General features: G+C 53.6%; 50 protein-coding genes. 20 read left to right on the forward strand and 30 right to left on the reverse strand.

Going from position 1 to position 52917, the window contains the following annotated elements:
• Window positions 1-10: 10 nt before the first annotated feature.
• From leuB to cofH, 4 genes are all read right to left on the reverse strand, one after another.
• Window positions 11-1096 carry a 3-isopropylmalate dehydrogenase gene (gene leuB, locus IGQ16_RS10880; RefSeq protein WP_024124669.1) on the reverse strand — a complete coding sequence of 362 codons (1086 nt, stop codon included), beginning with the start codon at window positions 1094-1096 and terminating at the stop codon, window positions 11-13.
• Between the two features lie 57 nt (window positions 1097-1153).
• Window positions 1154-2083, reverse strand: a complete 930-nt coding sequence (locus IGQ16_RS10885; protein ID WP_024124670.1) for a pentapeptide repeat-containing protein — start codon at window positions 2081-2083, stop codon at window positions 1154-1156.
• Between the two features lie 70 nt (window positions 2084-2153).
• Window positions 2154-3755 (reverse strand): DUF3352 domain-containing protein, encoded by a 1602-nt coding sequence (locus IGQ16_RS10890; RefSeq protein ID WP_297061515.1) that lies wholly within the window; start codon window positions 3753-3755, stop codon window positions 2154-2156.
• Complete coding sequence (gene cofH / locus IGQ16_RS10895; RefSeq protein ID WP_024124672.1) at window positions 3752-4933, reverse strand: 7,8-didemethyl-8-hydroxy-5-deazariboflavin synthase subunit CofH; 1182 nt, start codon at window positions 4931-4933, stop codon at window positions 3752-3754. Before cofH ends, IGQ16_RS10890 begins: the two co-directional genes overlap by 4 nt.
• Window positions 4934-5029: 96 nt before the next feature.
• Here cofH and IGQ16_RS10900 point away from each other — a divergent pair, with 96 nt between their 5' ends.
• Window positions 5030-5332 (forward strand): BMC domain-containing protein, encoded by a 303-nt coding sequence (locus tag IGQ16_RS10900; protein ID WP_024124673.1) that lies wholly within the window; start codon window positions 5030-5032, stop codon window positions 5330-5332.
• 67 nt (window positions 5333-5399) lie between these two features.
• On the opposite strand, the gene IGQ16_RS10905 is transcribed toward IGQ16_RS10900, so the two are convergent.
• From IGQ16_RS10905 to IGQ16_RS10920, 4 genes are read right to left on the reverse strand one after another with little or no spacing between them, the layout of a single operon-like run.
• Window positions 5400-5795 (reverse strand): Spy/CpxP family protein refolding chaperone, encoded by a 396-nt coding sequence (locus tag IGQ16_RS10905; RefSeq protein ID WP_024124674.1) that lies wholly within the window; start codon window positions 5793-5795, stop codon window positions 5400-5402.
• Window positions 5796-5831: 36 nt separating this feature from the next.
• Complete coding sequence (locus IGQ16_RS10910) at window positions 5832-6539, reverse strand: GUN4 domain-containing protein (protein WP_024124675.1); 708 nt, start codon at window positions 6537-6539, stop codon at window positions 5832-5834.
• Window positions 6515-7060: a D-glycero-beta-D-manno-heptose 1-phosphate adenylyltransferase gene (gene rfaE2 / locus IGQ16_RS10915; protein ID WP_024124676.1), complete on the reverse strand. Its 546-nt coding sequence runs from the start codon at window positions 7058-7060 to the stop codon at window positions 6515-6517. The genes IGQ16_RS10910 and rfaE2 overlap by 25 nt, the downstream gene beginning before the upstream one ends.
• Complete coding sequence (locus tag IGQ16_RS10920; protein WP_024124677.1) at window positions 7044-7913, reverse strand: branched-chain amino acid ABC transporter permease; 870 nt, start codon at window positions 7911-7913, stop codon at window positions 7044-7046. The genes rfaE2 and IGQ16_RS10920 overlap by 17 nt, the downstream gene beginning before the upstream one ends.
• A 343-nt stretch (window positions 7914-8256) precedes the next feature.
• Here IGQ16_RS10920 and IGQ16_RS10925 point away from each other — a divergent pair, with 343 nt between their 5' ends.
• The 5 genes from IGQ16_RS10925 to ychF all read left to right on the forward strand — a co-directional run bounded on the left by IGQ16_RS10925 (window position 8257) and on the right by ychF (window position 14249).
• The gene (locus IGQ16_RS10925; protein WP_297061525.1) at window positions 8257-9333 is read left to right on the forward strand and encodes a glycosyltransferase family 4 protein; all 1077 of its coding nucleotides are present in this window, start codon (window positions 8257-8259) and stop codon (window positions 9331-9333) included.
• 59 nt (window positions 9334-9392) lie between these two features.
• Window positions 9393-10751, forward strand: coding sequence for a glycosyltransferase family 1 protein (locus tag IGQ16_RS10930; protein ID WP_024124679.1), 1359 nt, complete (start codon window positions 9393-9395; stop codon window positions 10749-10751).
• Window positions 10752-10900: 149 nt separating this feature from the next.
• A complete protein-coding gene (locus IGQ16_RS10935) occupies window positions 10901-11446 on the forward strand; it encodes a DUF2085 domain-containing protein (protein WP_297040760.1) in 546 nt (181 codons plus the stop codon).
• Between the two features lie 61 nt (window positions 11447-11507).
• Window positions 11508-12923, forward strand: a complete 1416-nt coding sequence (gene glnA / locus IGQ16_RS10940) for a type I glutamate--ammonia ligase (protein ID WP_024124680.1) — start codon at window positions 11508-11510, stop codon at window positions 12921-12923.
• Window positions 12924-13157: 234 nt separating this feature from the next.
• The gene (gene ychF, locus IGQ16_RS10945; protein ID WP_024124681.1) at window positions 13158-14249 is read left to right on the forward strand and encodes a redox-regulated ATPase YchF; all 1092 of its coding nucleotides are present in this window, start codon (window positions 13158-13160) and stop codon (window positions 14247-14249) included.
• A gap of 61 nt (window positions 14250-14310) precedes the next feature.
• On the opposite strand, the gene IGQ16_RS10950 is transcribed toward ychF, so the two are convergent.
• From IGQ16_RS10950 to rodA, 4 genes are all read right to left on the reverse strand, one after another.
• The gene (locus IGQ16_RS10950; protein ID WP_041429570.1) at window positions 14311-14763 is read right to left on the reverse strand and encodes a diacylglycerol kinase family protein; all 453 of its coding nucleotides are present in this window, start codon (window positions 14761-14763) and stop codon (window positions 14311-14313) included.
• A 130-nt stretch (window positions 14764-14893) separates the two neighbouring features.
• Window positions 14894-15388, reverse strand: coding sequence for an rRNA maturation RNase YbeY (gene ybeY / locus IGQ16_RS10955; RefSeq protein WP_024124683.1), 495 nt, complete (start codon window positions 15386-15388; stop codon window positions 14894-14896).
• Between the two features lie 28 nt (window positions 15389-15416).
• Window positions 15417-15584 (reverse strand): DUF3285 domain-containing protein, encoded by a 168-nt coding sequence (locus IGQ16_RS10960; protein ID WP_024124684.1) that lies wholly within the window; start codon window positions 15582-15584, stop codon window positions 15417-15419.
• Window positions 15585-15638: 54 nt separating this feature from the next.
• Window positions 15639-16913, reverse strand: a complete 1275-nt coding sequence (gene rodA, locus IGQ16_RS10965; RefSeq protein ID WP_024124685.1) for a rod shape-determining protein RodA — start codon at window positions 16911-16913, stop codon at window positions 15639-15641.
• 171 nt (window positions 16914-17084) lie between these two features.
• Between rodA and IGQ16_RS10970 the strand changes: the two genes are divergently transcribed.
• Window positions 17085-17618, forward strand: a complete 534-nt coding sequence (locus IGQ16_RS10970) for a GIY-YIG nuclease family protein (RefSeq protein ID WP_041429076.1) — start codon at window positions 17085-17087, stop codon at window positions 17616-17618.
• Window positions 17615-18493, forward strand: coding sequence for an inositol monophosphatase family protein (locus tag IGQ16_RS10975; RefSeq protein WP_297061532.1), 879 nt, complete (start codon window positions 17615-17617; stop codon window positions 18491-18493). The genes IGQ16_RS10970 and IGQ16_RS10975 overlap by 4 nt, the downstream gene beginning before the upstream one ends.
• Before the next feature lie 31 nt (window positions 18494-18524).
• Here IGQ16_RS10975 and IGQ16_RS10980 read toward each other — a convergent pair whose 3' ends face one another.
• The 4 genes from IGQ16_RS10980 to rseP form a co-directional block, all read right to left on the reverse strand.
• Window positions 18525-19841: a hypothetical protein gene (locus IGQ16_RS10980; RefSeq protein ID WP_024124688.1), complete on the reverse strand. Its 1317-nt coding sequence runs from the start codon at window positions 19839-19841 to the stop codon at window positions 18525-18527.
• Between the two features lie 75 nt (window positions 19842-19916).
• Window positions 19917-20675: a hydroxyacylglutathione hydrolase gene (gloB, locus tag IGQ16_RS10985; protein WP_024124689.1), complete on the reverse strand. Its 759-nt coding sequence runs from the start codon at window positions 20673-20675 to the stop codon at window positions 19917-19919.
• A 600-nt stretch (window positions 20676-21275) separates the two neighbouring features.
• Entirely contained in the window at window positions 21276-21944 is a 669-nt protein-coding gene (gene nth / locus IGQ16_RS10990) for an endonuclease III (protein WP_024124691.1), read from the reverse strand.
• A 17-nt stretch (window positions 21945-21961) separates the two neighbouring features.
• Window positions 21962-23068 carry an RIP metalloprotease RseP gene (gene rseP, locus IGQ16_RS10995; RefSeq protein WP_041429078.1) on the reverse strand — a complete coding sequence of 369 codons (1107 nt, stop codon included), beginning with the start codon at window positions 23066-23068 and terminating at the stop codon, window positions 21962-21964.
• Window positions 23069-23303: 235 nt separating this feature from the next.
• On the opposite strand from rseP, the gene accD reads away from it, so the two are divergent.
• The 3 genes from accD to IGQ16_RS11010 all read left to right on the forward strand — a co-directional run bounded on the left by accD (window position 23304) and on the right by IGQ16_RS11010 (window position 28028).
• Window positions 23304-24233, forward strand: coding sequence for an acetyl-CoA carboxylase, carboxyltransferase subunit beta (accD, locus tag IGQ16_RS11000; protein ID WP_024124693.1), 930 nt, complete (start codon window positions 23304-23306; stop codon window positions 24231-24233).
• A gap of 114 nt (window positions 24234-24347) precedes the next feature.
• Window positions 24348-26201 carry a serine/threonine phosphatase gene (locus IGQ16_RS11005; protein WP_024124694.1) on the forward strand — a complete coding sequence of 618 codons (1854 nt, stop codon included), beginning with the start codon at window positions 24348-24350 and terminating at the stop codon, window positions 26199-26201.
• 219 nt (window positions 26202-26420) lie between these two features.
• Window positions 26421-28028, forward strand: a complete 1608-nt coding sequence (locus IGQ16_RS11010; protein WP_297061537.1) for a CHAT domain-containing protein — start codon at window positions 26421-26423, stop codon at window positions 28026-28028.
• Window positions 28029-28035: 7 nt separating this feature from the next.
• Here IGQ16_RS11010 and hemC read toward each other — a convergent pair whose 3' ends face one another.
• Window positions 28036-28998, reverse strand: coding sequence for a hydroxymethylbilane synthase (gene hemC / locus IGQ16_RS11015; protein ID WP_024124696.1), 963 nt, complete (start codon window positions 28996-28998; stop codon window positions 28036-28038).
• 73 nt (window positions 28999-29071) lie between these two features.
• Window positions 29072-30406: a TIGR03279 family radical SAM protein gene (locus IGQ16_RS11020; RefSeq protein WP_297041728.1), complete on the reverse strand. Its 1335-nt coding sequence runs from the start codon at window positions 30404-30406 to the stop codon at window positions 29072-29074.
• Between the two features lie 181 nt (window positions 30407-30587).
• On the opposite strand from IGQ16_RS11020, the gene IGQ16_RS11025 reads away from it, so the two are divergent.
• A complete protein-coding gene (locus IGQ16_RS11025; RefSeq protein WP_024124698.1) occupies window positions 30588-30815 on the forward strand; it encodes a hypothetical protein in 228 nt (75 codons plus the stop codon).
• Window positions 30812-32440, forward strand: a complete 1629-nt coding sequence (locus tag IGQ16_RS11030) for a cyclic peptide export ABC transporter (RefSeq protein ID WP_024124699.1) — start codon at window positions 30812-30814, stop codon at window positions 32438-32440. Before IGQ16_RS11025 ends, IGQ16_RS11030 begins: the two co-directional genes overlap by 4 nt.
• On the opposite strand, the gene ntcA is transcribed toward IGQ16_RS11030, so the two are convergent.
• The 3 genes from ntcA to IGQ16_RS11045 all read right to left on the reverse strand — a co-directional run bounded on the left by ntcA (window position 32437) and on the right by IGQ16_RS11045 (window position 34637).
• Window positions 32437-33102, reverse strand: coding sequence for a global nitrogen regulator NtcA (gene ntcA / locus IGQ16_RS11035; RefSeq protein ID WP_041429578.1), 666 nt, complete (start codon window positions 33100-33102; stop codon window positions 32437-32439). The genes IGQ16_RS11030 and ntcA overlap by 4 nt on opposite strands.
• A 174-nt stretch (window positions 33103-33276) precedes the next feature.
• Window positions 33277-33975 (reverse strand): hypothetical protein, encoded by a 699-nt coding sequence (locus IGQ16_RS11040; RefSeq protein WP_024124701.1) that lies wholly within the window; start codon window positions 33973-33975, stop codon window positions 33277-33279.
• Window positions 33972-34637, reverse strand: a complete 666-nt coding sequence (locus IGQ16_RS11045) for a hypothetical protein (RefSeq protein ID WP_297041733.1) — start codon at window positions 34635-34637, stop codon at window positions 33972-33974. Before IGQ16_RS11045 ends, IGQ16_RS11040 begins: the two co-directional genes overlap by 4 nt.
• 527 nt (window positions 34638-35164) lie before the next feature.
• Here IGQ16_RS11045 and IGQ16_RS11050 point away from each other — a divergent pair.
• On the forward strand, window positions 35165-35998 hold the full coding sequence (locus tag IGQ16_RS11050) for an acyl-CoA desaturase (RefSeq protein WP_297061541.1): 834 nt from the start codon (window positions 35165-35167) through the stop codon (window positions 35996-35998).
• A 6-nt stretch (window positions 35999-36004) separates the two neighbouring features.
• Here IGQ16_RS11050 and IGQ16_RS11055 read toward each other — a convergent pair whose 3' ends face one another.
• Together IGQ16_RS11055 and IGQ16_RS11060 are read right to left on the reverse strand one after the other, a co-directional pair.
• Complete coding sequence (locus tag IGQ16_RS11055) at window positions 36005-37777, reverse strand: hypothetical protein (protein ID WP_297061544.1); 1773 nt, start codon at window positions 37775-37777, stop codon at window positions 36005-36007.
• A gap of 240 nt (window positions 37778-38017) precedes the next feature.
• Window positions 38018-38566 carry a DUF1269 domain-containing protein gene (locus IGQ16_RS11060; RefSeq protein ID WP_297061545.1) on the reverse strand — a complete coding sequence of 183 codons (549 nt, stop codon included), beginning with the start codon at window positions 38564-38566 and terminating at the stop codon, window positions 38018-38020.
• Window positions 38567-38707: 141 nt separating this feature from the next.
• Here IGQ16_RS11060 and IGQ16_RS11065 point away from each other — a divergent pair, with 141 nt between their 5' ends.
• Window positions 38708-39100, forward strand: a complete 393-nt coding sequence (locus IGQ16_RS11065; protein WP_024124706.1) for a 2Fe-2S iron-sulfur cluster-binding protein — start codon at window positions 38708-38710, stop codon at window positions 39098-39100.
• A gap of 6 nt (window positions 39101-39106) precedes the next feature.
• Window positions 39107-39958, forward strand: coding sequence for an inositol monophosphatase family protein (locus tag IGQ16_RS11070; RefSeq protein WP_024124707.1), 852 nt, complete (start codon window positions 39107-39109; stop codon window positions 39956-39958).
• Here IGQ16_RS11070 and IGQ16_RS11075 read toward each other — a convergent pair.
• Entirely contained in the window at window positions 39955-40686 is a 732-nt protein-coding gene (locus IGQ16_RS11075; protein WP_024124708.1) for a segregation/condensation protein A, read from the reverse strand. The two genes, IGQ16_RS11070 and IGQ16_RS11075, sit on opposite strands and share 4 nt — an antisense overlap.
• Before the next feature lie 97 nt (window positions 40687-40783).
• Window positions 40784-42703: a DICT sensory domain-containing protein gene (locus tag IGQ16_RS11080; RefSeq protein WP_297061547.1), complete on the reverse strand. Its 1920-nt coding sequence runs from the start codon at window positions 42701-42703 to the stop codon at window positions 40784-40786.
• Between the two features lie 300 nt (window positions 42704-43003).
• On the opposite strand from IGQ16_RS11080, the gene IGQ16_RS11085 reads away from it, so the two are divergent.
• Genes IGQ16_RS11085 through IGQ16_RS11095 form a run of 3 tightly spaced genes read left to right on the forward strand, consistent with a single transcriptional unit; the run spans window position 43004 to window position 45660 of the window.
• On the forward strand, window positions 43004-44770 hold the full coding sequence (locus IGQ16_RS11085) for an AarF/ABC1/UbiB kinase family protein (protein ID WP_081711765.1): 1767 nt from the start codon (window positions 43004-43006) through the stop codon (window positions 44768-44770).
• 53 nt (window positions 44771-44823) lie between these two features.
• A complete protein-coding gene (locus tag IGQ16_RS11090; RefSeq protein ID WP_024124711.1) occupies window positions 44824-45195 on the forward strand; it encodes a hypothetical protein in 372 nt (123 codons plus the stop codon).
• Window positions 45196-45225: 30 nt separating this feature from the next.
• Window positions 45226-45660, forward strand: a complete 435-nt coding sequence (locus tag IGQ16_RS11095) for a hypothetical protein (protein WP_297040898.1) — start codon at window positions 45226-45228, stop codon at window positions 45658-45660.
• Here IGQ16_RS11095 and IGQ16_RS11100 read toward each other — a convergent pair.
• From IGQ16_RS11100 to IGQ16_RS11110, 3 genes are read right to left on the reverse strand one after another with little or no spacing between them, the layout of a single operon-like run.
• Window positions 45657-46967 (reverse strand): heterodisulfide reductase-related iron-sulfur binding cluster, encoded by a 1311-nt coding sequence (locus IGQ16_RS11100; protein WP_024124712.1) that lies wholly within the window; start codon window positions 46965-46967, stop codon window positions 45657-45659. The two genes, IGQ16_RS11095 and IGQ16_RS11100, sit on opposite strands and share 4 nt — an antisense overlap.
• A 33-nt stretch (window positions 46968-47000) precedes the next feature.
• A complete protein-coding gene (locus IGQ16_RS11105; RefSeq protein ID WP_297040897.1) occupies window positions 47001-48248 on the reverse strand; it encodes an FAD-binding oxidoreductase in 1248 nt (415 codons plus the stop codon).
• Entirely contained in the window at window positions 48245-49111 is an 867-nt protein-coding gene (locus tag IGQ16_RS11110) for a response regulator (RefSeq protein ID WP_024124714.1), read from the reverse strand. Before IGQ16_RS11110 ends, IGQ16_RS11105 begins: the two co-directional genes overlap by 4 nt.
• Before the next feature lie 169 nt (window positions 49112-49280).
• Here IGQ16_RS11110 and IGQ16_RS11115 point away from each other — a divergent pair, with 169 nt between their 5' ends.
• The gene (locus IGQ16_RS11115) at window positions 49281-50108 is read left to right on the forward strand and encodes a DUF3598 family protein (protein WP_024124715.1); all 828 of its coding nucleotides are present in this window, start codon (window positions 49281-49283) and stop codon (window positions 50106-50108) included.
• Here the strand turns inward: IGQ16_RS11115 and lnt are convergent.
• Window positions 50071-51591 carry an apolipoprotein N-acyltransferase gene (gene lnt, locus IGQ16_RS11120; protein ID WP_297061552.1) on the reverse strand — a complete coding sequence of 507 codons (1521 nt, stop codon included), beginning with the start codon at window positions 51589-51591 and terminating at the stop codon, window positions 50071-50073. The two genes, IGQ16_RS11115 and lnt, sit on opposite strands and share 38 nt — an antisense overlap.
• Complete coding sequence (locus IGQ16_RS11125) at window positions 51542-52741, reverse strand: DNA double-strand break repair nuclease NurA (protein ID WP_297061554.1); 1200 nt, start codon at window positions 52739-52741, stop codon at window positions 51542-51544. Before IGQ16_RS11125 ends, lnt begins: the two co-directional genes overlap by 50 nt.
• Window positions 52742-52917 lie beyond the last annotated feature (176 nt).

Genomic DNA, 52917 nt, shown 5'->3' on the forward strand with positions numbered 1-52917 from the left:
TTACACTAGTTTATTGGGTCAACTCCTTGATTAGGAGGTTGCCCATTTCGCGACAGCCCACAAGCGTGCAGCCCTCTGACATTAAATCGCCAGTGCGGTAGCCTTGATCTAAAACGGCAGTAATTGCCTCTGCGATCGCCTGCGCTGCCGCTGGTTGGTTCAGACCATAACGCAGCATCATTGCCGCACTGAGCACCATGGCGAGGGGGTTGGCTTTGTCTTGGCCGGCAATGTCGGGGGCCGAGCCATGAACCGGTTCAAACAGACCCGGCCCCGATTCCCCTAGGCTGGCGGAGGGAAGCATGCCAATACTGCCGGTGAGCATGGCAGCAATATCGGAGAGAATATCACCAAAGAGGTTACTGGTCACAATCGTGTCAAACTGTTTTGGGGCGCGCACCAGTTGCATTGCGGCATTGTCCACATAAAGGTGCGTTAGTTCCACATCCGGGTACTCAGCACTGAGGGCCGTCAGGCGATCGCGCCACAGTTGGGAAACTTCAAGGACATTGGCCTTATCCACAGAGCAGAGTTTGCCCTGCCGTTTGCGAGCGGTTTCAAAAGCAACACGGCCAATGCGATCAATTTCCGTGGCGGTATAGGCCATCGTATTCACCCCTCGCTGCTCACCCGTTTCGGTGGTGAAAATACCGCGCGGTTGACCAAAGTAAATGCCACCCGTCAGTTCGCGCACAACCATGAGATCCACACCGGCAATCACTTCCGGCTTGAGGGAGGAGGCATGGAGCAGTTGGGGAAACATTTGGGCGGGGCGTAAGTTGGCAAATAAACCTAGGCCAGATCGCAGGGCAAGTAATCCTGTTTCCGGGCGCAGATGACGGGGTAGGCTATCCCACTGGGTTCCGCCAATGGCAGCTAAAAGCACGGCATCACTTTGACGACAGGTTTCCAGCGTTGCTGCTGGCAAGGGTTCCCCCATAGCATCAATGGCGCAGCCCCCCACAAGGGCAGGAACAAAGTCAAAGTTCAGTTCAAAGCGAGGGGCGATCGCCCGCAACACCTCAAGGGCAACAGCCGTAATTTCTGGACCAATACCATCCCCGGCCAAAACAGCAATGCGATAGGTGGTTGCCATGCCTGTCTCAAAATCACCGATCTTCTAATCTACACCAGCAGCGGTCTTCCCTTGAGGCTATGGGGAGAGATAGCCATCCGGTAAAATCGCCTCGCTCATATCTACGGCACTAAGATCAACACCATTGAGGCTGGCACCGGTGAGAATCGCTTCAATGAGATTGGCTCCCCGGAGATCCGCACCGCTGAGATTTGCACCCATCAAGTTGGCGCCAATGAGAATGGCAGAGCTGAGATGGGCTCCCCGCAGCAGTGCTTGAGCAAGGCTCACCCCCCGCAAATCAGCTCCAACAAGATTGGCTTTGTCTAGACAGGCATGACGTAAATTGGCTTCTTTGAAGGCCACTTCGCGGAGATTGGCTTCCTCAAGGCGAGCACGACGCAGATTCGCTCCGATCAAAATCGCCCGCTCTAGATTGGCCTGCTGCAAATTGGTGCCACTGAGATTGGCGCCCCGTAAATTGGCCTGCAGGAGTTGACTTTCCCGCAACACCGCATCCGTGAGATCGGCACCCCGCAGGTAGGCTTCAGTTAAGTTGGCACGGCTGAGGTTGGCACGCTCAAGTTCAGCAAGGGTCAGATCCGTGAGCGTCAAGTTGGCATCCCGCAAAATTGCTTCACTGAGTTGAGCACCGGTGAGATTGGCCTCACTGAGATCGGCATTGGCAAGGTTGGCACGGGTCAGATCTGCCCCTGTCAGGTTGGCCTTGCGCACAGACACCCAGCGTAGATCGGCACTGATTAAAATCACACCCCGCAGATCAGCCCCCCGCAAATCCGCTTGACTGAGATTCACACCAGTAAGAATTGCCCCCCGCAAATCGGCCCCTTGCAGATTCGTACTCTGGAGGGCAGCATCGGTGAGGTCGGCCCGGGAAAGATCAATGCCCGTTAGAATACAGCGGCTCAGGTTAGCACGGCGCAAGCGTACCCTCGCAAAGTCGCGATCGCCAGCGCTATAGCGTTTCAGTAAAACATCAGGTTCCACAGTCGTTGAGTCACGTCCTTAAGTAGCAGCTCCAGGTCTAGTTTCAGGGTTCCCCCAGCATTCGCTGAACCTACGGGAGTGAAGTGGGTTTTAGGCGAATTCGAGCGATGTAGTGGGTAAACCGATTATCCCGCACATGACTGGTGATGCCTAGGGCAGCAAAGGGTTGGAGCGATCGGACCACCTCAGGGGCCAGTTCGGGCAAGAGTAAGTTATTTTGCAATGACCCCAGGTTACTCAAATTCAGGTAAAACTGTGTGTCCTTGGGCTGGGGAAGTACCGCACGGTAAAGGGGAGAGTCGGCAAGGGAGCGCTCAGGCCGGCGACTCATATCCATCAGAGGACCGAGTCCCAAAAAGAGGATCTGGTCATTGAGCCAGCCGTGCTGCCCCACCGGCAAACCCGGGGGAATGCGCCAAGTAATGAGGGGTTGGGGGTCTGTTGCTGTTGGTTGCACTTGCCACCGCAGGCGATCGCGAATTTGGGTATCGAGTTGGCTAAGGGTTTGGCTGGCTTGGGGGCGATTGCTCGTCTGAGCCAGAAAAAGCAAACTAGGGGCATTTCCTAGGTTGGGAACGGGCACAAAGGCAGCGGCAAATTCACCATCCATCCAAGGCACAAAAGTCTGTTGCCAATCGAGGCCAGTGAGATCTTTAACCGTGCTGGCGATCGTTGCTTTGACCGAGGCGGGGGTATTCTGCCATAAATGCTTGAAGGAGCCTGTACTGTAAAAAGCAAGGGTTGTTTCAGGCACAAGACGGCTGAGTTCACGGCTTTGACCTTCCCTGACTAAGGCTTGATTCTGCTCAGGGCGCCAAGTCACTGCCTCCACTGCAATTTGCTCAGGAGTCATATCTGCGGTGAGCACGATCCCTTGCGGTTCCCGTGGCGGCTCAGGCAGATTTCCCTCAGGAGCAGCCATCTGACTGGCTAAAAAGGTGGGCAAGTTCAAGTAGAGTTCCACCAGGGGGCGGTGATTGGATAAGCCTTTGATGGCCTGTTGATAGGTGGGCTGACTGGCAATGCCGTTGTTGGCTTGGGCAGTGGCAATGACTTGTTGCAGGGCGCTCTGGTGCTGACTCCAGACGATGTAGGCGTGGTCTTGATGCTTGAGGAGAGCGATCGCGCCACTGTGGGGGTCAGGGAGAATTCCCTTGGCTCTAAAAATTTTCACCCCATTGATTTCTGTGACTGGGTCGCCAATCACCCTTTGCAGGAGTTGCTCCCCCATCGGTACATTCAGCGTTGGCACAACCCAAATGTAGGGCGGCACTGGCGATTCCTTGACCGATGCCGGGGTAATGGGCAGCAGCACAAGGGTGGCGCGATCGCCAATCAAGGGGCGCACGTCCTTGAGGTAATCCAATTGCGCCAGATTCACCCCCTCTGGCGAGAGAGGATCATAGGTGGGGTTCAACCACGGCTGGGCTTGTAGTAGGCCACTTTTGACAAGGGCTTCCCAAGGCTGGGGATCCGTGGGTAAGGTGAGGGTCAATAGGGCATTATTGGGGGCGAGCGCCATTCCAGGGGCAATTGGACGTTGACTGAAGCGTTGCCATAGGAAAACCCCGGCCGCAGCGGCTGTCCCGACAATGACCACGGCGACACCACCCACCAACCAAGGGCGAACTCGAAGGCGGGAGCCCACAGAAGGCTGCGATTGTGTAGTCATTGCCTTTCTCCAACGGGATTGTAAAGGGTTGTCCGCTGTCGCGGGGTTCGCCCCAAGGAGTGAATCGCTGCCACAAGCTCCCCTGGACTAACCCCCATGCCCCCCTGTGCTCCGGCCACTGATGTAATATGTTCTTCCATCAAGGTTCCCCCCAGGTCATTGCACCCCCAGTTCAGAGCCATTGTTGCCCCCCTAAGGCCTAGTTTGACCCAACTGGGCTGATGGTTGGCAATCCACTGCCCTAAAAAGAGCCGCGCCACTGCCGTCAGCACCAATGTCGGTAATAACTGCGGTTGGTGGCGTCCTACCCATTGTCGCATTGCTTTGGGGGCAAGTTCCCCAACGTAGGGCAGCAGGATAAACTCGGTGATACGGGCGGGATAGTTGTGTTCTAAAGCCTTTTGCTGAAGTTGCTGTAGGTGTTGTAGGTGAGCCACTTGATCCGCTGGCGTTTCAATATGGCCGCAGAGCATCGTACTGGTGGTCCACACCCCCAAGCGATGGGCCGTCTCCACAATCTCAAGCCAAGTGGCGGTGTTAATTTTCTCAGGGCAGATTTTTGAGCGCACGGCATCCACCAACACTTCCGCCGCGGTCCCGGGCATGGAGTCTACCCCAACTTCGTGGAGGGCGGCAATCACTTGGGCATAGGAGCGGCCATCCTCACGGGCAATGAATTGAATTTCTTGGGGCGAAAAGGCATGGAGATGGATCTGGGGAAAGGCTGTTTTAATTTCCCGCACCAGGCATTGGTAGTAGCGCAAACTGGAGCCGCCTTCCTTGGCGGCCGGATTGAGTCCCCCCTGCATACAGATTTCTGTAGCCCCTTGGGCAACTGCATCAGCCACTTTGCTCAGTATCGTTTCAATGTCGAGCCAGTAGGCATCCCCAGCGGTGGCATCGCGACGAAAGGCACAAAAGGCGCAGTGTTGCTCACAGATATTGGTGAAGTTGATGTTGCGGTTAATGACATAGGTCACAGTGTCTCCCACCTGTTGCTGGCGCAGGCGATCGCTAGCAACTTGCAGTGCCCTCAGCGGTGGGGGCAATGGTTCTTGAGGATCGCTGGTTGCAGCTATGGGAAGGGCGGTTGTCAAAAGACTGAAGGCCTGCTGGGCAGAAATGCCATTGTTAGTCAGAACCTCCTCTAGCTGGGCGATCGCCACTATGGTGTGCATAGGACGGACTCCACCTTCAGGACATTGGGGCAGCACTTTTATAGCTTAACCCCACTTCTTTTCTAAAATATGGAAAACGAGGAGGGGGTAAGGGTGATGGCAGCAGAAGCGGTGGGCATGGTGCAGGTCTTGGGGTACCCGGCAGCCCTTGCTGTAGCCGATACATTGGTGAAAGCCGCTCAGGTCACCCTTGTCAGTTGTGAGGGGATTGGTGCAGGCTACTGGACAGTGGTGATCCGGGGAGAGGTGGCGGCTGTGAATGCGGCGGTTCGAGCAGCGCGATCGCTCAGTGGCCAGGCAGTGATCTCTCATCAGGTGATTGCTCGTCCCGATGGCAATCTGGAACAGGTGCTGCCCATCGGTGTCCCTCACTTGCCACCTGAGGATTTTCTGCTGTGAGGCGGGCAGCCTATCCGCAGCCCTCCTCTATGCACTTAACCCTACTTACTTAATTAACGCTCTATCATTACTGGGATGCCTGCAGTTGCTTCACCTGTTCGGGAGTGAGAATTGTTAGCATTTCAACACGGGTATCCTGCATCACTTTCGACAACTGTGTTTTTTGATCGGGGCGCAGGGCAACCAAGTTCATCGCTTCACCGGTGGATTTTCCCTGTTTGATGGCGTTGCGAAAGATGCGCTGTTGGTCGCGATCCAGGATCTTGAGGATGCGATCGTTGGTGCGCAGTGTGAGCCGCAGTACTGCCTGTTTTTGCTCAACACTGAGATTGAGTTTTTTCATTTGCTCAGCGGTCAGTAGTCCGCCACTGGTTTGAGCCACAACTGGGGGGGGAATGGTTGCGCCACTGATGCCTACCCCAAGGGCGATCGCCACCATCCATCGCTGAATATTCTTTTTCATCCCTAGGCCACTCCTGCTACGATTGCTATCCCCATTCTAGGCGGTCCAGGCAGGATGATTAAGGAGAGCATTGAGTACCTGTACGCCCCGCAGCTGATTGGTCAGGGGTAAATGTCCACGGGGGGCACTCAAATCCCAGATAAATTCACTGGGATAGCGCGGCCAGCGCTTACCCTGCCGCCAGCCAATTTTCTCCCAAAGCCGATCCCAGTTTTGACCACAACCCAGCCACAGTTGCCGCTGCACTGAATAGCCAAAGCGGCCTAGGGAAAAGGCCAGCCACAACTGATCAATGGTCTGCAAATCCGCGATTGGCAACTGCTCCACTTCCGTGAAGTAAAGCCAGCGGCGTTTTTGAGCCAGTGGCCCGGCTAGTTCACAGAGTTTTTGCGTCGTCAGGCGATCGGCCGCTTCAAATTTTTCGGCCACCAGAAGTTCAGCCAGTTCTTGATAGTCCACCCCGCGATCGGAGCGCAGCGGAATCACCCCTTGGGGATAGTGTTGTTGTAAAAAGGCTTGAACAGAAGCTTCTGGGCTCTGGAATAGAAGACGATAAGCTTGACCGCGAATCCAAGGGGCGGGTGGGGGGGAAAAGGTGGCACTGTCTTTGAGGAACTCCTGTAGGAGGTGATAACCTTCACTGCCTGCCGTACTCAGGGTGGTAATGGCGGCCAGTTGGGACTTTTCGTTACCGTTGTACAACTGCTCCCGTAAATCGGCTAAGGCTGGTTCTGTGGTGACCATGCGCTCGGTGACTCCTCCCCATGCAACTCTAAAATGCGTTGGACAATCGCCGTTGTTGAACTGGGAACCTCTACTTGAATGAATTCAATGCGACCACCATAGCGCTGCACAGCCGCTGCTTCTGGTAGGGTCTCCAGTTGGTAATCGCCCCCCTTGACGTAGATCTCCGGTTGGAGAACCTCGATCAGGGTTGTGGCAGTGCGATCGCTAAATAGCACCACCGCATCTACTGATCGTAAACTAGCAAGCACCTCTGCCCGCTGCTGTTCGGGAATAATTGGCCGTTTTGGCTTGAGGGCTGCCACCGAGCGATCGCTATTCAAGCCCACCACCAAGCGTTTGCCCAGGGCACGGGCTGCCCTTAGATAGCGCACATGACCCGCATGGATCAGGTCAAAACAACCATTGGTCAATACCAAAGGACGCCAATCTTGAGGCGCAGCATTGATAGCAGCAACAAGGGTTTCAAGGGTGTAAAGGTTCAGGGGACTTCTCCTAGGAACGCTAACTGAGTGTGCCACGAAATAGCCCTTGGGGGCGCACTAAAAGCACCGCCATCATGATCACGAGGGCAACAGCCAGCTTGTATTCAGAAGGGATTATTAGTGTACTCATCTCTTGAGCAACACCAATAATCAAGGCGCCAGCGATCGCCCCGTAGGGATTGCCAATGCCACCAAGAATCACACTGGCAAAAAGGGGCAAGATCAAAAACCAACCCATGGTTGGCCGCACAGCGGTCATCAGGCCATAGAGACCCCCAGCCGCCCCCGTGAGCACCCCTGCCAAGAGCCAAGTACACAGCACCACCCACTCAACATCAATCCCAGAAACCCGCGCCAAGTCGAGATCATCAGCTACAGCTCGCATGGCTTTGCCTACCTTGGTGCGTTGTAGGAGCAAATGCACAGTGGCGATCGCCACCACCGCCAAAATCATTACAATCACCTTCGAGTAAATAATTTTCACACCCCAAAAATCAAGGGCAGGCATGACTGGTAGCCGATAGGTTTGGTTTTCACTGCCCCAAAGGAGAATCACGGCATTGCGCAGCAGAAATGAAAGACCAATGGAAATAATAATCAGAGTTGTTGAGGTTGCGCGGCGATCGCGCATCGGCTGCCACAGGAGCTTCTCACTCAGGAGCATCAACCCCGCCGTCCCCAATCCCCCAATCACCATTGAGAGCCAAATATTCAGTCCTGTTGCATTGGCTACCAATGTCAGGTAGGCTCCCACCGTCATGAAATCACCATGGGCAAAGTTGGGCAGGCGCAAAATCCCAAACGTGAGCGTTAAACCCACGGCTGCAAGGGCAATAATACTCCCCACCGCCAAGCCATTAACAAAAAGTTGAATCAGTTGAATATCCATGAACGATTGCGACTAAAATTTTAGGAAGTGCAAAGTGGACAACGCCTGTTCATAGAATAGCGATCAGAGGAGTCTTTTCAGGATACCTTTTTCTCTGATCAAGAAAATTACTCTTCTCTGAGAAAACTCAAAGTTAAATAGTAGATTTTATCACGCCTTAAACTAACAAAATGTAGCGATAATAACAAATAATAGTACGGATTTCCGAAGTTTCAGGTAGGGATTTACCCCCTTGGTCTTTCTCAATGAGATTGCGTACCGTTGAGGCAGCCATGCTACTGAGTCAATCGCGCGATTAGCATCAAGGCATCGGTGACGAACCGTATTGTTCGAGGAGGCTTGTATGCGCATTGCTCAAATTGCCCCCCTGTGGGAACGGGTACCGCCGCCAGCCTACGGGGGTGTGGAGTTGGTGGTGAGTCTGCTCACGGAAGAATTAGTCAAGCGAGGGCACGAGGTCACCCTGTTTGCCAGTGGTGATTCAATTACCCAAGCCGAATTGGTTTCTACCTATCCCCACGCCATTCGCCTTGATCCCAATGTGCAAGAATATGCCGTCTATGAAGCTCTTCAACTGGGAGAGGTCTTTAGTCGCGCCGATGAATTTGATGTCATCCATTCCCATGTGGGCTATACAGCTTTGCCCTACGCCAGTCTAGTGAAGACACCGGTTGTTCACACCCTCCATGGTCGCTTTACGACGGATAATGAGCGCATTTTCAGCCAATATCGCAACCAAAACTACGTCAGTATTTCCCATTCCCAGCGGCAACTACGGGACTTGAACTACCTTGCCACGGTTTATAACGCCATTGCCGTGGAAACCCATCACTTCTATCCCCAGCCCAGCGATCCGCCCTATCTGGCCTTCTTGGGACGGCTTTCTCCCGAAAAAGGCCCTCACCATGCCATTGAAATTGCCAAACGGGTGGGTATTCCGCTGCGGATAGCAGGCAAAGTGGACCGGGTCGATCGCGACTACTTCAAGGAATTGATTGAACCCCACATTGATGGTGAATTTATCCAGTTCATCGGCGAGGCGGATCATCCGACTAAGAATGCCCTCCTTGGGGGGGCGATCGCCATGCTCTTTCCGATTACGTGGCAAGAACCCTTTGGCCTGGTCATGATTGAATCCATGGCAGCGGGTACGCCAGTGGTGGCGATCGCCAAGGGAGCAGCCCCCGAAGTCATTGAGCATGGTAAAACTGGTTTCCTCTGTCACTCCGTCGAAGACTGTGTTGCTGCCGTTGCCCAAGTGCCGCAACTGGACCGCAGGGCCTGTCGAGACTACGTTTGGCAGCGGTTCAGTGTTGAGCGGATGGTGAGCGAGTATGAAGCAGTCTATGATACCGTTGTCGCCAATACCTTTGTCCATAATGGACATCGTAGGGGAACAATTGAACTGCTAGCCAGTTAGGTGTCCCCCTAAACCCTTTGCAAAAGTCTTTCTTTGACCGCTATTCAAAAGGTGTATTTATGCAAGCATTATCAACCCGTACAGCAAAAAATACACTTCCTCGGGCCTTTGCCATGTCCCAGCCGCAGGTACCTGCCCGTCAACCCATTGCCTTGATTTCTGTTCATGGGGATCCCGCCGCTGATGTCGGCCATGAATCCGCCGGTGGTCAAAATATCTATGTACGGCAATTGGGGGAAGCCCTAGCGGCAGCCGGGTGGCACGTGGATATGTTTACCCGCAAAATCCATCCCGATGACCCCGATGTGATTGAGCACAGCCCCCACTGTCGCACCATTCGCCTAGAGGCAGGCCCTCTGAACTATATTCCTCGGGAAAAGCTCTTTGAGACCCTACCCAAGTTTGTCGAAGCCTTCAAGGCCTACCATGCCAAGTATGGCTATCCGCTGATCCACACCAATTACTGGCTCTCCGGCTGGGTGGGTTGGCAGTTGCGTCAGGTATTGAATTTTCAATGGCTACACACCTACCACTCCTTGGGGGTTGTCAAATATCAGGTGGCTTCTGAGCAAGCCCAACGGGATGAAACCCGCCTCATGGTCGAAAAAGCCATCCTTGAAAATGCTGACTGCGTGATTGTGACTAGCCCCCAAGAGGAAGCCTATCTGCGGCGTTGGGTCTCCAAGGCAGGGCAAACACGCCTGATTCCCTGTGGGACCAATTTGAATCTCTTTTACCCCGTCGCCGATGCCCGTACCCAACTGAGTTTGCCGGCCGATGAGCCGATTGTTCTCTATGTGGGTCGCTTTGATCGTCGCAAAGGGATTGAAACGCTGGTGGCAGCAATGGCTCAGGTACCCCAAGGGCGGTTACTGCTTGTGGGGGGGAGTGATCCGCAGCGCAGCGATGGTGCCGAACGGCGGCGCATTGAAGGATTGGTGCAGGAGTATAACTTGGGCGATCGCGTCACCTTTGTGGGACAAATTGACCACGAGCGCTTGGCGGTCTACTACAGTGCTGCCAATGTCTGCGTTGTGCCCAGCTACTATGAACCCTTTGGCTTGGTGGCCATTGAAGCAATGGCCTGTGGGACGCCGGTGATTGCTTCCGCTGTTGGGGGTCTGCAATTCACGGTAATTCCCGGGGAAACGGGGTTACTGGTACCGCCTCAGGATGCTACCGCCTTGGCCAATGCCATTCAACGCCTCTTGGCGGATCCAGCCTGGGCGCGTACCCTTGGGGAAAAGGGTCGCGAGCGGGTGCAAGCCTTCTTCAATTGGGAGGCGATCGCCCTTCAGATGGGGCAACTCTACCGTCAACTCTTTGCCGCCTCCCTGATGGGGAATTCCCCTCGCTTAGAGACGGTTAAAAACACCGCCTCGCTGACAACGGTGACCAAAGCGGCCTTAGCCTCCTAGGCATCTTAAATTGAGTGGCAGAGATCAAGCCGCACTCTCGTGTGGACAGATCACCTCTGCCCTCTACCTAACCCCTGATTGCCCTCGTGCCGAACAATTTGTTAAATTCTAGGGGGTTGTTTATCGTTTTGTATCATTTCTGAAATTTGATGGTGCAGTGGCGATCGCTTTCTCCCCGATGGCCTGATGTTATTCTGGCGGGACTCATTCTAGGCCCTCTATTTGCCCCCTTCTTGGCCGCCAGCAATTTTCTTTTTTTGCCTAAAATTGCCCACATCATCTATACCATGGGCCATCATGTGTGTCCGCAACCGGAAATGGGGTTAATGCTGGCCCCCCCTTGGAAAATGGCCGTGTGTATGCGCTGCTACGGCACCCTTGTTGGAGTTCTCCTGACGCGCTGGTGGATTCAGGGGTCCACCACTGCCCGGGAGTGGTACTGGTTGCCGCAATATGGTCTGGGGGGCTTTTTAGTGGCGCTGGTGTTCATGCTGTTTTACCCCCTAGAGTGGGCACTACAACACTACGGCATTTGGGGCTATTCCAATTGGATTGTCTTTCCCTTTGGGGCGATCGCTGGATTGGGCTTGGGATTACTGATCATGCCTCTGCTATACCCCAAACAGCACCTTGCCACCTCCCGCGAAGGAGCAAACACCGAAATTTTGGTAGCCTCCGATACAAAAATTAACTAGGTCAACTTTCTACCATAGATTGTCGCTGCGGTGCGCCCAATACAGAAGGAGTAACCTATACATGGCAACGCCCCAAGAAATCTTAAATTTGATCGACAGCAAGTACGAGCTCATCGACCTGAAATTTACTGACATGCCCGGCACGTGGCAACACCTGACGGTTCACAAAAGCCAAATCAGTGAAAGCTCATTTACCGACGGTGTGCCCTTCGACGGTTCCAGTATTCGCGGTTGGAAAGCGATTAACGAATCCGACATGGTGATGGTGCCGGATCCGAATACAGCGTGGGAAGACCCCTTCATGAAAGAACCCACCCTGAGCATGATTTGCACCATCAAAGATCCGCGCACCGGCGAACTCTACGATCGCTGCCCGCGCTCCATTGCCACCCGTGCCATTGAGTACTTAAAAGCAACCGGCATTGGCGATACGGCTTACTTTGGCCCCGAAGCCGAGTTCTTTGTTTTCGATGACGTTCGCTACGACCAAAATCAACGGTCTGGCTACTACTACGTTGACAGTATTGAAGGTCTTTGGAACACTGGCCGTGAAGAAGAAGGAGGCAACCTCGGCTACAAAATCCGTGGCAAAGAGGGTTACTTCCCCGTTGCGCCCACAGATACGCTGCAGGACTTGCGCACAGAAATGCTCTTGACGATGGCCAAGTGCGGTGTGCCCATTGAAAAGCATCACCACGAAGTGGCTACGGCGGGGCAGTGCGAGTTGGGTTTCCGCTTTGGCACCCTCATTCAAGCTGCCGACTGGCTAATGACCTATAAGTACTGCGTCAAGAATGTTGCCCGCAAGCACGGTAAAGTGGCAACCTTTATGCCCAAGCCCGTCTTCAACGACAACGGCTCGGGGATGCATACCCACCAGTCCATTTGGAAAGATGGCCAGCCCCTGTTCTGGGGAGACGGCTATGCGAATTTGAGCCAAATTGCCCTCTGGTACATTGGTGGTATCCTCAAGCACGCTCCAGCGCTATTGGCTTTTACCAACCCAACAACGAACTCCTACAAACGACTGGTTCCCGGCTTTGAAGCCCCCGTGAACCTTGCCTATTCCCAAGGCAACCGCTCTGCCTCTGTGCGGATTCCCCTCACTGGTCCCAACCCCAAAGCGAAGCGCCTAGAGTTCCGTTGCCCCGATGCCACGAGTAATCCCTACCTTGCCTTTGCGGCAATGCTGTGTGCAGGTATTGATGGCATCAAGAATCAAATTGATCCGGGTAGCCCCTTGGATGTTGATATCTACGACCTCAGCCCCGAAGAATTGGCCAAGATTCCCTCAACCCCCGGTTCACTTATGGCGGCCCTGGAAAATCTGCAAAAGGATCACAGCTTCCTCACGGCGGGGGGTGTCTTTAGCGAAGACTTTATCCTCAACTGGATTCAGTACAAGCTGGACACAGAAGTCATTCCCATGTCACTGCGTCCTCACCCCTATGAATTTACTCTCTACTTTGATGCCTAGGCAAATGAGCTGCTAGGGTCTGGCATTTAGTGACATCCCACGCAGAGGCACCCATCGGGGGTTGCCTCTTTTATTTTTGCTGCCGATTCTTCGCTGGTAAAGGTGTTGGGTGTGCTTGTGCTTGCCTAGAGCTGGAATTTCTGATAAGTTGGGATGCTACTAAAAATTAACATTCCCACTCTTAAATGTTGTTGATGGGGAATGTTTCCCCTAAAAATTAGGTTGTAGGGTCCCATGCTACGCGCTGGAATTGTCGGCCTACCGAATGTGGGCAAGTCAACGCTGTTTAATGCCCTTGTGGCCAATGCTAAGGCCGAGGCAGCCAATTTCCCCTTCTGTACGATTGAACCCAATGTTGGTGTCGTAGCAGTTCCCGACGAGCGGCTGGAGGTACTGGCAAAAATTTCCCAATCTGCTCAGATTGTGCCGACGCGGGTGGAGTTTGTGGACATTGCGGGCCTGGTGAAGGGAGCTAGCAAAGGGGAAGGACTGGGCAACCAGTTCTTGGCAAATATTCGCGAGGTGGATGCCATTGTCCACGTGGTGCGCTGCTTTGAAGATGAAGATATTGTCCACGTGGCAGGGCGTGTGAATCCTGTCGAGGATATTGCGGTCATTAACTTAGAGTTAGCACTGGCGGATTTAGCCCAGATAGAAAAGCGCATTGAACGCACCCGTAAGGCAGCGCGATCGCAAAAAGAAGCACAGATTGAGCTGACGGCCCTTGAAAAGCTCCTGGGGGTACTCAATGAGGGACAGCCTGCCCGTCTGTGTCAACTTACGGAAGAGGAAGAAGCGGCCATTCGCTTTCTCGGCTTGCTCACTCGTAAGCCTGTGATCTACGCCGCTAACGTTGCTGAGCAGGATTTGGCCACTGGCAATGAATGGACAGCGGCAGTTCAGGAGATGGCAAAGCAGGAGGGGGCAGAGGTGGTGATTGTCTCTGCTCAAGTGGAGGCCGAGCTCGTGGATTTGCCCGAGGGCGATCGCGCCGAGTATCTGGCCAGTCTTGGGGTTCGTGAGGGGGGTCTGCGATCGCTCATTCGCTCAACCTATAAGCTGCTTGGCCTACAAACCTTCTTTACCACAGGACCTAAGGAAACCCGAGCATGGACAATTCCAGCGGGTACCAAAGCGCCCCAAGCGGCGGGCGTCATTCACAGTGACTTTGAGCGGGGCTTTATTCGCGCCGAAACGGTGAGCTATGACGATTTAGTGGCCTGTCAATCCCTGACGGTGGCTAAGGAAAAAGGCCTAGTACGCAGTGAAGGCAAAGACTATGTTGTGCAGGAGGGGGATGTGATGCTCTTCCGCTTTAATGTTTAGCCCCCCCTGATTGGGATTGGATCACAAGCTTGTAGCTTATAACCTTATAACCTTTATAACCTTATAACAATGTTCCTACAATCGGATAAACCAAGGGGGGCACAATTAAGGCCATCGCCACCCCTACGGCTGCGATTGCACTGAGCAGAACCGCACCAGCGGCACAATCTTTGGCAATGCGAGCAAGCTCATGGTATTCTCTGCCGACGGTGAGATCCACAACGGCTTCCAAGGCCGTATTCACTAACTCTAGCCCGATAACCACGGCAATGGTTAGAACAATGACCGCCACTTCAACAGGGGGAAGTTTCAACAGGCCACTGAGGGCGATCGCACTCAGGCCAACTGCTGTGTGGATGCGAAAATTGCGCTGAGTTTGGAAAGCATAGACGACTCCCGCCCACGCATAACGGAAACTATTCAATAGGGAGGAGGCCACACGGTAGGAGCGCTGTCGCAGTAGGGTTGTCCCTGCTGCTTTCTCAGTATAGGTGGCCAGAACTTTTTGTGTCATAACGTTATCCATCACACCAAACATTCCCATCTAAGTATTGACGTTAGATTTCATACACCTTGAAGAAGAAATTTTAAGAAATTTGGTTGTTAATGCCTCCCATTTAAGCACATGCTTTTCAATTTCGTTCCTAGCCAACAGAGCATTTACGGAACATTGGGGGTATAAGACCCACGGCTTCGAGGCACTCGGCCTGCTGAGCTAACATCCGTGCCAGTTGAGCTTCATCGGGGTGATCCCAGCCTAGGAGGTGGAGGAGGCCATGGCAGGCCAGCCAGGTGATCTCTATAGATAGAGTGTGCCCACTTTCTGTGGCTTGCTGACAAGCGGTGTCCCCAGAAATAATAATGTCGCCCAGGTATTCAGGTTCCTCTAGGGGCAGCGGCAGGGCGTCATCGCGGGTGGCAAAGGCAAGCACGTCCGTAGGGATGTCGCGATCGCGATACCGGCAGTTAAGGACTTGAATCTCGGCATCGGTTGTCAAACGCAGGGTCAGCTCATACTCTTTGCCTGCATTTGGTTCCACCATGGCAATCCATGTGTGAAACCACGCTGACCAAGGGAGTGGTGCCACCTCAGCGCTCAGGGAAGGATGGTGCAGTTCTAGATAGACGGTAACCGGCATTGTTTTTTTCTTTGTTTTCACCAACTCCCTAACGGGTGAGGTAGGATAAGCCCACCAACAGCGCCAACAGACCGATAGTAGTGAGGGCAAAATGGGTCAGGGATTTACGTCCCTTACGCACCATGTTCCGCATGGCCAGTTTGACATAACTAGGCTGCGCGGTAGGGGAAGACGTGGGTTTGGGGGACTGGCTCATGGGATTTCACTGCTATCGGCAATCTTTATGAATTTTAACAAAGGGGGCTTGACTTTAGTAGCGCGATCGCGGGTGATGATTGGCCACCGCTTGTACCAGCCCCAAACCAATATAGGTTGCCAAAAGGGCAGAACGGCCATAGCTGAGGAACGGCAAGGGAATACCTGTCACCGGAAATAGGTTCATTGTCATGCCGATATTGACCACCGCTTGGAACATCAACATAGCAAAAAGGCCGATCGCCAGCAGCGAGCCGAAATCATCACGGGCACTATTGGCAATTTGCAATAGCCGCAGCCCAATGAACCAAAACAGTCCTAAAACTAGCAAGCCACCCCAAAAGCCTAATTCCTCACCGATGGCAGAAAAAATAAAGTCCGTGTGCTGCTCAGGGATAAATCCCAATTGCGTCTGCGTCCCCTGAAACAGCCCTCGCCCCCACAGGCCACCCGCGCCAATGGCAATGCGGGATTGGATCAGATGATAGCCCGCCCCCAATGGATCTTTGTCCGGATCCAAGAACATTAAGAGGCGATCTTTTTGGTAGTCCTTGAGAACGCTCCACAGCAATTGCCCCAGCCCTGCCCCCGAAAGATTCAGAACAATGCCGCCGATCGCCCCAATCCAACCAAGGGGAAGATTTTGCCATGCCACAACCCCCATCCCCAATGTCCACAGGAACCACAGCACAAGATTTAGTTCATAGGGCAGCGGTAGGGCAAAGAGAATGGCTGCCACCAAAGGGGAGAGCATCAGCACAATCCAACCCAAACGGGCGTTGGCCCAGTAGAGCATCCCCAAGGTGATGGCAGCAAAGACCAGGGAAGTACCCAGATCGGGTTCCGATAAAATCAATCCCAGGGGCAAGGCCGTTGCCGCAAACACCCGTAGAATGCCACTGAGGCCATTGGCAGGAACCCGCTGCAGGAGGGCAGCCTGGGTGAGGATGATCGAGATTTTGGCAAATTCAGAAGGCTGGAGGTTAAAGCCAGCAATGGGCAGCCAACTCTGGGCACCGTTAGCTTCAACGCCAAATAGGCTCACAGCCAGTAGGAGGAGACAACTGATGCCATAAACCCACCAGTGGACTGAGATAAAGACCGAGGTCGGCACCCGTGCCAGTAGGAAAAGCAAAATTGTACCCACGCCCGCGATTGCCAGATGTTGGAAGCCATCCTTTTCGCCAATGTGCAGCTCAGCACTGTGAATGGCCACTGCCCCTAACAGCGTAATCAACCATACTGCAATTAAAAGTAGCCAATCCATCCCCCGCCAAGGGTAGAGCCAAGCAGACCAGCGGCGTTGCCATAGCCGAGTTGTCCAAAACATCGCCAGATATCCTTCGTTCGCACTAGGCTGGAACAGTGGTGGTTTGATTAAGACTCTCATTCTAGCTTGAGTGGAACTATGCTTCGGTGGCAACCGCATTGGTCAAGGCTTTATAGCCAGAGATAGGGCATACTGAGGGTGAAGCACGCGAAAAGAGCCACCCCTGCTGATATGAGCCTTCCTGCGCCGACTTTGGCTGAATTGCCCCTCCATCCCTATATTGATGGTTCAGGTCGTGTGGCCCCTGATCTCAAGGGAGCGATCGGTCTCTATGCCATTTTTGATGCTGCCGGCAGGGTGCAGTATATTGGCTATTCTCGGGATATACGACTGAGTTTGCTACAACACCTTGTGCGCTGTCCTCAAGGGTGTAGTGGCTATAAGGCGATCGCCATTGAACGTCCCGATCGCCCGTGGCTAGAAACCGTGAAACAGCAGTGGCTAGCGGAATTGGGAACTGTGCCCTTAGGCAACGAGCGCGATCGCCCGCAGTGGGAAAATGCCATTGATGTCAAGGAGCAAATGACCGAGGCCGAACGCGCTGCATGGGCCAGTGCCGACTCACTCACTCAACCAAAGCTGCTGAAACAGGTGGCGCGGCGAGTTGAAGCAGCGATTCTCGAACAGCTACGGCAGCGATCGCTACAGGAGCCGCTGGTCTTTAACGCCAAACTAAAGGAAAGTGGACGGCTGGATCTCAAATGACGACCTCTCCCCCTCTGACCTCTAGCCAAATCTGGCAGATCAATCAACTCCTGCGCCAAGCGGGGCAACGGGCACGGCAACTGGCACAGCAACCCTTTGATGTCATTGAAAAGGGACGGCAAGACTTTGCCACCAGTATTGATCGCTTCTTGGATCGGCTGCTAAGTCAGAAATTTCGTGCTTGGTTTCCTGAAGATGGCATCATCAGTGAGGAAAATGCCGACTCCCCAGCAGTTTTTCAGGAACCGAAAAATCGCTACTGGCTGATTGATCCCCTTGATGGTACTGATGATCTAATTCACCATCGCCAAGGCTATGCCCTAATGGTGGGTTTGCTAGAGCACTACAGTCCAGTGGCGGGTTGGATCTATGCCCCCAATCTGGACCATCTCTACTACGGCGGTAAAGACTGGGGACTCTTTCAAATGAGCAGCGGTGGGCCACCTGTCCCCCTATTACCCGTTTGTCCACCTTCCCCTAATGCCGACCATTGCCCGATGATGATTGGCTATCGCGACTACCGTACCTACGGCGATGCAATTCATCGGGTGTTGCCCCAAGTGGAATTTCGCTTTCTGGGCAGTTTTGGCCTCAAGGTGATTGAAGTAATTTTGGGACGGGCGGGACTCTACCTCTACTTAAATCAGCGGGTTAAGCTCTGGGATACCACAGCCCCCTTAGCTTTGGCAACAGCGGCAGGTTTGGTGTGCACCGACTTGCAGGGAAATCCCTTGCGTTTTGATGCCACAGGTTTACAGGAACAAACCCTGGCCCATCAGCAACCCATTCTCATTGGCTGGCCAGAGTATATCGCTGCTTTGCGATCGCCCCTCATTGAAGCAATTTCGACGGTTGGACCGCCTAGACATGCCTAAAAAAATAATGGCGGCAGTTCCCTTAAGAGGGTCACCGGCGCTGCCACTGCTGCAAGAGCCACCGCCCTAAACGAATCAGCTGTTCTTCAATCCAGAGAAACAGGCGATCGCACCACAGCAGTAGCCGTTCAAACCAGTGGAGTTCATAGCCAATGAGGGCAGCATCCACATCAAGAATCAACTGCTCTGGATTCGGATCGACACTGGTGGCCGCAGTTTCCGAGGGCGATGAAGGAGTGAATGGCGCCGCGGTGCTCCCTAAACTGAGCAGGGTGTCCACGGGAGAAAAGACTGGCAAAGGATCCGTAGCTGCCAATAGGGGTGAATTCGCGGTTGCTACGGCAGGGAGTTGGAATCCTCCTAGCCAGTAGGAGAGTTGAGTCAGCCAGTCTTGGAAGGGGAGCTTGAAGGGATGAAGATGGCGTTCAATCCAAGCTAGGGCTTGCGCCTGTTGGGCAGGGCTGAGGATGTACAGGATAGTGTTATCGGTGCCAATGAGCACCATCTGCTGTGTTTCTAAGAGAGTAGCAATCCCCTGTACCCGCACTTGGGAAAGCGTGTTCTTGCGACCAGAGGGGAGGCGCGATCGCAACCAGCGGACAGCAGCGGCCAAGGGAGATGCTGAGGGTAGGACTAAATCCTCTTCACGGTTACCTGTTAACTGAAGTTGCCCCAGAAAGGTTGCCACCAAACAGGACGGTGGGTTAGAGTCTGCTTTGAGGGATCGCTCCCACCAACGCCAGAACCAGTGATGTCGTCGCCGATACCACTGCCGAACATGCTGATAGTACACTGCCAAGGCGTAGGCAATGTGTTGCTCAATTTGCTGCTGTTCTGTGGGGGTGAAGATTTTCAAGGGGCGGGCAGCCTCATCCACAAGCAAGAGGGATTTTGCGGCGCGATCGCAGGCAAGGTAAACAGGTGGCCGCTGTGCCAAGGGTGCGGCCGCTGAGGGTAATGTCTTGGGTGGGGGTTGAAACCAGCGTTGCCAAGGAGCCATCCAGCGCTGCCACCAAGTTAAGGGGCGAGCAATGGGGGCGATCGCCACTACCCAAGATTGCTCCTCTCCTGGTGTGAGGGACAAAGCAGACATGACGGTCAACAGGGCTTCATCGGCAGGGGGTGTCGCTGTCGGTTTCGGCAGGAGGCGTTGATGCATTTGGGAAACCGTGCCCAACAGTTGGGGAACTCGCCGCTGCCAAAATTGTGCCAGAATTGAGCCAATGACCTGAAGTGTGCCACTGAGGGTGCTTTCAATCTGCCATTGTTGGCGCTGCCACCGTTGCTGCCAACGTTGCCATTGCTGTCGCCAAAAGCTAAAGAAGCGACTCTGATAGGAAACTGCCATAGCGGCTTTGTAGGTAGAGGAATATAAAGCTAGATTACTGTTCTGGTACTATAAATGCTTACTGTATGATTACTGTCAATACTGATCCCGTTTACCCCGCAATCGCGTAAAGGCCTGTAAAGGTGTGGTTGCCCCCACGGCCATCTGAATGGTCCTGACTTCGCAGCGCAAAAAGGGATTTGTCGCCTTTTCAAGGCCAATCGTACTGGGAATCGTGGCTTGCCCTTGGGCGCGATCGCGACAAACTTGGGCATAGCGCTCTTGCAGGGTAGGGTTATCCGCTTCGACGGTCAGGGCAAAGCTAAGGTTCTTTTGGGTATATTCGTGGGCGCACCAGACCCGCGTCTCCTCCGGTAGCTGCCGCAGTTGATTCAATGAGTCCAACATCTGGGCTGGGGTTCCCTCAAAAAGACGCCCACAACCGCCGCCAAAAAGCGTATCACCGCAAAATAGATCGCCCGTTGTCGGCGCATAGTAGGCAATGTGACCGCGGGTATGGCCGGGAACAAAGAGGACGTCAAAATAAGTTTGGCCAAAGGGAACGCGATCGCCCGCCTTCAGGAAGACGGTTTGCTCTGGAATGCGGCCTTGATCTTGGCGGCTGCCGTAGACTGCGATATCCGGGAAGCGCGATCGCAGGGCACGATTGGCACCCACATGATCCCAATGGTGGTGGGTATTGAAAATTGCCCTTAGTGTTGCCCCCAATTCCGCTAATTTGGCAAGGACGGGTTCTGGCTCTGCTGGATCCACCACTGCCGCTGTCCCCGTTTGCGGATCATAGAGCAAAAAAATGTAATTATCCGTAAGGGCATTGAGGCGATAAATCACCATGGCCGTTGTTCCTGCACCCAGCGTCGCCAATTCTTCTGTGCCGCTACCTCATCCATTTTGGCCTCTGCCAAGAAGCGATAAAGAGACTCTTTGGGCATCCATAGAAATAAAAAATAAAGGGGAGCGATCGATTCCATCCCGCAACTAGACGATTTGCCATCTCCCACCATTGTACCGCCATAACTCTGGTACCCCCAAGGCTGCATACAGGCGGTTCTTATCATTCAACATCAGTGTGGGTATCAGTGTGGGTCATGTCCACCGCAATGACCCAATCGGGGGGTGGAGGAATACTCAGATCAATCCTGCAGCCAACCATCCGTGGTTGAGGGTGGATCTAACAGTCATTATCTGGCTCTGCGATCGCCACAGGGTTGTTGAGCGCAGCGATCGCAGCCGCAGCCCTGTTTTCCCAACCAGAATGCGCCAAAATAGACCAATGAACTCACTGGCAAACCCATGGGTGGGGCTTCAAGGGTGCCACGCCCTGCTGCTAAGGGAGGCCCTAGAGGCTAACAGGCCGTTTGCCCGTGGTGGCGGTTAGGGTTGTCGTTGGGCCAGATCAAAAATCTGCTCTATTATCTGATTATCTAAAACTCTCTATGGCTTTGGTATCAGCTTCCTGCCCGTAGCACACAAATCAATCAGTTCACAGCTTTCGCACTGGGGTTGACGGGCTTGGCAAACTGCACGGCCATGGTAAATCAAGCGAATTGACCAGTTTTCCCAATCGGGCTGGGGGATCAGACGCATTAAGTCCCGCTCAATTTTCACAGGATCGGTTTCTTGGGTAAGCCCCAGCCGCCGGCTCAAGCGCTTGACATGGGTATCCACGGTGACTCCGCCTAAAATGCCATAACCGTGGGCAAGAACCACATTGGCCGTTTTACGAGCGACTCCCGGCAGGGAAAGCAAATCTTCCATTACCTTGGGCACTTGACCCCCATAGACCTCGACAATGCGGCGACAGGCACCTTGAATATGGCGAGCTTTGTTGCGATAGAAACCAGTGGACTTGATGTATTGTTCCAACTCTGCCAGGTCGGCTGCTGCAAAGTCTTTGGCATGGCGATAGCGGGCAAACAGTGCCGGCGTGACTTGATTCACCCGCTCATCGGTGCACTGGGCAGAGAGAATCGTGGCCACCAACAGTTGCAGCGGATTTTCAAAGTTGAGGCTACAGGTAGCATCGGGATAGAGGCGCTTAAGGCGGGTGAGAATTTCCAGTGCCCGTTGTTGCTTGGCGCAGAGGCGACGGGTAATAGCCATAGGTAAACTTAGTAAACTTAAAAGAGTTGCTGCACCCAGCCCAAGCCTGTGAGGTTTACGGTGTCCCGCACAATCAGGAACATTCCCAATCCAAGGAGTAGAACCAGCCCTGTTTGCATCACCCCCTCTTGGATGCGATTAGGTAAGGGACGACCCCGCAGCGCTTCTACTACTAGGAAGAGCAGTTGACCCCCATCTAGGGCTGGAAAGGGCAGAATGTTGATAATCGCAAGGTTAATACTGATCAAAGCGGTAAAGGTAAAGAGCTGTTCAGCGTTTGAGCGGGCAATATCTGCCCCCATTGCAACGATCGCCACCGGCCCAGAGACCTGTTGAGCCGCTTGATCAAAATGCTGGAAAAGTTCCCGAAAGCCATCTAGGGTTAGGACAATCACCCGCTGAAACTCCGCCGCCGCTGCCGTGATTAATTTAAGCGGGTTTAAGGTGTGTTCACGGTGAATGTCCGCATGGGGCGCCAGTTGAACGCCAATCCGAGCTTGACCCTCCTCACTGACCTCGGGGGTGACGGTAATCTCTTGGATGTGCCCTTGACGTTGAATCGTCAGTGTCAGGGGTTGCTGCGGATGCTGCTGAATAGCTCGCATTAGGTTTGGCAAGCTATTGGCATCGGCACCCAAGGGTTGGCCATCCACAGCTAAAACTAAGTCCCCCGGCTGAATGCCCGCTTTGGTGGCCACAAGGCTACTTTCAGGAACAAGGGCAGGAATGAGCACACCCTCGTGGTACGTGGCTTGACTAATGCCCATGACCCCCACCTGCACCAGCAGTAGCAAATAGGCAAAGACCAAATTGGCAATCACCCCGGCGCTGATGACAATGGCGCGATCCAAAATCGGACGATTGCTTAGGAGATTGGGATCGTTGGCGGGAACGCCGCTATTGGGGTCATCGTCTGGAAAACCCACGTAGCCCCCCAAAGGAATCAGGCGCAGGGCGTACTCAGTCTCTTTGCCCTGAAATTTCCAGAGGAGAGGGCCAAAACCAATGGAAAAGCGGTTGACATGAATGCCTTGGCTGCGGGCAGCGATGAAGTGCCCCCACTCATGGACAAAAATCAAGATTCCCAAGATGGCGATCGCCACCACGACTGCAACCATGGACATAGATTCAACCCAGTGCTACGCTGCGAACTGTTAACTTTCTCTTATTGTGGCACCGAACTTCCCCCTGGATCGGTGATCTCTCCCCAGACCCCTGCATATTTTCCCAAACTTGTGCGATATATTGCAAAAATGCAACAAAGTGGGATGATAAGTAATTATTCTTAGTGGATACTCCTCGGAGAGACCCATACAAACGCGCTATTTGAGACTTCGACGTTAAAGGGAATTTTCTACAATGTCTTTATTTGACTGGTTTGCAAATCGCCGTAAAGAAACCGCGTTGACACCCATGCAGCCAGAGCGAGAGATCGCCGACGGTCTCTGGACAAAGTGCGAAGCCTGTGGCGTCATGATCTACAGCAAGGATCTGCATAGCCATCAACTGGTGTGTCCAGAGTGTGGCCATCACCATCGCGTCAGCAGCAGTGAGCGTATCCAGCAACTGATTGATCCCCACACATGGCGCCCCCTAGATGAAAATTTGGTCAGTTGTGACCCCCTGCAATTTAAGGATCGCAAGCCCTATAGCGATCGCCTGCGGGAATATCAGGAGAAAACAGGGCTTAAGGATGCCGTACAAACTGGCCTGGGCCAACTCGAAGGTCTGCCGGTTGCCTTGGGGGTGATGGACTTTGCCTTCATGGGCGGTAGTATGGGCAGCGTCGTTGGTGAAAAAATCACTCGCCTAATTGAGCGAGCCACTTGGGAGCATATTCCCTTGGTGATTGTCTGTGCTTCTGGGGGGGCGCGCATGCAAGAAGGAATGCTCAGCTTGATGCAAATGGCCAAAACTGCTGCTGCCCTTGAGCGTCATCGCAGTGCTGGTTTGCTTTATATCCCCGTCTTGACCCATCCCACTGCTGGGGGCGTGACCGCTAGCTTCGCGATGTTGGGGGATATTATTATTGCCGAGCCGAAGGCAACAATTGCCTTTGCCGGACGGCGGGTCATTGAGCAAACGCTGCGGGAAAAACTCCCCGACGACTTCCAAACCGCCGAATTTGTCCAGAAATGTGGCTTTGTTGATGTGATTGTGCCGCGCACCCAACTGAAGTCAACCTTGGCCCGGTTAATCCGTTTGCATCAACCCGTGGCAAGTCGCGTGTCCTCAACCGTATTGCCAAAATCATTCCCCTTGATGGCAATGGCTGAAGAATCGTCATAAAAAACAGCAGCAAGACGCAGAAAAAGCCTGTCCTAGGGCGATGGTTATACAATAGGGGATACCCCTCGCAAGGGGTAATCGTCGCTGTGCTGTCTTTGCTGGCTCACTGCTCTAATGCCTACCGCTCAAACTGATCAAAACCTCAAACTTTGGTGGGGTGTGCTTTATCCTGCCTATCCTGATCACCCTATTTTGGCTGCCCCCAACCGCACTTCTGAGGGAACTGTGTTTGAGCAAGATACCCGTCCCCCTAGTGCTGCTGCGTTTTTTGATCCACAGCAGCGCTACCAACGCTGGGATTACCGCTACGCCTGTGATTTGCCCCAACTAGTGCAAGATCTACGGCCTGAGGAACCAACGCTCTTAGAAACCCTCCGCGAAACGGCTCAGGACTGGGCACAGGGGCTAAATATTCTGGACCCTGGTGTGGTCATTCCCCATTTGCAAGCTCAATACCCTGACCTCAGTGCGGTGGCGATCGCCTACCTTGCCCTACACCTTGTCTATCCCGAAACCATTCCAGCCATTCACGATGCGTGGCTAGATACCGTTTCCCCAAGCAACTTACCGGTCAACTACTGCCATGGCCTTATTCTCGACTACAATCACACTGCGCGCCCTCTGCAAGATGTTTGGCAAGACGACAACATTGCCGATGAGCAGATTTTCCAGTACCTAGAGGACATGGTTGACCTCTGGAAAACTTTAGAACCGTGGCATTGCCATTATTCCTTGCTGACAGTCAGAAACTTAGCCGTCAACCCAGACGATCAATTGTGGCTGCATCAACTGGACTTCACTTTGCCCTTAGGGGAAACTTTTGAGCGACCCACGCCGCCCCCTAGCCTCGTTAGCATCTGGCAAGAGTTATTTGCCCATGCCTCTAGTCGCCGCCAAGCCCTTTTCATGCCCCTGTTGGTCTCTTTGAGTACGGCTCCGCTGGAGAAAATCTCAGAAATTCAGATGTTGCTTGACTCCCTTGCCTCCACCTTGCGCAGTGAACCCGTGTCTGAGGCGGAGACAGGCGAAAGTACGGTCGATCTAATAGAGAAACTGCCAGACATCACCCTCTCACCAGAATCAGCAGAAGAGGATCACACCGCTATTGAGGATGCACCAACTGCCCTCCTACCACGACAACTGGTTCAAGTGGACGTTGCTGCCCACACTGATCCTGGGCGCGATCGCCACCACAACGAGGATTTCTATCTCATCAATCATCGGCAGCAGATGCGCATAACCCCCAACGGTCAACAACTAGAGGTTCAAGGGGTTTATGTTCTCTGTGATGGCATGGGCGGTCACGCCGAAGGAGAAGTCGCTAGCTCCTTAGCCACTAAAACCGTTCATGAATACTTCGAGCAGACTTGGCCGTGGCAGGGAGAACTTCCGAGTGCCGACGAGGTACGCAACGCCATTTACCGTGCCAACGAGGTCATTTTTGCCACCAATGATCAAAAAGCAAAAACGGGCAGTGGTCGCATGGGTACAACACTTGTCATGGCCCTGCTTCATAATTACCATCTCCGCCTTGGTCATGTCGGCGACAGTCGTATCTACCGCTTCACCAAACGCCAAGGACTGCAACAACTAACCACAGATCATGAAGTCGGTCAACGTCTGATTCAACAGGGAGTTGAGCCCGAAATTGCCTATGGCCGGCCCGACGCCTATCAACTCACCCAAGCCCTAGGGCCACGCAATAATGAAGCTATTACTCCTGAGATCATAGACTTAGAGATCTTGGAAGACACCCTAATTCTGCTTTGTTCGGATGGCCTCTCGGATAATCGCTGCCTTGAAACTCACATTATCAGTCATTTGCTACCTATGCTGGACTTCAGTCTGCCGCTCCAGCAGTCCCTTCATCAACTCATCAATCTGGGGAATCAAGTGAATGGTCATGATAACCTGAGCGCGATCGCTATCCGCTTCAAATTGCGCTCCGTTCTCAGCACTCTATTTTAGACTTCTTCTTTAGACTTCTTCCGCAGGGCAGACCTTACTCGGTGATACAGTCGCCCATCAATACCCCAGGCTTGTAGTGCCAAGCAGCCTCACAGGCCAACTACCTATCAAGTCACCCCACATCGTATCCAAAACCAATTTGGGCAGCTTAGTTTTCACCATCTCTTTTGTAACATTGTATCCAGTATAAATATTAGTTTTTTCTAGGAGAAATGCTCTATGGCCTTCCGGGTCTTGGTACGGGTATGGTTCCTTACCTTTATCGGTCTTGTGGGCGTGGTTGCCGCTATTACTGCCGCTCAAAACAACAGCAGTGCTACAGCCCTCCTCAAAAAGATGGAAACACCGGAGGGTTACTGTGACAATCATGAAGGTCAAGGCGCGATTTTCTGTCGCCACAGCGGAGACCGAATCTACGCACAAATTCTTATTACTCCTGGCCCTTATCCTGGACCTTCTTCTCCTGGATCATCTCCTGAACCTTCTTCTAGTGATGCCGGAAAGAGTTTATTGAATCCCATTAGCCCGGTACCACCTCCTTTAGTGCAACCGCCAGTCGGTGCACCACCGGTTTTGTTTCTGCCCACGATTACCTCTTCACTGGCAAATAATAATTTCAGTCAGGTCATCAGTCTTCTAGAGCAGAAAAATACTCAAAGCTTTTTGGCTTACTTTGGGCGTCCTTTAGATGTTCCTGAGTTATTCAGCAAGAAAATTCAAGCAATTCTACAAGAGCAGGCCCTGCAAACGGGGAAAAAACCAGCTGTCATCTATGTCCTCAGCCGTCCGAATCAGACAGATTTACTGGCCATTACACCACAAGGAGATCCCCTTTACCGAGCAGTGGGGGGTGTGGGCCAAGATCGCCTCCTCAAAACAGCGGAAACCTTTACTAATTTGGTGCGGGATCCCCGCTTAGTCAATACCCGCGCCTATTTGCCTGCAGCTCAGCAGTTGTACCAGTGGCTCATTGCCCCCCTGCGGGCAGGCCTGGAAGCCCAACAGATTGATACTTTGGTGTTCATTCCTGACAACGGTTTGCGAGGGATACCGCTGGCGGCACTCCATGACGGCCAAAACTTTTTGGTAGAGCGCTTTAGCGTCGGCTTGGTTCCCAGTATGAGCCTCACGGACACCCGCTATGTGAATATCAAAGAAGCCCGCATCTTGGCTATGGGAGCGTCTGACTTCCCCGACCAATCCCCCTTACCGGCAGTGCCTGTAGAATTACAGCAAGTGGCTCAGGATCTAGGGGGGGGAGCAGTCTTCCTGAATGAGGCCTTTACCCTTGCCAATTTTAAGAAACAGCACCGTCAGGGCACCTATGGCGTGATTCACTTAGCAACCCATGGCGAATTTCGACCAGGAGCTCCCCAAAACTCCTACATTGCGTTTCGGGACAGTCGGCTCAATTTAATTCAGTTGCGAAACCTACGCCTCTATCGTCCGCCAATAGAGCTGCTCACTCTCAGTGCCTGTCGCACAGCAGTGGGTGATTTGGATGCCGAATTGGGGTTTGCAGGTTTGGCGGTGCAAGCGGGCGTGAAGTCGGCGGTGGCCAGCCTGTGGTATGTGAGTGATGAGGGCACATTGGCTTTGATGACCCGTTTCTATAAGCATTTAAATACGGCACCAATAAAAGCAGAGGCTCTGCGCCAAGCCCAACTGGAGATGTTGCGAGGCGAGGTAACCGTCAAGGGCAACCAACTGCAGACACCCCAGGGAGAGATTCCACTGCCGCCAGAGGTTGCCCAGGGGCGGGGCGATCGCCCCCTGAGTCATCCCTATTACTGGGCAGCTTTTACCATGATTGGCAATCCCTGGTAAGAGCACCCTAGCGTTCAGGGCGGGCTGTAGCGAAAATTTCTTCTAAAATCTCGGACGCACCCTGTTCACGAAGTTTTAAGGCCAAGCGGGTGCCCAGTTCTTCTGCCGTGGCCACATCTGCTGTGAGACTGTCTTTGACAAGGCGTTGGCCATCTAGACTTGCCACTAGGCCTGTTAAGGTCAGTTGACCATTTTCAATCACTGTGTGAACGCCAATGGGAACTTGGCAGCCCCCCTCTAATTGCCGCAGGAAGGCTCGCTCCGCTAGGCAACGGGCTGCTGTCTCCGGATGTTCAAGGGTTTTCACCAAAGCCAAAATGTCGGCATCCGCGGCGCGGCATTCAATACCCAAAGCGCCCTGACCGACAGCATAGAGGGATACCGTTGCTGGCAAAACTTGGCTGATGCGATCGCCAAACCCCAAACGCCGCAGACCAGCTACCGCCAAAATCAGGGCATCGTATTCCCCAGCATCCAATTTGGCGAGGCGGGTATTTAGGTTGCCCCGTACATCCTTGAAGGTGAGATGGGGATAGTAGTGGCGCAGTTGGGCCAAGCGTCGCAATGACGAGGTACCAATGACTGTACCTTCGGGGAGAGTATCAATGGTGTGTCCTGTCCATTTCGCACCTAAAACGAGGGCATCCGCGGGGTCTTCCCGTTCGGTAATCGCGCCCAAAACCAAGCCGTCAGGCAACTTAGTGGGTAAATCCTTCAGGGAATGGACAGCCAAATCAGTTTCGCCCCGCAGCATTGAGAGTTCTAGCTCTTTGGTAAACAGCCCCTTATCGCCAATTTTGGCAAGGGCAACATCCAGGATATTGTCCCCTTGGGTCGTCATTGTCACCACCTCAAAGGGGCGATCGCGATGGTGGGTTTGCAGTTGCGCCTGTACCCATTCCGTTTGCACAAGAGCGAGTTGACTTTTGCGGGAACCAATGCGAACCGGACGGGATGAGGTGGCAATCATAGCGTTGAGCGTGCAGCGGACAGCATCCAGCCATTATAAGTCGCGTGGATCCCAAGGGGCAAGATCAGTGATTTTAGGGATGGGTACAAGCGGCAATAATTCCTGCTGCCCCGCCAGAGACCACTTGAATGGGTACCCCTAGAGCCTCCTCCACAGTGGCTAAAGGCACATCATCGAGAAAAACGGGGGCATCGTGCTTGAGCATGAGACTGGGCAGGAGGAGGCGATCGCCCAGGGGTTTGCCCTTCAGGTGATAAATCAAATCATGGCCGGTCAGTAGCCCTGTCACTGACATCCGCTGTCCCCAATAGTCACTGGCCAAGGCATAAAGATCAAGGCGCAAGTTCTCAATCTGATTGAGGCGTGCCACCAACGGTTCAAAAGCCTGTTCCACCGTATTGCCGACCACCCAACTGAGATGCCGCGACCGTGGTAGGCGTTGAGGGAGCTGTTGGGCGTGAAGGTCAAACTCTTCTAGGAACAGGCGAATGGTGCCCACTCCATTACTGAGTTGTGGATAGTCCTGATAGTGGGCTGCTGGCGGTAACGGCCACCCAGCAATCAAGAACCATTCATCCGCCAGCCAAGCAAAGGGGGTTTGCCACTGCCGTTCAAATTGCTGCTGCAAAGCCTGTACCCGTTGAATCACTGCTTGGGCATGGTCGGAGGTGACGGGGGTGAGTTCATCCTCAGCAGGGCGAAAGCGGGTCAGCCCTACGGGCACTACAGCCACTGAGAGGACTGTTGGCCAATCAGGATCATAGAACTGGGCTAAATCTCGCAGTGTTTGCTCTAGGCACTCACCATCATTAATACCTGGACAAACAACAACTTGAGCATGGAGTTGTAGCCGCTGTTCCTGAAACCAGCGAATCTGTTGCAGAATCTCTCCAGCGCGGGGATTTTTCAGTAGGCGTTGGCGGACACTGGGCACTGTAGCATGAACAGAAATGTAAAGGGGGGAAAGGCGCAAGCGGGCAATGCGCTGCCACTCTGAGGGGAGGAGGTTTGTGAGGGTAATATAACTACCATAGAGAAAACTTAGGCGGTAGTCGTCGTCCTTAATATAGAGGCTTTCCCGTTTGCCGGGCGGTTGTTGATCAATAAAACAAAAGGGGCAGCGATTGTTGCACTGCATTAGACCATCAAAGAGGGCAGTGGTAAATTCTAGGCCTAAATCTTCGTCAATATCTTTTTCGATTTCGAGAATGTAGGTTTGGCCGTCTTTGCCCAGCACTTCAAGAGTGAGGTATTCATCGGCACAGAGAAAGCGGTAGTCAATTAGATCGCGGGGGCGATCGCCATTAATGGCCACCAAAGCATCACCGGGTTCAAATCCCAACTCCGCGGCAATGGAGCCAGGCTTCACAGCAGCTACAAGAGCCGGTCGAAGGGCGCGATCGCTCATCGTTCAGAGGTGTTCACAGGTCTTCAAAGGTCGGGCAAAATTCTCTGTTACAGGTGGAGTCACCTCCCATCTTTTAATGTACCCTAGGTCGCTTCGCCCCTCGGGATTCTCAAAGCAGCGCTAGGATTGATATAGTGGTGTTCGATGTTCTAAATATTTCTCAATATTGACGAGGAAAATAATGGGGTCATTGGCAATTGGCTTTACCGTCGGTGCAGGTAACTTCCTCCCCTTTTATGGGGTGTTGCTGCTGGGTTTAATTGCTGCCGTGAGCATTGGCCTCATTGCATGGTACAACTCAAAGCGTCCCCCGGGTTGGGAAAATGCCGATCGCCCCAGTTTTATTCCTAACTTGAATCTCGAAGAGCCTGCACCCACCCTTAACCCTGATGAGACCACAGATTCGTGAAGCTATTTCGGATTCTCCTGGAAGCCGCCTGGCCGACGATTGTGGCAGCAGCGATCGCCGGACTTCTCAACGGTGGCAGCACGGCTGCGCTCATTGCCCTCATTAATGCCGCTTTGCAGAAAACCCCTGCCCTCCAACGTCTCTTGCCTGGGGGCTTTATTCTCCTCGGCACACTACTGCTGTTGACCCACTTTACCTCCCAAGTACTGCTGGTGCGGGCTGCCCAACAGGCAGTTTATGAAATGCGCCTCCTCCTCAGTCGGCAGATTCTCGCTTCACCCCTACGCCAGTTAGAAGCCATTGGTAATCCCCAGCTGCTTGCAACGCTGACAGAGGACGTGGATGCTGTCTCCCGTTCCTTTTCCGTGTTGCCCAATCTTTTTAATGCCATTGCCATTGTGATTGGCTGTCTTATTTACATGGGTTGGTTGTCGCCGCCCCTCTTTTTTGCCCTTGTCGCCTTAATTGCCATTGGTACTGGCAGCTACTTATTTCTAGCGGGCAGAGCACAAAAATTCCTAGAGCGAGCACGGCAGCAACAGGATCACCTTTTTCACCACTTTCGGACACTCACGGAGGGCAACAAAGAACTCAAGCTGAATCGACAACGGCGACTCGCCTTCTTCTATGGGGAATTGACACCCACAGCTCAAAAAACACGGCAGCAAAATGAACTAGGGTACATGGTGTTTGCCATTGCTGCCAGTTGGGGGCAGCTGCTGTTGTTTGTGACAATTGGCTTCTTTCTCTTTACACTGCCCCATTTGCTGGGAGCCACACCCACGGTTCTCTCAGGCTATGTTCTCACAATTATCTACCTCATGCTGCCGATGCAACAGGTGATTGATGCCATTCCAGTGTTTAGTCGTGCCAGGGTTGCCCTCAAGAAAGTGGAATCCCTGCAACTCAGCCTTGGGGATCTGCGCCAAGATATTAATAATAGGGGTGAGCTTCCTCCCTTTGGTTGGAAAACCCTCTCTCTCCTGCAGATTTGCCATCAGTACCGCGGTAGCCACAAGGATGAACCCGCAGCCTTTACCCTTGGCCCCTTAAGTTTGACCATTGAGGCCGGGGAACTGGTCTTTATTGTCGGTGGTAATGGCAGCGGCAAATCCACCCTCGCCAAAATTATTACCGGACTCTACATGCCCGATCAAGGGGAAATTTGGGTGGATGATCACTGTTTGCAGCCTGAGGACTACGAATGGTATCGGCAACACTTTGCTGCTGTCTTTAGTGATTTTTACCTCTTTGACTCGCTGTTGGGAATTGAATCTCCAGAACGCCTAGCCGTCATCCCACATTACCTTGAAAAACTGCGCCTCAGTCACAAAGTTCGCCTAGAAGGTAACCGCTTTTCAACGACTTCTCTCTCGCAAGGGGAGCGCAAGCGTTTGGCGTTGTTGATGGCCTATCTCGACGATCGCCCGGCCTACCTCTTTGATGAATGGGCAGCGGATCAAGACCCGGTGTTTCGGGATATTTTCTACCGCCAGCTGCTCCCAGAACTAAAAGCCCAGGGCAAAACAGTCTTTGTGATTAGCCATGACGATCGCTATTTCGATATCGCCGATCGCCTGATTAAACTGGACTATGGCCAACTGGTGGTGGCCTCTCACCCCTAGGTAAACTGCTGGCTCAGCATCAGCGGATTATGCACCGTGATTTTCTTTTTGTGAATTGAGATCATGTTTTGATCTCGCAGTTCCCCGAGCAGACGGGTTACCGTTACCCGCGTCGAACCAATGGCCTCGGCGATCGCCTGATGGGAAAGCTTTAAATCCACCATTACCCCAGCACTGGTGGGTACGCCAAAGTCACGGCAAAGAATCAGCAAAAAGCTCACCAAGCGCGATCCCATATCGCGGTGGGCAAGGGTTTCAATCATCATCTCCGTTTGCAAAATCCGCGATGACAGCCCCTGAATCATAAACATGGGTAGTTCTGGATCCTGCTTCATGGCTTTTTCCACCTGCTCGATGGGAACGGCCAATAGCTCCACATTCGTAAATGCCACCGCATGGTAAAAGCGATCGGAGCGGGTGCCTGTAATGAGGGACAAGACTCCAAATACCGTATTTTCCCGCAGCAGTGCCACTGTGATTTCTTCGCCCCCTTCATACACCCGTGAGAGCTTGACCGCCCCCTTCAGTAGAAAATAGACTTTTTCAGCTGGATCCCCCGGAAAGAAAATGGTTTTTCCGCGTTCGTAGGTTTCAGTTGTGGAGGGAAACAGGCCACTGGCCATGTGGCGAAAGACTGGTGCTAAGGGTTCGTCTTTGTTCATGAGTCGTGTGTCAATCCAAGGTGGTTGAATGGGTGGTGTAGCGATCGCATAGGGTGCTGTCGGCATTGATATTCCCCCAACAATGCAACTCTCTCAACACCAGCCAATCTCGCTCTGGGTGTAGAGTTCAGCATTGACAGATCAGTAAAACCAATTCAGGGGCATTTTTTTGTATCATGCCACACTTTTTTTCGAGAGAATTAAGGGCGGACGCAAAAGGAAGTAACCCAATACTCCTACAAAGGGGACAAGGCTCCACCACCGCCACGGTGAGTTTTCTAGGCCTCGCCGTTGCCAGTCATCCACCAGCAGCACGGGCAAGAGTAACGACAGTAGGCAAAAGTCAAGGGTCATCACATGAATAAAGCGGCTGCTGTGCCACTGCTGCCAAAAGTCTCGCCAGTCGCCGGCAAGTAAGCCATAGCTCAGAAAGATGACCGCCACTAGAAAAATCCCAATTCCAGTGATCCGCGATTCCCAAAGACGTACACCCCTATTGAGTTCTCCTGTGAAGAGGGGTGCAGGCTGTCGCAGGATCAAATAGGGCAACAGGGCAAAGGCACCCACGGCAAAACTGAAAGCAGCAAATGGCCACGCGGGAAATCGCTGCCCTTGACCATCCACGACGAGTAATGCGGTATAAATCAGTGGCCACACACCCATCAAATTAAAGAGACTGACAATGAGGGGGTTAATGCCCTGCCAGTCTCCAGTAGCTAGCCGTTGAATGAGTGTCAGCGTTTGCGGTTGATCGGGGGGCGCAAAACCAAAACTATAGACAATCAGCCCCACCCAGAGAACGGCCAAGAAAAGCCGTAGGACTCGGTATGAGTTGGCAAGGGGGCTGTGAATGGCTGTTTCTTCGATGGTCATTGAGGGCTAGCAGCTAGGCTAGTTTGCGTCACTCCTGCTTTTTGCAGTTGCTTGGTAAATTGGGGAAGGACTCGCTGACACTGCCGAACAAAAGCAGCCAACCAATTGTCTAAATGCTCAATTTGTTCTCTATCGAGGTAAATATCACGGCTGGATTGGTACGACCGATAAACGACCCGGCCCTCATTGGTCACCGTAAAGTCAGCAAACCAACTGCTGTAGGGACGAGTGCCTCGCCAATAGTTGGCCACAATCATCTTGCCAAGGTATTTCTGGGCAATATCGCCAATTTTGTTAAAGTGTTCGAGAACTTCCGCTAGGGTGAGGACTTTAGCTGCTGGCTCTTCCACGCTGCCAGGCTGAGGTAGGGTAATATCGCTGAGGTCTTCTTGAGGTTGCCTCGCCAGACCCATCAAAGCAAAGAGCTTCTGCTCCAGATTGGCGAGGTAGCTATTGTAGGTTTGGCCACTGCGGCTGAGGGTTTGGTGCATCCGCACAATCAGATCAATTTCCGCCAACTTAGTTGCGGCTAAGGATTCTAAGCGCGATAACTCCTCGGTAAAGGCCTCGCTGTCGCTCCCACTCACCTTTAGGCCAAGGGATTCAGCACGCTCTGCAAGCAGACGGCGAATGTAGTAGCGGGTCATGGGTGTGAGCGGCATACTCCTAAACCTCAAATGCAGTGAAAGCAGAAACAGGGAGAGTGTAAACTTTTGTAAATTAATCTAGCACGTTGCTTCCTGGTGTTGCAGAGTAGGAATTTTGTTATATGAGTAAATTACCGGAGTAGTAAGAATTTACTCCAGGCAAACTGCTGTTCATTCCTCTCACCTATTCACTAATGTAGATGATAGGAGCTGCTTCCTTCTCAGTGGTTTCACGGAAATTTATAGCATATTGACAAATTTTAATAAAACCAAAATCGGCTAGGATTAGCAGGTCTTGACACCGGTGAGCCCCCTAGTGAGCTGCACCTCCAGTTGTTCAACCGATTTTTCACTTGACGTGCTCTGCAATCTCCATCATGATGGAAGGAGTGGTTGGCTGTTTTGCTTGTTCAATATAGGCTATTGACAAAGCACTTTTCTTGAGGTCTAATTCAGAAAGCATTCACAGCTACCTCTGCCCTAGTGGAGTAGCCTGCATGGCTTAACTCAATCTAGGGCGTGTCAATGTGTTCGAGAGTTTTATGACATCTGTTTCTTTGTTGCCTTCGCGCCCCCTGCGTCCCAATTGGGGGGTGATTTTTTTTATGGGTATTGTCCATTTGGGAGCGTTGCTGGCCTTGGTGCCTGGGACGTTTTCATGGTCGGCAGTGCTCCTCTGTTTTGTCCTCTACTGGATCTCTGGTGGTTTGGGGATTACTTTGGGATGGCATCGTCTTGTCACTCATCGTAGTTTCCAATGTCCGAAATGGCTGGAATACTTTTTTGTTTTTTGCGGTACTTTGGCCTGTGAGGGTGGCATCACTGAATGGGTCGGCCTCCACCGCAATCATCACCTCCACTCCGATCAAGAACTGGATCAGCACAATTCCCAAAAGGGCTTTTGGTGGTCCCACATGGGTTGGATGCTCCAAGAAGTGCCCGCTAAGGCAGCGGTGGAACGCCTTACCAAGGACATTAACACTGACCCTGTCTATCGCTTTTTGAATCGGTATTTTCTCCTTATTCAAGTGGCTTTAGGGGTGTTGTTATATCTCTGGGGTGGACTGCCCTTTGTGGTCTGGGGTATCTTTGTCCGCCTGGTGCTGGTGTATCACCTAACTTGGTTTGTCAATAGTGCGACCCACAGGTTTGGCTACCGCACCTTTGAATCGGGCGATCGCTCCACAAATTGTTGGTGGGTTGCCCTCTTGACGTTTGGTGAAGGCTGGCACAACAACCACCACGCCTATCCCCATTCGGCACGCCACGGTCTGCAATGGTGGGAATTTGATATCACGTGGATCACAATTCGAGCACTGCAAGTGATGGGTCTGGCCCAAAAGGTGCGGCTTGTGGAAGCCCCCAGGAATCAGTAAAAGCCCTTAAAAGGGGTTCTGGGGTTCCGCCTCTTGCCAAATACGGATCAATTCTCTTGCTTCCGAGTAGAGGGGATGGGTGGGGGGGATGAGTTCGGCGGTGGCGATCGCCTGGCGGTTGTCCCGCCCCACCCAATAGCGTGCCTGCTCTAGGATGTTGTTGCCCCACTCCACGATCAACTGGTTGGCGGTGGCATAGACACTGGAGTTGGGGGAAATTTTTTGGGCAATAGCAATGGCAGCGGCAAAGTCGCGATCGCGACCCCCTTGGGCACGGCGCTGGGCTTCATTCAGGCGAGCCATCTCCGGATCAAGCTGCCAGCTCACTGCTTCAGTTGCAACGGGGGGGAAGAGTTCTTTGAGGCGATTTTGAGCCGTTTCATAGAGGGCACGCTGGGGACGAATTTGCTCCAGCAGTTGGCGAGCTTGCAACAGAGCTTCAGGGGTACCTTGGCGGGCAAGAATATTGGCTCGGTCAATCAGGGGTTGATCCTCAGCAATCTCGATTTGACGTTGCCACAGCCGTCGCTGATCGCGGATTTGGTCTTGGCGATAGGGACTCGCGTCTGCCAAAGGGATGTTGAGTCTGTTGATCGCAAGGTAAAGGCGGTCCACCGTACCACCACGGGCAATGGTTTGGGCTGCTGCTAAGGTTTGTAACACCTTCAGATCGGTTTGCCAGCGCCGAATGGCCTGTTGAGCGTCAAAGTAGAGGGGGCGTTCTGCGGTAATCGTCCGGGCTTGGGCGATCGCCCGATCAATATCTTCCCCCATGCCTGCTTGGGCAAATTCTTCTGCTGCTGCTAACTTCACCACATCCTCGGCGGCGCGGGCACTCCTGACGTCTTGGGGAATCAAGCCAGCAATTCGCCGCGCTTCTTGGGGTTCGTAGCGATTCAAGGTAGCGATCGCCAATTCTAACAATCGCTCACCCAATTCATTGAGCAATCGCCGCGCACCGGGGTAAATGTCACTGGTAGTGGGAATTCGCCGCACAATTGCAATCGCAGCGGCCAAGTTATCGGCTCCCCCCTGCGCCATGAGGGCACGTGCTTCATCCAATTGCCGATCTTCCCGTTGGGCACGGATAATCCGCTGATTAAAGGCACCAAACTGCTCCTGGGCCCAGTAACGACAGTCAACAAATTGCAACTGGAGCGAGATTTGAAAGGCTTCCCGCCATTGCAGGTTTTTCAAGGCTGCTTCAGCACGGCGGTAGATTTCTTCTCCTTTTTGCCAAATTTCCTGCCAGCGCTGAATACGTTCTTCCACCTTGGCATAGGCTGCGACATCCCGGGGAATCCGCCGCGCAAAGCTGATCGCCCGATTTAATTGCCCTTCATGAAAGGCTACCTCTGCCAAGGCCAACACCTGATCAGACCACACCTCTAAGCGGCGATTAATCTCAGGGGCAAGGGGATGATCACGGGGCAAGTCGTCAATGAGATCAATGGCATGGAGCAAATCCTCAAGGGTGTGTCGCTCTGCCGCCTGTTGGGCGCAGTAGAGGCGAAAGGAGGCCGATGCCAGAGGCCAAAGGACAAAATCACAATTGCCGGGGGTGGTGGGTTGCCGCAGCAGCAGCCCCAGGGAGAGCCCCGAAATACCCACGGAAGTTAGCAGGGAGAGGCCAGCCGCCACTTGCCAGTGCTGCAACCAAGGTAAGTAGCGGCGCCACTGGTTGTTAACATGGGCGCCGAGACGGTTGAGTTGGCGCGATCGCCTACCAAAGCGCTTGAAGATCGCAATCCCTGCAGTTGGTTTAGTTTGATCCTGCACCGTCTCCCACTCCCCAACACTCCCAATTGGCATCCCTAACTCTGAGCACAATGCCCAGTGACAGCCCTTTTCTGAAACCGGGATTAAGGAACGGTGTTGTCTGACACTTGCTTTCGCAGTGTTGAGTGGGTCCATCCTTGGGAAAAAGGCTGTCTCTAGGGAATGGCCAAACTTCTCAAAATTATCCTAATCAACTTAGATATTTAGGGCGAGAGCTAGACCAAAGACAAACTCAACAAACTAACTGTTCGTCGTTTCACTAGAGGTCGTTGCTTCGCTAGGGGCGGGCGTTTGGGAGGCCGCATTGCCTCGGTTGAGGGCTTCCTGCAACTTCGCTTCATCCTCCTTTGACAGGGAGGTGCGCAGGACTTTACCGCCAAAGGGAGCAATTTCCTCGAGTACTTTGTCAGGTGTGGCTTGACGGACCAATGTAAAGATGGCCGAGCTACCAGGGGCAATGGTTTGTCCCAACTCCTTGATGAAATTATCATCAATGCCAATGTCGGTAAATTTGCCGGAAATCGCTCCCGCCACAAGACCCGCAGCCCAGCCCAAGAGCGGATTGAAGAACAAAAGACCAATTAATAGCCCCCAAAAGCCACCGCCAAGGGCACCCTGGAGGGTTAAATCCTGAGTCTGGGTGATTTTAACCTTGCCATCTTTAGTGCGCACGACAACCGCAGCGTCCTCAAGGTCAATGAGATGCTCACGCTGGAGTTTTAGTAACTGGATTAATACTTCGTTCGCCTTGTACTCATCATCAAATGCAATGACCACTAAGGTACTCATAACTTTAGGTCTCCCTACAAATGTGGCTCATAGAACCGCTCCTACCATAGCATTGTCATTAGCAGGTTGGGATTGCGGTATTGTAGCTAAGGGACAAGGCTAGGTCTTTGACAGCCCCTTTCACGCTAAGAGAGCGAGATCATGAGCACGCCACAAACCTACACTGTGACTATTCATGTGCGCCCCCTCAAGTCAGGGGATCCACCCACACGCACCTACACAATTACTGTTCCGGGCGATCGCTATATCCTGCAACACGCTGAGAGCCAAGGCCTTGAGTTGCCCTTTTCCTGTCGCAACGGTGCCTGTACCACCTGTGCTGTGCGTATTCTCTCTGGCCATGTCTATCAACCCGAAGCCATGGGACTCTCACCAGCCCTGCAAGCCCGCGGCTATGCTCTTTTGTGTGTGAGCTATGCCCGCTCTGACCTTGAGGTGGAAACCCAAGATGAGGATGAGGTCTATGAGCTGCAATTTGGCCGCTACTTTGGCAAAGGACGAGTCCAGTTGGGGCTGCCCCTCGATGAGGATTAAGCAGCTATGTTAGCCGTGAGTTGCCCGCTGCCCGAGAGTGAGCGACAGCGTTACTTAGAAATTGCCACGGAGGCGGCCTTAGCAGGGGGTGCTGTCCTTCAGCACTACTGGGGCAAATTAAGTGAAATTGAGGAAAAAGGCCGCTCTGGTGACCTGGTCACGGTGGCCGATCGCCAGTCAGAAGCAGCAGTACTGGATGTGATTCGTCGCCATTGTCCAGATCATGCGGTGTTGGCGGAGGAATCAGGTCTTTCGGGACTCAAGAACAATCCATTCCTGTGGGCAATTGATCCGCTGGATGGCACGACCAACTATGCCCATCAATACCCCTTTAGTGCCGTGTCGGTGGCTCTCTTAGTGGAGGGGGAACCCCACATTGGTGTCGTCTATGATCCCTTTCATCGAGAATTGTTTCGCGCTGCAACAGGCCTCGGTGCCACCCGCGATCGCCAGCCCATTCACGTTTCCAGTACCGCAGAACTGAGTCACAGTCTTTTGGTTACCGGTTTTGCCTACGATCGCCGTGAAACGGCGGACAATAACTACGCTGAGTTTTGCTACCTGACCCATCTGACCCAAGGGGTACGGCGGGGCGGAGCAGCAGCCATAGACTTGGCCTACATTGCCTGTGGTCGCCTCGATGGTTATTGGGAACGGGGCCTCTCTCCTTGGGACTTGGCTGCTGGTGTAGTTCTTGTCCGTGAAGCTGGGGGCATCGTTACTGCCTACGATCAATCTCCTTTTCAACTGACATCGGGGCGGATTTTAGCCACCAATGGTCATCTCCACGCTGCCCTAAGCGAGGCTCTACTGCGGGTGAAACCCTTGGGCTTTTCATTTCTCCCAGAAGGACATTAACCTAGGTCTTCTAGGGAAATCGCGTCAGGCAAACAGGTCCGCACCTGTAGGGGTTGATAAAAATCTGTTTGTTGGAGATCCACCTTCGACTGGGCAGCGAGGAACAGCAGCGCCCAAAAGACACCCACGGAATCGGGCTTGCGCTGCAATAACTCCTGGAAGTCTAGCCATGTACCTTCGGGGGCCATTTCCCTGAGAAGGCTTTCCACTTCCCTAGCCATCTCCGTGAGGTTTTCTTGGTGAGCCAGTTGGGTAATGGCCTTGAGGGTGGTGGGACGGCGACGCTGCCGGCGTTGATGAGGCCGCAGCCCCTTTGGGCGATCGCTCTGAATGGCCAGGGTTTTCAGGTGGCCAATTAATTCTTCAAGGGTGAGGCGGCGCCATTGTTGGGGGGGCGCCACGGGGCGACGATGCAAATGCTGCTCTAGGGCATGGGGCAAAACCGCAAAGGACTGGTTTTCCCCAATCTCTGGCGGCTCCTCGCCTTCTGCTGCCGCTGGTGAAGGTTCAGTAACGGCCACTAGGCGATCGCTCTTGAGGAGCACCAGCATCGCTGCATACAAAAAGGCTTGCCCCGATTCACTGAGATTGGGTTCCCCCCGCCGTGCCAACTCCGCCAAACAGCGATCGCAGACATCAACAACTTGAATATCCCAGGGGTCAATTTCTCCCCGCTCCGCTAACTCAATCAAAATGTCAATGGCAGTATCGGCAAAAGATTGACTCATGACGGGCTGCCCCTCGTTGTTGTCTCTTGTAACCTCCTCCCGACGCTGAGCCGACGGCTAGAGGGCGGGACTGATAGCTCCCCAAAGCGCTCATTATTTAAAAACTCTCAGCAATGGGAATTGTAAAGTGAAACTTACTACCGCGATCGCGCCCCGCCGACTCCGCCCAAATTTGCCCCCCCAAATTGGTAATAATCTGGCGACAGATTGCTAGACCCAACCCTGTACCACCCGCCGAGCGCCGCAGTGCCCCCTCCTCCTGATAAAAGCGATCAAAAATCGTTTCCAAGCGATCGGGTTCAATACCGCGCCCTGTATCGGCTATGGTTACTTCTAATAACCCATCAGGACGGGGCTTTGCTGCAATGGAGACCTGCCCCGACTGCTCTGTAAACTTGCAGGCATTGTCCAGTAACTTCGAGAGCACCTCCACCAACCACTCACCATCGGCTCGCACCAGGGGCAGTTCCTCGGGCAAGATGGCCTGAATTGTCGGGAGTTGATCTTTGGGGGTGCGCAAACTACTGAGGGCCAAATCCACCAGTTCCTGGAGGGACAGCGGTTCCGGTCGCCACTGCACCCGGCCACTTTCCAACTGGGAGAGGGTGAGGAAGTCCTGAATCAGTTTCCGCATGCGCTCAGCATCGGCGAGGGCGGTACTCAGCATCACCTGCCGCAGTTCTGGATCCATATCAGGTTCGCTGGCTAGGCTTTCGAGGCAGACTTGAATGGTCGAAAGGGGTGTGCGCAGTTCATGACCTGTAATTGCAATTAGATTGCTGCGGGTACGATCTAATGCCTCCAATTGCGCATTGAGTTCTTCCAAATCGGCGTAGGCCTCTGCCTGAATCAGGGCAACCCCCACCTGGGTGGCGATCGCCTCCACTAATTCTGCGTCCATATCGTGCCACGGCAGCGCTTGGCCTCGGTGGAGTTCGACAATGCCCAAAAGTCGCCCCCGATAAAGAACAGGCGCCAGTAGGAGGGCTTTGACGCCGGCGGCATCGAGGGGCTTGAAACGGGTGGCCTCATAGTGGGGATCAGCGGCCACATCATCCACCTGAATCACCTGCTGATGCACCAGTGCCTGCTGCGTGTAGGGGTGCTCACTCACAGGCCAATACTGGTACTGCAAGGGGGGGAGGGCACCGCTAGTGTACTCGTGCTCGATGGGCACCCGCGTATCGGTACTGCGGCAACGATAAATTAGGCAGCGATCGCCCTTGAGGGCTTCCCCCAGCTCCGCCACGGTGCGAGTAAGAATTTCCGTGGGATTGAGGGAGTTACGAATTGCCGTGGTAATCGCATTGGTGAGGCGTTCTTTGCGCTCTTGAATGGCAATTTGGCGGTAGGCCTTAATTTGCTTGTACTGGCCTGCCTGGAGATAGGTAACGAGGCGATCGACAAAGGGGGCAGGATCACGATTGCACCCCTCTAATTGGCGATAGGTTTCAACCAATACTAGACCTTCCCTGAGTTTCTCCTTGAGTTCAGGGCGGTATTCACGAATACGGTTGAGGAGGATTTCAGCCGTTGTTGCCGCCACCTGCCGATCAAACGTCCAAATGCCCTCAAAACGACGTGCTGCATCCATCGGCGGCAACACATCTAAGCGATGGGTGGGCGATCGCTGGACTTCACGGCAGACCAAGCAAGTGCTGTAATTTTTGCCCAAGACGGTCAAATGCCATTCTTGACTGAGGGTATCGCCAGGATCAAAGGCAACGGTTTCGTAGTCCCCAGAGCAGCTTGTAAACTCGGTTTCGGGGGCAGCCAAAACATAGACATGGTGGGACTTTGTGGCAATACGCTGGTAGCGATGGGCTTCTTGGCGATAAAAGCGTTCCCGCTGAAAGCAGGCAATAATGATCGGCGCATCCTCACTGGCCAAAACCTGATCCTCCATTGCGTGGGAAAGCGCCGTCAGCGATGTCTTGAAATACAGTTGCAATCGCAAGTGAGGCAACCGCGCCAACAACTCCTCAAGAACAGATGTGGCAATGATCCTGTTGGCCATGGAAGGGTGTGAATAGGAAGATGCCCTACGGTACCATTATCGGCAAATCCGCACCACCGAACCTATTGAAATTCAGTTCGAGCGGCTGGACCTGATTCAACCAACGGCTGAATTGCTGGAACCTCCAGCTTTTAACTTTTGTTAAGAATTTTATTGATTAGCAGGGCTTATGTGTAGTTTTCTATACTATATTTAAGCAAACCCAAAAAGATCCGCTCCTCTAGCACTGGGGATCAACAAAATCCTCATAATTGCGATGGTTGCTTACGTTGTAACCAAAAGTGCTCCGTGGAAACACCCATGGCAAGAGGAGAGGGCTGTAGTAAGTTGGGTTTCAGAGAATCAGGTAAAAAAGCTGTGACTGCCCCTATTTCTGCTGTCCCTAGTACTGGCCATTGTCGTTACGATCCTGAGGCGATCGCCCGCTACTACTGGCGACACCCTTGGCAAGTAATCTGGCGGTTCGTTCACATTTCGGTATCTTTTTTAACATTTTGGCTGCTGTTGCAGTGGGACAAGTGGCTGGGTCAACAGGAAAGTCAGCGTCCCCGGCGGGCAATGCAACTGCGCAAACTCCTGATCCGTTTAGGCCCAACCTTCATCAAAGTCGGTCAAGCCCTCTCCACTCGCCCCGATTTGATTTGTCCCGACTACCTCGACGAACTTACGCTTCTTCAGGACAAACTGCCCCCCTTTCCCAACGAGGTTGCCATTGCCATTATTGAGCGGGATCTGCACTTAAACTTGGGGGATATTTTTGCCGAATTCTCACCCCAGCCTGTGGCCGCCGCCAGTCTTGGCCAAGTCTATCGAGCCAAACTCCACAGTGGCGAGGAAGTGGCTGTCAAGGTGCAGCGCCCCAATCTCTTGCCCGTGATTACTCGCGATCTCTTTTTGATCCGCCTTTTGGTGCAGTGGGTCAAGCCCTGGCTACCCATTAACCTCTGCTACGACCTCCGGGACATTGTGGATGAATTTGGCTGCAAGCTCTACGAGGAAATTGACTACCTCAATGAAGGGCGCAATGCCGAGAAATTTGCCAACAACTTCCGCGACGATCCCACGGTTAAGGTTCCCAAAATCTATTGGGAATACACCACTAAACACGTGCTCACGCTGGAGTGGATCCACGGCATTAAACTCACCCGCACCGATTGCATGGTGGCGGCGGGCGTCAATCCCGATGAGCTCATCCGTGTCGGTGTGATTTCTGGTCTGCGGCAACTCTTGGAATTTGGCTTTTTCCATGCAGATCCCCATCCAGGCAATCTTTTTGCGATGCCCGATGGTCGTATCGCCTACATTGACTTCGGCATGATGGATCAATTGGAGGAGAGCACTAAAGAATCCCTTGTGGATGCGGTGGTTCATTTGGTGAACAAGGACTACTCCGCCCTTGCCGCCGACTTTGTCAAGCTGGGCTTTCTTACTCCGGAAACGGATATGACGCCGATTATCCCTGCCCTGGAGTCGGTCTTTGAGGAGGTGATTGGCTCCAGTGTGCGGGAATTCAACTTCAAGGTGATCACCGATCGCTTCTCTGAGTTGATGTATGCCTATCCCTTCCGTGTTCCCGCCAAGTTTGCCCTGATCATTCGCTCCCTCGTGACCCAAGAGGGCATTGCCCTATGCCTCAATCCCAACTTTCGCATTGTCGATGTCAGCTATCCCTATGTGGCACGGCGTCTGCTCCAAGGAGAATCGCCCCAACTGCGGCGACGGTTATTGGATATCCTCTTCAAGGATGGTCGTCTCCAGTGGCAACGACTAGAAAACTTGATTGCAATCGCTCGGCAGGATCAGCACTTTAATCTCGCGCCAACGGCCACCTTGGGCTTGCAATATCTCTTTTCTGAGGAGGGGCAGTACCTGCGGCGGCAAATTGTGCTAGCGTTAACCGAAGATGACCGTCTCCACACCGAAGAGGTGCAGCGCCTTTGGAATTTGGTCAAGTCTGACCTACGTCCTCTCTTCTTTATTGATGTGGCATGGGAAGCCCTCAAGGCCTCTGTTTCCCACACGCTCGGTAAAGAAGAAGACAGCAATTCCTTGGTGGTGGCTCCCTAGGGGTGGGCAGCGGTTATCAACGTCCCTGAAGTCCAAGAAGGATTAGGTATCCCGTGTTTGATCCACCGATTGTCTTGCTGCTGGCCGGTATTTTTATGGGGTTGACCAGTGGCAAAGCCTTTGAGGCCACCCTCAAGCAGAGCGTCCAAGAATGGAACCGCAGTCGCTCCACTCGCGTTCTGAGTCAGTTGCGCGGTCCCCAGCTTCAGTTGCCCTACTTGGGGATTTCCATTGGCATCTGGCTCTTCCTGATGGCGGGATTGTGGACCTATGGTTTTGGCCTGGGGCTGAGTATGAGCATTGCCTTTGTGCTGACCATCGCCACCGCCCTTTTGGTGTGGTACCAATTGGGAAAAGTGCTGACCATTTTAAGTAGGGGTGGCTCCCGTGCCCTTGATCTCGATGCCCTTGAAGCCAAGGAATAGTTCTCTATAGTTCTCAAAGGAGGCGGCGTTGTGGATTTACTGACCCAAGTGGACGAACTGATTGCCAACGCCCCCGATGACCCTGCAACTGTGGCTGCGGTACAGGCGATCGCCCCCATTCTCTATGAGGAAGCCCAGCGCTACGGGCAAACCGTTTACTACGTCCTGCAAACCCCTGATGGTCAATGGCAGGTGATTACCCTAGAGGAACAGCAACCTCCCCACCAACAAAAAAATGTTATCCACGCCTACGGCAGCGAAGCCATGGCTCAAGAGGCCTGTGATGAACAGGTGATCCCCGTGGCAATGCCAATTATTCCCCTCTTGTTTCAACTGTTGGCCGCAGAGCCAGTGGATAGCCTGATGATCCTAGAGGCGGATGGGGAGCGAGGCTGGGAAGTGGGTCGGCAATGGTTATTGGCTCAAGTACGCTCAATCCTCAGTGCCCCCCCAGACATTGCCTAGGACGGAAGCTGCTCACCGCGAATGGCCAAGTCTAGCAGCTGCATGGGGTGGTATATGGGCACGGGGCTGCCTTGCTCTTGCAGATACTGCCGCAACTGTACCGTGCAGCCCACATTTGCTGAGATAATGACGTCTGGGTGCGTATTCAGTAGGTTGCGCACTTTTTGTCGTCCTAAGTCGGTTGCCACATCCGGTTGGAGAATGTTGTAAACTCCGGCACTGCCACAGCACAGGGCCGCATCCAGGGGTTCTCGCAGTTGCACTTGGGGAATTTGGCGGAGCAGTTGCCGCGGCTCAAGGCGGATTTTTTGGCCGTGGATCATGTGGCAGGCATCTTGATAGACCAACGTTAAGGGGCGATCGCCCAAGGGATGTAAGGCGGTCACCAGCCCCTGCTTGACCAAAAAGACCTGTACATCCTCAACCTTTTGCACAAACTCGCGGGCGCGATCGCTATACTCGGGGTCAGCCGCCAACAGGTGATGGTATTCCTTGAGAGTATGGCCACAACCCGAGGCATTGATTAAGATGGCATCCACCTTAGCGGCAGCAAAACAGTCAATCATTTGGCGAGCAAGGGTTTGTGCCTGCTTCTGTTCCCCTTGGTGATGGGGTAGGGCACCGCAGCAGCCCTGTTGGCGTGGCAGCACCACCTCAAAACCATTGGCACTTAAGACGGCAATTGTGGCTTCATTGACTTCAGGCAAAAAGAGCCGCTGCACACAACCAAGAATCACCCCCACGCGGCCCCGCTGTTTCCCTTGGGCAGGTACCACCTCAGGATAGCGAACGCGAAATGTCTTTGCCGAAAGGGAGGGCAGCATTTGATACATGGCCGCTAGGGACTTGGGCAGTAGCCGTTTGAGGAGTCCCACGCGTTTTTCAAGATCCGCCAAGCCCAATTTTTGGTAGAGCCACAGGGGCAACAGGAGCGCCCGCAGCCGTTGGGGGTAGGGCAGCGTTTGGAAAATCAACTGCCGCAGCCAGCGATCGCCCGCGGGACGCTGATAGTGACGCTGCACTTGAACCCGGGTGGCCGCAATCAACTTATCGTACTCGACCCCCGAGGGACAGGTGGTGACACAGGCCAAGCAACCCAAACAGGAATCAAAGTGCTGGACGACATCCGCCAGTTGCACTTGCCCCTCGTTAATGGCATCCATGAGGTAGATACGGCCACGGGGGGAGTCCATTTCTGTGCCCAGGACCCGATAACTGGGACAGGTCGAGAGGCAAAACCCGCAGTGGACACAGGCATCAATCAGGTGTGGATCGGGCGGGCCAGCTACAGGATCAGTTGCAGTCATTCGTAAGTATTATTAATAAGTATTAAAACTTGTCTAGAGATGGCCGACAAAAACCCCAGTGCCAAAGACACCCGTTGCATCCAATTGTTGCTTAAGACTGCGCATCAATTCAAGGGCGTTGCCGCGATAGTCCCAAGGATCCAGCTGCTGCTTGAGGCTCAGCGGTGCCGCTAAGACGGTGACATAGCCCCGTGGTAACCCTTGGCGCAGCCTGAGAATTAGTTGACGGAGATCCTTCTCCTGTCCGTGAAGATAGGCGTAACCAACCCCGGCACTCATTTCGCCTCGGCACTCGCAGGCCAATTTCCTTGCCAACTGCTGAAGCTGGGTGAGGGCGGGCAACATCTCCTGCAATGGCACGCCGATTTTGAGAATGACTTGATCGGGGGTGGGGTTGAGGGTAATGCCTAGGGGGGCTGCGGCTTCAAGTTGCAGATCATGGGTCTGGGCAATGTGACTGAGGCGATCGCCCAAGGTGCCCGCAGCCAAGACTTCCCGCAGCGTATGAAACTCCAGTTCCAGTAAGAGTGCCCCCGTTCCTTCAAGGCGCAGCACACAGCGCGCCGGCGCCAGGGCACTCGTTAAAATTGCCGCCAATCCACTGGCCAAGGCAGAGACTTCTCCCCGCAACTGCCAAATTTGTACCGCATCGGGCAGGGGATAGACCCGCAACGTCACTTCTGTCAGGATTCCCAGCGTGCCATAGCTACCGATGAGCAGCTTCATCAGGTCATAGCCGGCAACATTTTTGACCACTCGCCCCCCGGCTTTGACGATTTGGCCATCACTGCGAATGAACTTGACCCCCAATAACTGATCGCGCCATGACCCATAGCGCTGGCGCAGTGTGCCATTACTGCAGGTGGCCAAGCAGCCGCCAAGGGTAGCCCTTTCCGCAAAGAGGGGATCTGCCGCAATCCATTGCCGTGCCGTTGCCAGTTGTTGCTGAAGGCGTTGCAAGGGGATGCCGACTTGGGTGGTGACGGTCATATCGGCAGCCGCATGATCAATGAGCCTGTGCCATGCTGTTGTCTGCAGCAAAATATCTGCCTGGGGGATGTTTCCGAGCCAGTTGAGTTTTGTTCCTGCTCCAATGGGCAGTACTCGCCAGCCTTGCCGTTGGGCGCAGGCAATCACTTCTGCCCCGGCTTCTGGGGTAGGGGGAGTCACCAGCAGGGCATGCTCAGGCAGATAGGGACGCAGGTGGGGGGCGCGATCGCCCAATTCAGCAATAGGATAAACAGCAGCATCCCCCAAGAGTGCGGTTAGGGTTTGCTTCATGGATTGCGGGTGGGCACTTCAAAGACAAAGCCCTCATAGTATAGGAGTTGGCCGTCCTCACTTTTGACAGGGCGAGCGCATTCGCAGATGGTGGTGATTGTTTGGTCAGCACGATACACTTTGGAAACTAAATTGCGCACTACTCCCCGGGTTTGAATCTGTTGCTGGAACTTCTGCCAACTGCTGTCATCCACGTAGGGGCGTTGGTTGTGGTGCTCAATATCCGCTAACCAGTCTTCAGCATCGGCATAGCCATAGATGCGTGCTAGGGCATTGTTCACTTTGAAGTAAACCCCCTCGGGAGAACTTTGGTAAATCCCCACCACGGCCTCCTCAAACATTTGGCGATACTGTTCTTGCGCTGCTTGCAGTGAGGCCACCAATTCACGGCGCTCTTCCGCAATTTCCTGCAGCTGCTGGTTTTGCTTTTGCAAGAGAGCATTCTTTTGCCGGAGCTTCCGCTGTAGGAGGGCGATCGTCAACTGATTTTTTACCCGTGCCAGCACTTCCGCCTGCTGAAAGGGTTTGGTGATGTAGTCAGCGCCACCTATTTCAAAGGCCTTGACCTTGTCAAATACATCATCCAAGGCACTAATGAAAATAATGGGGATATGCTTGGTCTTGGGATTCTCCTTGAGGGTTTGACAGACTTCATAACCATTCATATCGGGCATCATGATGTCCAGCAAGATGACATCTGGAGGTTCTGCTTCAATACCCATGAGCGCCATTTGGCCGCTGATGGCGCCACGCACATCATAACCTTCCAGTTGCAGCAGGGTTGTTAAAACTTCAACATTTTCGGGGGTATCATCGACTATTAAAATGCGACCAGCCCCTGAGTCAAAGAGGTCGGTGGTCATGCACGGGTCTCCCAATGGCGATTGTTTGTCAGCGCCCTGACACTCCCCATCCTATCAAAGTTTTTTCTGAGTGCTGGCGATCGCCCGCCAATTTGCAACCCGCAAACTCTCAACAGTTGTACTGATTTTTCTATACCATGGGGGTGACCCCCAGCAACGACGGGTATCAATGACAACAAACTGGGACAATTTTCGCAAAAACCTTGGGGAATGGCAGGGCTCCTTTACGGCGGTCAGCCCTACGGGGGAACTGGGGGCCTCGGTGCCTTCTATTTTGATCCTTGCCGATACTGCCGATGGCCAGCGAGTGCGCTTTGAACTACGACGCTTTGGCAATGGCCTCGATCAGCCCCCCACCAGTGAAACGATCCAAGAGTACAGTACCATCGGCCGCCAAAATGTGTTTTTCGCAACGGGGGCATTTTCTAAGGGATCGTTGCAGGTGGCCCCCTTTGCTGAGTTTGGCGCAGAGTATGGCTTTGTCATGGGCGATCGCCGCCTGCGGTTTGTGCAGCTCTTTAACAAAAATCAGCAGTTACAGTCCATGACCTTGATTCGGGAGTTTCGTGCCCACACTCATGCGGTTGAACGTCCTCCCTTAACTGTGGAGCAGCTCCTTGGCGAGTGGCGCGGCACCGCCTACACCGTCTATGCCGACTGGCGATCGCCCACGGAAACTCCCACCCAGCTTCGCCTTTGGCGCGAGGGCGATCGGCTCTACCAACTGCTGCAAACCCCCGACCACGAGGTGAAAACAACGGCCACAATTGCGGGTTCACGGCTCCTCTTTAGGGACACGGATCAACCTAAGCAGCTTGTGCTGCTCCCCGATGGCACCTCTAGCCTCACGCCCCTACAGGTGTCCTTTCGTCAGTCCTTCTTTGTTGAGGTGGGCTGGTTGTGGGCAGAGGGTCAGCGGCAGCGCCTGATTCGTACCTATGGCGATCGCGGCGAATGGGTCAGTGCAACCCTCGTTGTCGAAGAACGGATAAACTAAGCATCCCCAGTAAGAGGGGAAGCAACCAATCCCCATAGCGGGTGTAGAGGGTCTGGGTCTGCCGCCGCCAAATCGTTGCAGCATGAATCACAAACTCGTCGGCGTTTGAGAGCCAGAGGGTTTCTCCCGTAGGTGCAATCACCGCGGAAAGGCCCGTATTGGTGGAGCGCACTAGCCAGCGATCGCCTTCGACGGCGCGCAACACATCATGGCCGTGGTGCTGGGTCATGAGTTGGCGACGGTAGGGATCATTGTTGGCAACACTGAGGATCAACTCCCCACCATGAACCAGTTGCCAGCGACTGCGGTGGGAAAAGGCGGATTCAAAGCAAATCAGGACAACCGCATTTCCCCAAGGGGTGGTAAAGATCTGTTCAGGGTCTCCAGGAATCAGGCGCGATCGCAAGGTGGATAACCGCTGCACCACTCCTGCCAGCCAATCGGGAATATATTCCCCCAATAGGACAAGATGCACTTTGTTATAGTGACTGTCAATCTCACCGTTGCCATCGAGGCTCAGGAGCACCTGATGATGCCCCCCTGCCGTCTCCATAAATGTTCCTAACCACAGGGGCACACCCGCTTCCCGCACTACCCGAGTGATGGGATTCATTTGCTGCCGTTGCCAGAGAATGGGCAGGGCCCCCTCAGGGGTTAAGACAGCATCAACCCCGAAACCCACCAGTTGGCGATAGCCTTGGGCATAGATCTGCCAAGCGCGGCGGATCCCCTCTGGAGTGAGCTTTTCCCGTGTTGGGATATTGCCTTGGATCAAACCTATCTGTAGGGGTTCGCCGTGATCTGCAATGGCACTGGCACCTAAAACCCCATTGAGGGCGATCGCCCCCCCGAGGGTCATTGCAAGCCAAACCCTTGCCCCTGGGTACCGCCGCAGACTGAAGGTAACTAAGCCATTCAGTGTCATTACTACCGCTGTAATGGTGGTCGGCCCCGCCAGACGACCCAGTTGCACCAGTCCCTGGGGGCTTTGGGTTAGGGATAAACTAATCCACCACAGGGGGGAATGGCTCCAGAGGGCTTCGAGGGCACACCACAGGGTTACACCCCATAGGAGTTGCCAAGGCGCGGATCGCCGCACCCCATAGCGCGCCATCAACAAGGCCCAACTCCCACTCAGGGCAGCCCCCCAAGTGCTGAGAAACAGCCAAATCCCCCGCGAAATCAGCCAACTGGGCACTGGGGCAATGCCGATCCACGTGAGGGGATGCAAATCCCACACCCAGACTAGGCTAGTGCCATAGAACCCCAAGCCCCAACAGAGGCCGGCGATCGCTGCCCATAGCGGCGATAAAACCTGACACTGCCACCACAGGGGCACAATGCCCACAAAGGCCAGGAACCAGCCACTCACTGGCGGTAGCGCCAACTGCGTTCCCCAACCGGCGATGCCTAAACCAACGAACAGCAGCCACCTAGGCAATACTTTGGCGTTTGCGTTGCTCTTTGGGGGAAGGCGCCACATACCAGTGTCCTGCCTTAATCAGTTCCCGCTCTAGTAAAGCAAAAAAGCGCTGGCGATCGCTGCCACGCACGACGGCTAAATTGTGGGCTTCTGCCAAGGCCACAGGGTAACCCCGGCCTTTTTCAATTTGGGCTGCCGTCAACGAGACGGCTTGTTGCCATAGGTCTGGATCCTGGGCCACCCATTGAGGTACTTCCAAGCGCACCACTTCTGAGCCACCATGGAGGTAGGCAACGTAGATGTGATGTTCGCCGTAGTGCTCCAAAATGCGGCTGCGGCTACGCCAGAGGGAACTATGCTGTTGCGGTGCTAAGTGCGCTTGCCAGAGGAGCACATCCCGCAGGGAATCAAAGACCTGACAAGGGGGGCGATCGCCGGTTACCTCGAAGCCAGTCTGACTCGTCTGACCACAGTGGAGGGCACAGTTGGGTTCAGGATAGGGGCAAACCCCCAAGCGCAGAAAATTCACCGTTTCCTGACTGCGGGAGGCACTGACATACCCCACCAACGGGATTCGCTGGGCTCGCAATTGATCCCAAGCAGCTAAGATTGGCCTCAACAATTCCTGCCGCACCATTGGCGGCAGTGATTCCCATGCCCAGAAAATGAGTGAACCATCCACAAGGGCTAAGCTGGGAGCTTTCTGATTTTGAGTTTGAATGAGTTCAACAAGGCCGAGAATTTCCCCTTGGGTGCGGCGGTAACGTAACCAATCCTCTAGGGTGAGGCCCCAGCCCCGCGATCGCCCCAATTCATCGGGGTCATACACCAACTGCGGCACGCTATCTAAATGAGGGCGCTGGCCTTGACCGTAGGCGATCGCCACCCGTCCTACGTTAATCAAATAGCAATAGGCAATTTCGTGGTGACTGGGGGCAATTTGCGAACCATCGGTGGCAAAAATCGTATGCGCCCTTGGGGCAGGGGGGACAGTGTGCTTTATCGTCAGCGACTCAATGGGTTCAGCCGCATTAAAGACAAAGGACTCGCCCCACGCTTGGAGAGCTTGGCGATAGTGTTCTAGATGTTCCGCCATTGCTGCGAGGACTGCGAGGGCACGGGTCTGTTTTTGTTGGTTAGCGATCGCCCCTTGGCGGATCAGTTGACCCACCGTTGGCATTTGAGCAGCCACTTTTACCAAGTCCAACACGGTTTTCGTCTCTGGTTGTCTCTAGAACTAACAGAGGTCATCAAGCCCAGCTCGAATAGCCAACCGATTTTGGAGCTTCAAGATGCCTCTCTATCAGTTTTACTGCTGCAGGCAGAACATGTCTGACAGAGGGGCGATCGCTGGCCCAATCGAGTCAGTGAGCCTTAGGCGCAAAG

Source organism: Thermosynechococcus sp. M3746_W2019_013, from assembly GCF_015296045.1.
Lineage (GTDB): Bacteria > Cyanobacteriota > Cyanobacteriia > Thermosynechococcales > Thermosynechococcaceae > Thermosynechococcus.

Excerpts from the sequence above, each read along its gene's own strand:
- IGQ16_RS11075 (WP_024124708.1), bottom strand. The coding sequence starts at position 40,686 with ATGAGTCAATCTTTTGCCGATACTGCCATTGACATTTTGATTGAGTTA.
- IGQ16_RS11025 (WP_024124698.1), top strand. The coding sequence starts at position 30,588 with ATGGGGTCATTGGCAATTGGCTTTACCGTCGGTGCAGGTAACTTCCTC.
- IGQ16_RS11110 (WP_024124714.1), bottom strand. The coding sequence starts at position 49,111 with ATGACCACCGACCTCTTTGACTCAGGGGCTGGTCGCATTTTAATAGTC.
- leuB (WP_024124669.1), bottom strand. The coding sequence starts at position 1,096 with ATGGCAACCACCTATCGCATTGCTGTTTTGGCCGGGGATGGTATTGGT.
- IGQ16_RS11060 (WP_297061545.1), bottom strand. The coding sequence starts at position 38,566 with ATGAGTACCTTAGTGGTCATTGCATTTGATGATGAGTACAAGGCGAAC.
- IGQ16_RS10925 (WP_297061525.1), top strand. The coding sequence starts at position 8,257 with ATGCGCATTGCTCAAATTGCCCCCCTGTGGGAACGGGTACCGCCGCCA.
- IGQ16_RS10960 (WP_024124684.1), bottom strand. The coding sequence starts at position 15,584 with ATGAGCCAGTCCCCCAAACCCACGTCTTCCCCTACCGCGCAGCCTAGT.
- IGQ16_RS11085 (WP_081711765.1), top strand. The coding sequence starts at position 43,004 with ATGGCAAGAGGAGAGGGCTGTAGTAAGTTGGGTTTCAGAGAATCAGGT.
- IGQ16_RS11065 (WP_024124706.1), top strand. The coding sequence starts at position 38,708 with ATGAGCACGCCACAAACCTACACTGTGACTATTCATGTGCGCCCCCTC.
- IGQ16_RS10980 (WP_024124688.1), bottom strand. The coding sequence starts at position 19,841 with ATGGCAGTTTCCTATCAGAGTCGCTTCTTTAGCTTTTGGCGACAGCAA.
- glnA (WP_024124680.1), top strand. The coding sequence starts at position 11,508 with ATGGCAACGCCCCAAGAAATCTTAAATTTGATCGACAGCAAGTACGAG.
- IGQ16_RS10910 (WP_024124675.1), bottom strand. The coding sequence starts at position 6,539 with ATGGTCACCACAGAACCAGCCTTAGCCGATTTACGGGAGCAGTTGTAC.
- IGQ16_RS10975 (WP_297061532.1), top strand. The coding sequence starts at position 17,615 with ATGACGACCTCTCCCCCTCTGACCTCTAGCCAAATCTGGCAGATCAAT.
- ychF (WP_024124681.1), top strand. The coding sequence starts at position 13,158 with ATGCTACGCGCTGGAATTGTCGGCCTACCGAATGTGGGCAAGTCAACG.
- nth (WP_024124691.1), bottom strand. The coding sequence starts at position 21,944 with ATGGCTATTACCCGTCGCCTCTGCGCCAAGCAACAACGGGCACTGGAA.
- IGQ16_RS10920 (WP_024124677.1), bottom strand. The coding sequence starts at position 7,913 with ATGGATATTCAACTGATTCAACTTTTTGTTAATGGCTTGGCGGTGGGG.
- gloB (WP_024124689.1), bottom strand. The coding sequence starts at position 20,675 with ATGGTGATTTATCGCCTCAATGCCCTTACGGATAATTACATTTTTTTG.
- IGQ16_RS11010 (WP_297061537.1), top strand. The coding sequence starts at position 26,421 with ATGGCCTTCCGGGTCTTGGTACGGGTATGGTTCCTTACCTTTATCGGT.
- IGQ16_RS10950 (WP_041429570.1), bottom strand. The coding sequence starts at position 14,763 with ATGACACAAAAAGTTCTGGCCACCTATACTGAGAAAGCAGCAGGGACA.
- IGQ16_RS11020 (WP_297041728.1), bottom strand. The coding sequence starts at position 30,406 with ATGAGCGATCGCGCCCTTCGACCGGCTCTTGTAGCTGCTGTGAAGCCT.
- lnt (WP_297061552.1), bottom strand. The coding sequence starts at position 51,591 with ATGTGGCGCCTTCCCCCAAAGAGCAACGCAAACGCCAAAGTATTGCCT.
- IGQ16_RS11115 (WP_024124715.1), top strand. The coding sequence starts at position 49,281 with ATGACAACAAACTGGGACAATTTTCGCAAAAACCTTGGGGAATGGCAG.
- IGQ16_RS10900 (WP_024124673.1), top strand. The coding sequence starts at position 5,030 with ATGGCAGCAGAAGCGGTGGGCATGGTGCAGGTCTTGGGGTACCCGGCA.
- IGQ16_RS10930 (WP_024124679.1), top strand. The coding sequence starts at position 9,393 with ATGCAAGCATTATCAACCCGTACAGCAAAAAATACACTTCCTCGGGCC.
- IGQ16_RS10970 (WP_041429076.1), top strand. The coding sequence starts at position 17,085 with ATGAGCCTTCCTGCGCCGACTTTGGCTGAATTGCCCCTCCATCCCTAT.
- IGQ16_RS11050 (WP_297061541.1), top strand. The coding sequence starts at position 35,165 with ATGACATCTGTTTCTTTGTTGCCTTCGCGCCCCCTGCGTCCCAATTGG.
- IGQ16_RS11100 (WP_024124712.1), bottom strand. The coding sequence starts at position 46,967 with ATGACTGCAACTGATCCTGTAGCTGGCCCGCCCGATCCACACCTGATT.
- IGQ16_RS11105 (WP_297040897.1), bottom strand. The coding sequence starts at position 48,248 with ATGAAGCAAACCCTAACCGCACTCTTGGGGGATGCTGCTGTTTATCCT.
- accD (WP_024124693.1), top strand. The coding sequence starts at position 23,304 with ATGTCTTTATTTGACTGGTTTGCAAATCGCCGTAAAGAAACCGCGTTG.
- ntcA (WP_041429578.1), bottom strand. The coding sequence starts at position 33,102 with ATGAACAAAGACGAACCCTTAGCACCAGTCTTTCGCCACATGGCCAGT.
- rodA (WP_024124685.1), bottom strand. The coding sequence starts at position 16,913 with ATGTTTTGGACAACTCGGCTATGGCAACGCCGCTGGTCTGCTTGGCTC.
- IGQ16_RS10935 (WP_297040760.1), top strand. The coding sequence starts at position 10,901 with ATGGTGCAGTGGCGATCGCTTTCTCCCCGATGGCCTGATGTTATTCTG.
- IGQ16_RS11070 (WP_024124707.1), top strand. The coding sequence starts at position 39,107 with ATGTTAGCCGTGAGTTGCCCGCTGCCCGAGAGTGAGCGACAGCGTTAC.
- IGQ16_RS11080 (WP_297061547.1), bottom strand. The coding sequence starts at position 42,703 with ATGGCCAACAGGATCATTGCCACATCTGTTCTTGAGGAGTTGTTGGCG.
- rseP (WP_041429078.1), bottom strand. The coding sequence starts at position 23,068 with ATGTCCATGGTTGCAGTCGTGGTGGCGATCGCCATCTTGGGAATCTTG.
- hemC (WP_024124696.1), bottom strand. The coding sequence starts at position 28,998 with ATGATTGCCACCTCATCCCGTCCGGTTCGCATTGGTTCCCGCAAAAGT.
- cofH (WP_024124672.1), bottom strand. The coding sequence starts at position 4,933 with ATGCACACCATAGTGGCGATCGCCCAGCTAGAGGAGGTTCTGACTAAC.
- IGQ16_RS11045 (WP_297041733.1), bottom strand. The coding sequence starts at position 34,637 with ATGCCGCTCACACCCATGACCCGCTACTACATTCGCCGTCTGCTTGCA.
- IGQ16_RS10905 (WP_024124674.1), bottom strand. The coding sequence starts at position 5,795 with ATGAAAAAGAATATTCAGCGATGGATGGTGGCGATCGCCCTTGGGGTA.
- IGQ16_RS11040 (WP_024124701.1), bottom strand. The coding sequence starts at position 33,975 with ATGACCATCGAAGAAACAGCCATTCACAGCCCCCTTGCCAACTCATAC.
- IGQ16_RS10890 (WP_297061515.1), bottom strand. The coding sequence starts at position 3,755 with ATGACTACACAATCGCAGCCTTCTGTGGGCTCCCGCCTTCGAGTTCGC.
- ybeY (WP_024124683.1), bottom strand. The coding sequence starts at position 15,388 with ATGCCGGTTACCGTCTATCTAGAACTGCACCATCCTTCCCTGAGCGCT.
- IGQ16_RS11005 (WP_024124694.1), top strand. The coding sequence starts at position 24,348 with ATGCCTACCGCTCAAACTGATCAAAACCTCAAACTTTGGTGGGGTGTG.